This window comes from Burkholderia sp. ABCPW 14 (assembly GCF_001523835.1).
GTDB classification, from domain to species: Bacteria; Pseudomonadota; Gammaproteobacteria; order Burkholderiales; family Burkholderiaceae; genus Burkholderia; species Burkholderia mayonis.
On the sequence record NZ_LOVS01000213.1, the window covers coordinates 57,040 to 114,710 of the forward strand.

Here is a 57,671-nt window from a genome sequence, read left to right on the forward strand (position 1 = left end):
TACACACCCGACATTTCGAAAGATAAAAATTTCCCGAGTGTGCGTGTATGGTATTCAGCCAAAAAATGGCCATGCCGGTTTTGAAAGTGTATTTCATTCGCACATTTTAACGACGATTTCGATGAATTACGGATGTCGAGGTCAGCGATTTTTCGTGCCGCTTAGGATCATTCCTATAGGTAATTTCCAGAAATTCTTACTGGCTCGTCGTGTGCATTCCTGCTCCCGCTTTACGCGAAATACACTGCAACGCGATTACATAGCGACTGTAAGAAGTTGCAGTATCGATTGATTCATTGCCTCTGATAATTTACCGCCGGTCATTCGGAGTAGTTCTCATGAGGCAAATAGTTTCTACGAGCAACGGAACCCTCGACAGCGAGGCCCGGATCATTGCGTTCCCGTTCGCAGGCGGAAGCGATTCCAGTGATGGAGACATCGCACGCGAGCTTGGCGACGCGTTCGCGTTCACGACGCTCGGTCTGCCCGGGCGCGGCGCGGCGCAGCACATCCCGTTCTATGACGATTGGCCGTCGCTCGTCGACGATCTCGCGGCCGAGATCGTGCGGCTCGACGACGGGACGCCGCTGTTCCTGTTCGGCCATAGTCTCGGCGCGCTGCTCGCGTACGAAGTCGCTCGCGTGCTCGAACAACGCGGCGGCGTGCAACCGGCCGGCCTGTTCCTGTCCGGCCATCCCGCGCCCGCACGCGAACGCGCCACCGACGCATGGCGTCAGCAGACGCACGCGCTGCCCGATGCGGATTTCATCGAAGCCGTGCGGCGCTGGGGCTTCTTCCCCGACGGCGCACTCGACGATCCCGACGTCGTGCGCTACGTCCTCCCGCCGCTCCGCGCGGACCTTCGGCTGGCGCAGACCTACCGGCATGCGCCCGGCGACGCGCTGCGCGCGCCATGCGTGATTTACGGCGGCGGCGCCGATCCGAGCACGACCGTCGACGACCTGCGCGCCTGGCGCGCGCACGTTTCGTCGCAACGCGCGTGCCCGGTCGAAGTATTCGACGGCAACCACTTCTATTTTCTCGACGCGCCGTCCCGCGCGGCGCTATGCGCGAGTCTCGCCGGCCACGTCGAGCGGCTCCTCGCGGATCGTCCCGCGTCGATCGTCGCGGCGACGCCCGATTCGAACACGCGCGTCGCGGCGTGCCTGCGCGCCGCGGACGATTGGGGCGATGCGCATTCGGTGCTCGCCGCGATTCGCGAGCACGTCGCGCGCACGCCCGATGCACTCGCGCTGAAGGACGGCGAGCGCACGTGGACCTATCGCGAGCTCGCGTCGCACGCAGCCGAGCTCGCCGACGCGCTGCGCGCGGCGGGCGTCGGCCGGCAGGACGTCGTCGGCGTCTTTTTGCCGCACGGCGCGCAGTACGTGCTGACGATCGTCGCCGCATGGTCGATCGGCGCGTCGGTGTGCCTGCTCGAGAAGAGCTGGCCCGACACGCTCGTCGGCGAATTCGTCGCGAGCTGCCGCGTCACGCAGATCGCGACGATCCCGGCGCTGCGCGCGCGCGCGAGCAAGCATCTGCCCGCCGCGCGCTGCACGCTCGTCGCCGCATCGCCGGAGCGCACGGATCGCGCATGGACGCCCCTTGCGCCGCGCCGCGACGACATCGCGTTCGTCTCGCTGACGAGCGGCTCGACGGGCAAGCCGAAGGCCGTCCTCACGATGCACATCGGCACGAGCTATTGCTTCTACGCGCGCGATGCGCTGTATCCGTACGCCGACGACGAGCGCGAAGGCCTCAACGTCTTTCTCGCATGGGAATGCCTGCGTCCGCTGATGTTCGGCCGCCCGGCCGTCGTCATCGGCGACGACGTGATCTTCGATCCGCCACGGCTCGTCGCGCTGCTGCGGCGGGAGCGGATCACGCGGCTCGTCGTCACGCCGTCGCTGCTCGAAAGCGTGCTCGATTTCCCGGGCATCGCCGCGCAATTGCGCGACGCGCTCGCGCACATGTCCGCGTGGTTCCTGATGGGCGAAGTCGTGCCGCAGCGCGTCGTCGACAAGGCCCGCGCGGCGTTCCCGCCATCGGTGCGGCTCGTGAACGCGTACAGCACGTGGGAAAGCCTCGACGTGTGCTACGCCGATCTGCTGCCGTCGAGCGGCGACGCCGGCGGGCGGCGCGTGCCGATCGGGCGGCCGCTCGCCGGCTGCGCGCTCGCGGTGCTCGACGAAGCGGGACGCGCGGTGCCGGCGGGCGCGACGGGCGAGCTCCATGTCGCGTCGCCCGGCCTCGGGCCCGGCTATCTCGACGACGCGGCCCGCACCGCCGAGAAATTCCTGCCGTCCGTGCCCGCGCTCGCCGAGCGCGGGCACGACACGCCCGTCTACCGGACGGGCGACCGCGCGCGGCTGCTGCCGGACGGCCAGATCGCGATCCTCGGCCGCATCGACAACACGGTGAAGATCCGCGGCTTCAAGGTGCTGCTGCATTCGATCGAGAACGTGCTCGACGCGGTCGACGGCGTCAGCAAGTCGCTCGTCGTGCCGATCGACGATCCGCACACGCGGCAGCCGTCGGCGCTCGCCGCGTACGTCGTCGGCATCGACGGCGCGCCGTCCGAGACGACGCTCGCGCGGCTGCGCCAGCAAGCGCGCGCGAAGCTGCCCGAATACGCGGTGCCCGCGCATTTCATCGGCCTAGATGCGTTTGCGCTGCGCGCGGGCACATCGCGCAAGCTCGACAAGAACGCGCTGCCGCCGCCCCCGCCGACGGCCGCGCCGTCCGCCCCGCGCGACGCCGCGGCGCCCGTCGCGGGCGACAGCCTCGAAGCGCGGCTCGCGGACGTCTGGCGCGACGTGCTCGGCGTCGCATCGGTCGCGCGCGACGATCATTTCTTCGAGCTCGGCGGCAATTCGCTGAGCGCGGCGAAAGTCGTCGGCCTGCTCGGCGAACGGCTCGGGCTCGCGCTCGCCGTCGTCGATCTGTATCAGCACAGCCGGCTGCGCGATCTCGCCGATTACTGCCGCCGCTCGCGAGACGACGCGGCGCGCCCGCGTGCGGCCGGGGCGCGCGACGCGCGGGCGGCGCGCGCGACGCCCGCCGCCGATGCGCCGAAGATCGCGATCGTCGGCATGGCCGGACGCTTCCCCGGCGCCGATTCGATCGACGCGTTCTGGCGCAACCTGACGCAGGGCATCGACAGCCTGTCGCGCTTCTCGCGCGAGCAACTGCTCGCGAAGGGCGTCGACGCCGCGCAGCTCGATCATCCGGACTGGGTGTCGGCCGCGCAGATCGTCAGCGACGCCGACAAGTTCGACGCGCTCTTCTTCGGCATCGGCTCGCGCGAAGCCGTGCTGATGGATCCGCAGCACCGGCTCTTCATGGAAGTCGCGTGGAACGCGCTCGAACAAGCGGGCTACGCGCGCAGCGACAACCGCTACCGCACGCGCACCGGCGTGTTCGCGAGCTGCGGGATCGACGGCTATCTCGTCCATCACCTGCAAGGCGGCGGCCTGCATACGCCGCTCGATCCGGGCCGGCTGATGCTCACCGAGATCGGCAACGAGAAGGATTACATCGCGACGCGCGTCGCGTACCAGCTCGATCTCGGCGGGCCCGCGATCTCGGTCGGCGCCGCGTGCAGCAGCGCGCTCGTCGCGGTCGTGCAGGCGGTGCAGGCGATCCGCTCCGGCCAGTGCGAGATGGCGATCGCGGGCGCGTCCGCGCTGTCGTTCCCGAACTTCGGCTTCTGCCACGAGGACGGCCTCGTCGGCAGCGCCGACGGCCACGTACGCCCGTTCGACACGCGCGCGAGCGGCACGCTGTTCGGCGATGCGGTCGGCGCGGTCGTGTTGAAGCGCCTCGATCTCGCGCAAGCCGACGGCGATCCGATTCTCGCCGTGATCTCGGGCGTCGGGCTGTCGAACGACGGCCGCATGAAGGCGGGCTACACCGCGCCGAACGCGGACGCGCAGCGGCGCTGCATCGTCGACGCGCTCGACATGGCGGGCGTGCGCTCCGGGCAGATTTCGTACGTCGAATGCCACGCGACCGCGACGCTGATCGGCGACGCGATCGAGTTGAAGGGACTCTCCGACGCATTCGCCCAAACGCGCGGCGGCGATGCGCCCGTCGCGGGCAACTGCGCGATCGGCTGCGTGAAGGGCAACATCGGTCACGCGAACTGCGCGGCCGGGATCACGGGGCTCATCAAGACGGTGCTGCAGCTCCAGCACCGGCAGCGCGTGCCGACCGTGCACTTCGACACGCTCAATCCGAAGCTCGTGCCATTCGTCGAGCACGACGCGTCGCCGTTCGTCGTGCAGCGGCACGGCGACGACTGGACGGTCGCCGATCCGTCGACGCAATTGCCGCGGCGCGCCGGCGTGTCGAGCTTCGGGATCGGCGGCACGAACGCGCACGTGATCGTCGAGGACGCGCCCGCGCGCGCCGCCGCGCCCGCCGACGGCGTGCCGCGCGCGCGCCATCTGATGACCGTCTCCGCGCGCGCGCCGGGCGCGCTCGCGCGCCATTTGCGCGCGCTCGCCGAACGCGTCGCGACGATGGACGCCGCCGGACTCGCGTGCGGCGCATACACGCTGCACGTCGCGCGCGAAGCGCATCCGCTGCGAGTCGCGCTCACCGTGCCCGCGCAGCCGGCCGAAGCGGCCGCCGCGCTTCGCGCCAACGCCGACAGGCTGTCCGAAGCGATCGATTCGCCCGATTCGCCCGACACGCTCGACGCCCCCGTTCGCGCGAAGCCGGGCGCGACCGTCGCGTTCTGCTTTTCGGGCCAGGGCTCGCAGCATCCGGGCATGGCGCGCGCGCTCTATCGATCGAGCGCGGAAGCCGGCCGCTTCCGTCATCACTTCGACAACGCGTGCGCGGCGCTCGAACGCGTGCTCGGCATGCCGATCGCGGACGCGATCCTGAACGCCGACGACACCGCGATGCGCCGTCCGCTCGTCACGCAATGCGGGCTGTTCGCGGTCGAGCACGCGCTCGCGTCGGTGCTCGGCGAGTACGGCGTGCGGCCCGTCGCCGTCGCGGGGCACAGCATCGGCCAGTACGCGGCCGCCGTCGCCGCCGAGGCGCTCACGCTCGATCAGGCGGCCGCGCTCGTCGCGGCTCGCGCGAGCGCGACGCAAGCGCTGGCGACGTTCGCCGCCGCCGACGGCGCGCCCACGCGCGGCGGCATGCTCGCCGTGACGGGCGACGAAGCGCGCATCGAGCAGTGGGTCGCGCAGCGCGCCGACCTCTGGATCGCGGTGCGCAACGCGCCGCGCACGCTCGTGCTGGCGGGCGGCGAGCCCGCGCTCGCGGACGCCGCGCACGCGCTCGCCGCGCTCGATTGCCAGTGCCGGCCGGTGCCGGTGTCGCATCCGTTCCATACGCCGCTGATGCGGCCCGTCGCCGACGCGATCGCCGCGCGGCGCATCGAAGGCGCGGCGCCGCGAATTCCGATGACGTGCAACGTGTCGGGCGGCTGGCTCGGCGCCGACGCGGCGTCGGCCGACTACTGGGCGCGCCATCTGCTCGCGCCGGTGCGCTGGTCGGACAACGTCGCGGCGCTGCTGCGCTGGAAGCCGGACGTCGTGCTCGAAATCGGCCCCGGCGCCGTGCTGTGCAGCCTGCTCGGCAAGCATCTCGCGGCCGAGGCGATCGCGGACACGCCGGTCGAGGCGAACGCGAACACGCATGCGGCGACGATCGCGCCGCGCGTGCTGTCGTCGCTGCCCGCCGCGCGCAGCGAGGCGGACGACGCCGATCATTTCAGCAACGTGCTCGGCGAATTGTGGTGCGCCGGCGTGCCGATCGACTGGCGCGCGTATCACGCACACGACGCCGCCTCGCCGGGCCGTGCGCTCGCTCGCGTGCCGCTGCCCGGCTATGCGTTCGAGCGCGACAGCTACTGGACGCGTCCGGAAGCGTCGATCTACGTCGATGCGGCGCTCGATTCGCCCGAATCCGCGACGTCGACGGCATTCGCGACGAACACGGCGGATGCGGAGCGCGCAGCGATCGAGGCTGCGTTCGCATCCGCCGGTGAACCGCCATCATCCTTCACCGACGACGGCAACGCCGCCGGCCTCGCGTCGTCGCGAGCGCCCGCATCGCGCTGGCTCGCGCGCCTCAGGCCGCGCCGCCGGCCTCGGATGAAGCTGTACTGCTTCCCGTATGCGGGCGGCAGCAGCCGCAGCTTCGACGGCTGGGCGCGCATCGCGCCGGATTGGCTCGACATCGTCGCAATCGAATGGCCGGGCCGCAACGCACGCGCCGAAGCGCCGCTCGCGCGCGACGACGCCGACGACCTCGCCGCCCGCGACGCGATCGCCGCCGCGATCGTCGCGGACGCGGGCGAATTGCCCGTCGCGTTCTGCGGCTCGAGCTACGGCGGCGCGGCCGCGGCCGAATTGCTGAGCGGGCCGCTGCGCGCATGGGGCGCGAGCGGGCAGGTGAAGGGGCTCGTCGTCGTCGGGCGCGCGCCGCTCCTCGACCAGCCGGCGATCGACGCGCCGGCGGACAGCTTCCTGCTCGTCCCCGACGCGCTGCGCGACGATCCGCTGTGGCAAGAGATCTTCCGGCCGGTGCTCGAAGCCGACCTCGAAGCCGACACGCGCACCGCGCACCGGATCGCGCAGCGCTGGCGCGACGGCGGACGGCAGCCGCTCCTGACGATCCCGCTGCAGATTCACGGCGGCGCCGACGATCCGGCGTTCGACTGGCGGCTCGCCGACGACTGGGCGCGGATCTCGTCCGCGCCGCTTGCGGGCCGGCACGTCTATCCGGGCGGCCACGATTTCATGATGCGCTGCGAGGTCGAGATCGTCTCGCGCGTGGCCGCCTGGCTGCGGCCGCAGCGCGAAACGCGGACGACGGCGCCCGCGCCGACGTTCGCGCTGCATTGGCAGCCGCGGCCGGTTGCTTCGGCGGATTCGGTTGCTTCGGTTGCTTCGGTTGCTTCGGTTGCTTCGGTTGCTTCGGTTGCTTCGGTCGATTCGGTCGATTCGGTCGATTCGGTCGATTCGGTCGATTCGGTTGATTCGGCGGATTCGTTCGCCTCTGCCGCTGCGCACGCGCCGAATGCGCCCTCGCTGCCCGAGTGCGCAATCTACGTGGCCGGCCGAGAAGCCGGCGCGCTCGAATGGCTCGCGCCGCGTCTGCGCGCGGGCGACGGCCATGCGGCGCTGCTGTGCGTCGGCGCGGGCGACGATCCGCTCGGCGTCGCGCAATGCGCGAGCTTCGTCGAGTTGTGGCAGGCGCTCGCTGCGCGCGAATGCGCGGGCGTGCTGACGCTGCTGCTGCCGGCCGGCGCGCGCAGCGGCCCGCTCGTCGGCGCGGCGCGCGTCGCGAGCGCCGAGCATGCGGCGTTGCGCGTGCGGCTCGTCCTCGCCGACGATCATCCGGATCTCGCGCCGCGCCCCGCCGATTTGCGCTGGGCCGCCGCGCTCGCGCGCGACGCCGCGTGCTTCGCGAGCGAGCCTTGGCTGCTGCGCCGCAACGGCCGGCTGTTCGTGCCGCGCCTGATGCCGCACGCGGCGCCCGCGCTGCCCGAAGGCGCGCTCGGCGCGGCAGGCGGCCCGTATCTGGTGACCGGCGCGGCGGGCGGCGTCGGCCGCGCGCTCGTCGACTGGCTGATCGACGAACAGCAGGTGCCGCCGCACCGGATCGTCGCGCTGTGCCGCGACGCCCGCGCCGCGCCGCGCGGCGTGCGCGCCGTCGCGGCCGATCTCGCCGACGCGCGCGCGCTCGACGCCGCGCTCCAATCGATCGGCGCGGTCGAAGGCATTTTCCACCTGGCGGGCGTGCTGGACGACGGCGTCATCGGCAACCTCGACGACGCGCGGCTGCGCCGCGTGCTCGCGCCGAAGCAGAGCCTCGCCGCGCTGCTCGCGCACGCGCCGCGCTGGCGCACGCGCTGGGCGGTCGCATTCTCGTCGACGAGCGCGCTGCTCGGCGTGCCGGGACAGGCGAATTACGCCGCCGCGAACGCGTGGCTCGATCAGCTCGCGTGCTGGCCCGCGCAACCGGGGCAGCCGGCCGTGCTGAGCATCCAATGGGGCAGTTGGGCCGACGTCGGCATGAGCGCGCGCAGCGACAAGGCGCTGCGTCGCGCGATTCAGGACGGCGAGCGTCCGCTCGCGCCCGACGCCGCGTTCGCCGCGCTCGGCGCGCTGCTTGCCGGCGCGCTCGGCGGTGCGCTGCCCGGCCGCCTGTTCACGGTCTGCGACGTCGACTGGCCGCGCTCGCCGTGGCGCGACGCGCCGATCGTCGCCGAGATCGCGCGCGACGATGCGTCCGTTGATGCAGCGGCTGCGCGCGGCGCGATGCACGAGATGAACGAGACGCGCGCCAAGCACGCGACGGGTGCGACGGGTGCGACGGGTGCGACGAACAGGACGAATGCAATGGATGCGATGGGCACGGCGGCGAATGCGTCGCTCCACGCGCTCGCGCCCGGGGCAACGGCTGCGATTCTCGCCGAAGCCGACTCGGGCATTGCTCGGCCATCGCACCCGGCACGCGAACGCGCGCGCCCCGCCGCCGCGCCTTCCGCTTCGTCGCCGGCCGCTCGGGCGATGCCGTCCGCAAGCACACGCGACCCCGTCCGCGCGTTCCTCGAAGACTACGTGAGCCGCTGGGACGAGCGGCTCGACCTCGCGACGCTCGGGCTCGATTCGCTCGATCTCGCGCAGATGCGAAACGGCTTTTTCAAGAAATTCGGTGTGCAGATACCGCTTTCGACGCTCGCATCGCCGACGCTGAAGATCGGCGAGCTGGCCCGCCGGATGCGGAACGTCGCCGGCATCGCGGACGAGTAGATCCGCCCTTCCCGTCACCCGCGCATTCCGACGCGGCCGCAAAGAAAGAGGTCCGCCGGGTTTTCCCGCCCGGCGCACGAACTCAGTCAAGGAGAGCAGCATGACGATCACCCTCATCGATCCTGTCCAGCAACGCACGGGGATCTATCCGTCATCCGACCTGAAGGTCGAGGACGGCTATCCGTCGACCGACACGTTCCAGATCATCCAAACGCAGGACGGTCGCGGCGCGGGCGTCCGCGTCCTCCACGCGTTCGCGCGCGGCCGGCGGATGGCGCGCGTGTCCGGGCAAATCACCGCGTTCTGCCGGCTGCACACGCTGCAGATCAACGCGCACACGCATCTGTACGACCCGCACTTCAGCGGCCTGCTGCTCCATTCGTGCGATCCGAACGTGCGCCTCGACATGGCGGGATTCGAACTGTGGTCGCTTCGCGACATCGCGCCGGGCGAGATGCTGACGATGGACTACGCGTCGACGGAGGACGTGCTGATGCGCCAGTTCGAGTGCCACTGCGGCGCGCCGAACTGCCGGCGCTGGATCACCGGCGCGAAGGAGCTGCCGAACGAAAAGGGGTTGGCGCTCCTCGCCGGATTGCAGACCGCCGCGCTCGCTTGATCGGTGCGCGCGGCGCGCGATGTGCGTAGTCGGCGTGGCCGCGATGTGTCGCGGGCGGTGCGGTTGCGGGCGGTGCGGTTGCGGGCGGTGCGGTTGCGGGCGGTGCGGTCGTGCGGTGCGGTCGTGCGGTGCGGTCGTGCGGTGCGGTCGTGCGTTCGGTGGTCGGTCTTCCGTGATGGCCGATCGACGCTCGCTTGTCATGGACTCAACGGTCGAGTTCTCGGCGATCGGCATTCCGATGCCCGGCAATCGGGTGCATGACGTTCATGTCGGTGCGGTAGTCAGCAGCGCGCGGTGATTTCGAAATCGTGTTCGACATCGACATCGGCATCTCCCGCGGCAACAGCGGCAACGGCTGCGGCATCCGCGTCGATACGGGCGGCGGCATCGGCCAACGTACGCGGATAGGCATCGACGCTGCGTCTGCATCAATCGCATCAACGGCATCCGCGGCTTCGGCTTCGGCTTCGGCTTCGGCTTCGGCTTCGGCTTCGGCTTCGGCTTCGGCTTCGGCTTCGGCTTCGGCTTCGGCTTCGGCTTCGGCTTCGGCAGCATAACCGTCGACGTCCATCTCGCCGTTGCCGTTGCCATTGCCGTTGCCGCGACATGCCCCGACCACGCGCCGCCCGCACACCAGGGCGTCCGACGCGCGCCGCCGCGCCGCGTCCCCGCCCGCCTCATCTACGAATGGAGAACGCGCTATGGATTCCTTCATCGAACTGCAAGAAAACGACCGGCGCCAGGTGCCGGTCCGTGGCCGCGCCTTTCTGGCGGGAGCCGACAGCCCGCTCGTGCCGGTGACGATTCCGATCGCGAACGACCTGGCGCTCGCGCTCGCGCATCCGGCCGACACGCCCGCCGACGCCGCCGCCCTCTGCCGCGACGCGATCGACGCGCGGCTGCCCAATACGGGCGCGCTGCTGTTCCGCGGGCTGCCGATCGCCGGCCGCGCCGGCTTCGACGCGTTCATGCGCGCGCTCGGCTACGCGCCGCGCAGCTACAGCGGCGGCATCGCGGTGCGCGCGCGCGACGCGGGCTACGCGCTCGTCGCGAGCCAGGAAGACCCGCGCATCACGATGGCCCCGCACAACGAGATGGCCTATCTGCCCGACGCTCCGCGCAAGGTGTTCTTCTTCTGCGCGGCCGCCGCGGACGAAGGCGGCGAAGTGCCGATCAACGACATCCGGCTCGCCGCCAAGCAAATCCCCGACGAGATTCTCGCGAGGTTCGAGCGCAAGCGGATCGGCTACCACCGCTATCTGCCGCGCGAGTCGACGCCGACGCAGATCGGCTGGATCGACACGTTCGGCATGCGCGAGCGCGACGCCGTCGACGCGCTGATGCGCGACAAAGGCTACACGCACCGCTGGCTCGACGACGACGGCCTCGGCTACGGCTACGTGCACGACGCGTTCCTCGACGACCCCGCGGGCGGCGCGCCGCTGTGGTTCAACCAGGTGACGGAGCTGCACGCGTCGTACTGGCGCAGCCATCCGCTCTTCCCGTCCGACTGGGACGACGCGCGCTATCCGGCGACGACGACGTACGGCGACGGCGAGCCGATCGATCCCGAGCTCGTCACGAAATTGCGCGCGGCGCTGTGGCGCACGTCGCGCGCGGTCGCGATGCGGCCGGGCGACGTGCTCGTGCTCGACAACACCTACGTGCAGCACGGCCGTTTCGCGTTCTCCGGGCCGCGCCTGCATCTCGTCAGCCTGACCGACTGAGGTTTCCGATGGCACACCGAAACGATCCTCCTCTCACGAGCGCGCAGCAGGACACGCGGCATCTGCTGCACCCGTGGGCCGACCTGTCCGCGCTCGGCCGCGAAACGCCGACTGTCGTCGTCGACGCGCACGGCACGCGCGTGACCGACTCGAACGGCCGCACGTATCTCGACGCGATCGGCGGCATGTGGTGCGTGACCGTCGGCTACGGCCGCCGTGAAATCGCGGACGCGATCCGCGACCAGGCGCTGCGCATGCCGTTCTACACGCCGTTCGGCGCGATGACGAACGAGCCGGCCGCCGCGCTCGGCGCGCGGCTCGCCGCGCTCGCGCCCGGCGACCTGAAGCGCGTGCACCTGACCACCTGCGGCTCGACCGCGGTCGAATCGGCGCTGCGCTTCGCGCACTACTACTTCGGCGCGACCGGCCGCCCGCAGAAGCGCCACATCGTCACGCGCGGCGACGCGTACCACGGCAGCACGTATCTCGCCGCGTCGGTGTCCGGCAAGGCATGGGACCGCACATGCTTCCACTACGACGACACGATCGTCCATCACCTGTCGTCGCCGAACCCTTACCGGCGGCCGCCCGGCATGAGCGTCGACGCGTTCTGCGCGACGCTCGTCGACGAATTCGACGCGCTGATCGCGAAGCTCGGCGCGGACCGGATCGCGTGCTTCATCGCCGAGCCGATCCTCGCGTCCGGCGGCGTGATCGTGCCGCCGCCCGGCTACCTCGCCGCGATGCGCGAGCGTTGCCGTCGGCACGACATCCTGTACATCTCCGACGAAGTCGTCACGGGCTTCGGCCGCGTCGGCCACTTCTTCGCGTCGCATGCGCACTTCGGCATCGAGCCCGACATGATCGTCATCGCGAAGGGGCTCACGTCCGGCTATCAGCCGCTCGGCGCGGTGCTGATCTCGGCGCGGCTCGTCGATGCAGTGTCGGGCGAACATGCTTACGGCAACGGCGTGTTCACGAACGGCTTCACGTATTCCGGCCATCCGGTCGCATGCGCGGCCGCGCTCGCGAACATCGAGCTGATGGAGCGCGAGCGGATCTGCGAGCATGTGCGCGACGTCGGCCCTTACTTCATCCGCCAGCTCGACGCGTTGCGGCGCTTCCCCATAGTCGGCGACGTGCGCGGCGATCATCTGATGGCGTGCATCGAATGCACGAGCGGCGCGGGCGCGGCCGGCGCGCTGCCGACGCCGGAGGACATCGCGATCGCGCAGCGCGTCGACCGCCATTGCGAGGCGATGGGCCTGCTCGTTCGGCCGTACGAGAGCATGTGCATCCTGTCGCCGCCCCTCACTGTGACCCGCGCCGACATCGACGAAATCTGCGCGATTCTCGCCACAGCGCTCGAACGCACGCAGCGCGAGCTCGCCGAATGCGCACCCCTTCCCGAGGAAAACGAGACATGCTGATCAACGGCGTCTGCATCGAAGGGGGCGGCGAGCCGCTCTCGATCGTCGATCCGGCGACGGGCGAGCCGCTCGCGTCGCCCGCTTCGGCGAGCGCGGCCGATATCGAGCGCGCGGTCGCGGCGGCCGAAGCCGCGTTCCCCGCATGGCGCGCGACGACGCCGCAGACGCGCGCGAGCCTGCTGCTCGCGCTCGCCGACGAAATCGACCGCCAGGCCGAGACGCTCGCCCGCATCGAAAGCCGCAACACCGGCAAGCCGCTGCATCTCGTCGTGCAGGACGAGATGCCCGCCGTCGCCGACTGCTTCCGCTTCTACGCGGGCGCCGCGCGCACCGCGAGCGGGCCGTCCGCGGGCGAATACGTCGAAGGCCATACGAGCATGGTGCGGCGCGATCCCGTCGGCGTCGTCGCGCAGATCGCGCCATGGAACTACCCGCTGATGATGGCCGCCTGGAAGCTCGCGCCGGCGCTCGCCGCCGGCAACACGATCGTGTTCAAGCCGTCGGAGTGGACGCCGCTGTCGATCGTCGCGCTCGAAGCTGCGCTCGCCCGCATCTTCCCCGCGGGCGTCGTCAACATCGTGCTCGGCGGCGGCGCGACGGTCGGCCGCGCGCTCGCCGCGCATCCGCGCGTGCGGATGATCTCGCTGACGGGCTCGGTCGAAGCCGGCAAGTCCGTGCTCGCCGCGGCCACCGGCAATCTGAAGCGCACGCATCTCGAACTCGGCGGCAAGGCGCCCGTCCTCGTGTTCGACGATGCCGATCTCGACGCGGCCGTCGCCGGCATCCGCTACGCGGGCTTCTACAACGCCGGGCAGGACTGCACGGCGGCGACGCGGATCTACGCGCAGCGCGGCGTCTACGACACGCTCGCGCAGCGGCTCGCGGACGCGGCCGGCACGCTGCGCGTCGGCGCGCCCGACCGCGCCGACGCCGAGATGGGGCCGCTCGTCAGCGCCGCGCACCGCGCGCGCGTCGATCGCTTCGTGCAGGAAGCGGCCGCGCTGCCGCACGCGACGGTGCTCGCGGGCGGCGCGCCGCTCGCCGGCCCCGGCTGCTATTACGCGCCGACCGTGATCGCCGGCGTGCGGCACGACGATGCGGCGATGCGCCGCGAAGCGTTCGGCCCGGTCGTCACGCTGACGCCGTTCGATACCGAATCGCAGGCGCTTCGGTGGGCGAACGATTCGGAATACGGATTGGCGTCGTCGGTGTGGACCCGCGACGCGGCGCGCGGCATGCGGCTCGCCGCGTGCATCGAGGCGGGCGTCACGTGGGTGAACGCGCATTTCACCTACACGGCCGACATGCCGCACGGCGGGACCAAGCAGTCCGGCTACGGCTCCGATCTGTCGACGCTCGGCCTCGCCGACTACACGCAGCCACGCCACGTGATGTGGCGGCACTGACGCGCACGACGCGCCGCGTGCTTTTTCGAACCCGACACAGACGATTCCCATGACCGCATCCACCTCTTCCCGCGAACTCGCCACGGCCGTCGAAGCGGCCGTCCTGTCGCTCGCCGGCGACGTCGCCGGCCGCCCGTTCGACGCGGCGGCCGCGGAGCGTCCGTTGCACGCGCTGGGCTTCGACTCGTTGCAATACGTCGAACTGTCCGGACGCCTGAACGAATACTACGGGCTCGATCTCGCGCCGACGCTGTTCTTCGACGTGCACGCGCCGCGCCAGATCGCGGCGTATCTGCTTGCGCGGCACGCGGCCGAGATCGCGTGCAAGCATGACAGCGCGATCGAGAGCGCGACGGACACGGCGGCGGACACGACCGCCGCAGCCGGCGGCAGCGCCGAAGCCGGGACGGCGGCGGAGCCGCCCACGACCGCGCAAGCCACCGACATGCCGCACATGATCGCCCAGCGCGCGAACGCGCCGCTTCTTGGCACGCATTCGCAACACGACGCATTGCACGACGCATTGCACGGCACATTGAACGACGCATTGCACGACGAAGCGCGCGATGAAGCGCGTCACGACACGACCGCCGGCGCGCACGACGAATCGGCAAGCGACGTCGCGATCGTCGGCATGGCCGGCCTCTTCCCGCAATCGGCCGATCTCGCCGAATTCTGGCGGCACCTCGCCGCCGGCGACGACCTGATCGCCGAAGCGCCGCCGTCGCGCTGGGACTGGCGTGCGGTCGACGGCGAGCCCGCGTCGCGCTGGGGCGGCTTCATTCCGCGCGTCGAATATTTCGACGCCGCGTTCTTCGGCATCTCGCCGCGCGAGGCCGAGCAGATGGACCCGCAGCAGCGCCTGCTGATGCAGACCGCATGGGCCGCGCTCGAAGACGCGGCGATCCGCCCGTCCGATCTGATGGGCAGCGACGCGGCGGTGTTCGTCGGCGTCAGCACGTCCGATTACCTCGATCTGCTGCCCGGCGCGGACGGCCATCTCGCGGTCGGCAACGCGCACGCGATGCTGCCGAACCGGCTGTCGCATCTGCTCGGCACGCACGGGCCGAGCGAGGCCGTCGACACCGCGTGCTCGAGCTCGCTCGTCGCGCTGCACCGCGCGGTGCGCGCGCTGCGGCGTGGCGAGAGCGGCGTCGCGATCGTGGGCGGCGTCAACGTGATGCTGACGACGCGGCTGCATCGCGCGCTCGCCGCCGCCGGCATGCTGAGTCCGGACGGGCGGTGCAAGACATTCGATGCGTCGGCGAACGGCTACGTGCGCGGCGAAGGCGTCGCGGCGCTCGTGCTGATGCCGCTCGAACGCGCGCGCGCGGGCCGGCATCCGGTGCTCGCGGTGATCAAGGGCAGCGCGATCAATCACGGCGGCCGCGCGGCGTTCCTGACCGCGCCCGACGTGAACGCGCAGGCCGCGCTGATCGAGGCCGCGTATCGCGACGCGGGCGTCGATCCGGCGACGGTCTCGTACGTCGAAGCCCACGGCACCGGCACGCCGCTCGGCGATCCGATCGAAGTGCAGGCGCTGCGCCAGGGCTTCGACGCGTGCGCTCGCGAGCAGGCCGATGCACGTGCGCCGGCGCGCTGCGGCCTCGGCTCGGTCAAGACCAACATCGGGCACCTCGAAGCGGCGGCGGGTCTCGCGGGCGTCGTGAAGGTCGTGCTCGCGATGAACCGGCGGATGCTGCCGCCGAGCCTGCATTGCCGCGAGCCGAATCCGTACCTGAAGCTCGACGACAGCCGCTACCACATCGTCACCGAGCCGACGCCGTGGCCGGGCGAAGCGACGCCGACGCCGCTTCGCGCGGGCGTCAGTTCGTTCGGGTTCGGCGGATCGAATGCGCACGTCGTGCTGCAGTCGGCGGATGCTCGGCCGGTCGACGGCGCGAGCTCGTCGCGGCCGGCGTCCGTCCCGGCGTCCGCAACCGCATCCGCAACCGCAACCGCATCCGCATCCGCAGCCGCATCCGCAGCCGCATCCGCAACCGCAACCGCAGCCGCAGCCGCATCCGCAACCGCAACCGCAGCCGAATCCGCAGCCGAATCCGCAGCCGAATCCGAAGCCGCTTTCGCGAACGCAGCGGACGCGACCGATCCGCCGACCTGGTTCATTCCGCTGTCGGCGCGCACCGACACCGCGCTGCGCACGCGCGCCGCGCAACTCGCGCGCTGGCTCGACGCCGAGCGCGCCGACGATGCATGGCTGCCGGCGCTCGCGAAAACGTTGTCGATCGGCCGCGAACCGATGTCGCACCGCTTCGGCGTCACGTGCGCGTCGCTCGACGCGCTTCGCGCGCAGCTCGCGATCGCGCTGGACGGCGACGCCGAAACGCTCGCGCGCGACGACGCGCGTCTGCAGCCGCACGCCCCCGAGCATGCCGCGTGGCTCGCGGGCGAGTCCGCGCCGCTGCCCGTCGCGTGGCGCGACGCGACGCCGCGCTTGCGATTGCCCGTCTATCCGTTCGAAGGCGAGCGGCACTGGCCAACCGACGAAGCGATGCCGTCGCGCTTCGCGCTTGCGCCCGCGGGCGAAGGCGCGTACCGGCTGCCCATCGCACCCGATGCGCCGCTCGTCGCCGATCATCGGCTCGCGGGCGAACCCGCGCTCGCCGCCGCCGCGCAGATCGTGATCGCATGGCGCGCGTTCGAGGCCGACACGAGCGGTTCGAGCGGTTCGAGCGGTTCGAGCGGTTCCAACGGTTCGAACGGTTCCAACGGTTCCAACGGTTCCAACGGTTCGCACAACGATTCGGCCAATCCGGACGATACGTTCGACACAAGCGCCACGACGCACATCGCGCTGCACGACATCGAATGGCTCGCGCCGATCGCGATCGGTGCGCCGACCGATCTGCACGTCACGCTCGCGCGCAACGAAGACGAAGACAACAACAACGGCAACGATGACGACGACCGCGACCGCGACGAAAACAGAGACGCCGCACGATTCGCGATCGCCGTTCCCCCCGCCATCGACACGCCGCTCGGCCGCGGACGCGCGGCCAGCGCCGCAAGCGCCCGGCCGGCAGCCCCCGCACTCGACATCGCAGCGATCCGCGCACGCTGCACGCAGCCGATCTCGGCCGACGCGTGCTACGACGCATTCGCCGCGACCGGCATCGATTACGGACCGACCTTTCGCCCGCTGCGCGCGCTCGCGGTCGGCCGCGAAGAAGTGCTCGCCGAGTTCGACGCGGCGGCGCTCGCGCGCACGACGGACGACGCGCGGCTCGTCGCGCTGCTCGACGGCGCGTTCCAGGCGATCGCGGGCCTGCAGCTCGCGGACGCGGGACGCATCGACGGCGCGCTCCTGCCTGCGGCGCTCGCGCGCATCGAATTCGTCGGTCCGCTCGCGGATAGCGTCCACGCATGGATTCGCGAAGTGCCGGCCGCGTCGGGCCACCGCACGTTCGACCTCGATCTCGTGACCGCGCGCGGCGAGCGGTGCGCATCGCTGCGCGGCCTCGCGCTTGCGTCGGGACGGCGCGCGGCGTCGCGCGAAGCGCCGCGGCTCGCGACGCCCGGCGAGCATCTGCTCGCGCCGCAGTGGCTGCCGTGCGCGGCGAACGCAGCGACGCACGCGCCGCGCGCCGCCAGGCTGACCGTATTGGGCGGCACGCCCGCCCAGCACGCCGCGCTCGCCGCGACGCGCGCGGCGTTGCACGCGATCGACGACCTCGCCGAACTCGACACGCATGTCGAGCATCTCGTCTGGCTGCCGCCCGCCTCGGCGGGTCCGCACGCACCGCTCACGCGATGCGCGGGCCTCGACGGCTTCCGGCTCATCAAGCGGCTGCTCGCGCTCGGCGTCGGCGACCGCGCATTCGAGCTGACCGTGCTGACCGTGCGCGCGTGGACGATGCCGGGCGACGCGCCCGCGTTCCCCGCGCATGCAGAGCTCGCCGGGCTGTGCGGATCGCTTGCGAACGAATATCCGCATTGGCGCGTGCGGCTGCTCGATCTGTCCGACGCCGACGCGCTGCCCGCCGACTGGCGAACGCAGGACACCGAAGGCGGCCACCCGCTGCTGCTGCACCGGCACGGCCAATGGTTCACGCGCCGGCTCGTGCCGCTCTCGGCGCTGCCCGCGCGCACCGAGCCGCCGTACCGGCCGGGCGGCGTCTATGTCGCGATCGGCGGCGCGGGCGGCATCGGCCGGGTCTGGACCGAGCACGCGATTCGCGCGTGCGGCGCGCAGGTCGTGTGGATCGGGCGGCGGCCGCTCGACGCGCAGATCGATGCGCACTGCGACACGCTCGCCGCGCTCGGCCCGCGCCCGTCGTATCTGCGCGCGGACGCGAGCGACGTCGACAGCCTGCGCGCCGCGCGCGACGCGGTGCTCGAGCGCTTCGGCCGGATCGACGGCATCGTGCACACGGCGATCGTGCTGCAGGACGGCGGCCTCGCGCAGCAGGACGAAGCGCAGTTCAGCGCGGCGCTGAACGCGCAGGTCGCGACGACCGCGAACCTGGCAAGCGTGTTCGGCAGCGACACGCTCGACTTCATCCTGTTCTTCTCGTCGCTGCAGAGCGCGTTCGTCGCGGCGGGCCAGAGCAATTACGCGGCGGGCTGCACGTTCCGCGACGCGTTCGCCGATTGGTTGCGCGCGCAGGTCCGGTGCGCGGTCAAGGTCGTGAACTGGGGCTATTGGGGGCAGACGGGCGTCGTCGCGTCCGAGCCCTATCGTCAGCGGATGGCCGCGCTCGGCATCGGCTCGATCGAGCCGGCGGCGGCGATGGCGGTCGTCGACGCGCTGCTCGGCGCGCCCGTCGATCAGGTCGGCTACCTGAAGACGATCGCGAGCGCGGCAGTGCCGACGCTCGCGCCCGCGCTCGCGGCCCGCGTCGCGCCGCGCTCGGATGCGCTCGCCGAAGCGCCGCTGCCGCGCGTCGACGCGACGGGCGACAGCGCGCAGTGGCAGCGCGCGCTCGCCGATCTCGATCGCGCGATCGCGCGCCGCCTGTTCGCCGAGCTCGCCGCGCTGCGCGTGTTCGCCGACGGCAGCACCGACGGCACGGCGACGGCAAGCGCCGATGCCGATGCCGATGCCCCGCACGTGCGCACGAACGCGCAAATCGGCAAGACGACGATACCCGTCGCCGCAGCCGACGATCGCAGCGCGTGCGACGGCGCACACGCGGGCCAGTGCGAATGCGCATCGGCCTGCCGCGCCGCGCAACCCCGCGCATCGTTCGACGTCGACACTGCGCTGCACGCCGGCCTCGTCGCGCCCGCCTACCGGCGCTGGCTCGCGCACGCGCTGACGCTGATCGCACGGCACGGCTGCATCGCGTGGGACGGCCGCGCAGGCCGCATCGCCGACCTGCCGCCGTCCGTGGACGCCGCGCGCGCCGAATGGCGGCAAGCGCACGCCGAGCTCGCGCGCACGGCGCTGCTGAACGCCCACCTCGCGCTCGTCGACGCGACGCTCGACGCGCTGCCCTCGATCCTGCAAGGCCGCGTGCCCGCGACGTCGGTCCTGTTCCCCGACGGCGACCTGAGCCGCGTCGAAGCCGTCTATCAGCGCAACGAGCAGGCGGACCGCTGCAACCGGGCGCTCGCCGACGCGGTGCTGCACCTCGTCGCCGGCACGAGCGCCCGCCGGCCGGCGACGCTCGCCGAGATCGGCGCGGGCACGGGCGGCACGACCGTGCCGCTCCTCGCTGCGCTCGACGCAAGCGGCGCGCGGCTCGGCCGCTACGATTTCACCGACATCTCGAAGGCGTTCCTGCTGAACGCCGAGCAATCGTTCGGCCGAGGCCGCGACATGCTGCGCTACCGGCTGTTCGACGTGGAGCGGCCGGTCGGCGATCAGGCGCTCGACGCGGGCGGCTACGACATCGTGATCGCGACCAACGTGCTGCACGCGACGCAGGACATCGGCGTCACGCTGCGCAACGCGAAGGCGCTGCTGAAGACGGGCGGCCATCTGATCGTCAACGAACTGCTCGACACGCACGGCTTCGCGCATGCGACGTTCGGCCTGCTGCCGGGCTGGTGGCGGCATCGGGACAGCGCGCGCCGCCTGCCCGGCAGCCCGCTGCTGTCGCGCGACGGCTGGACGCATGCATTGCGCGCGGCGGGCTTCACGGTGCTCGACGGCGGCCCTGTCGATGGCGCGAGCGCCGGCCAGGGCGTGATCGTCGCGATCAGCGACGGCGTGATCGTGCAGCCCGCGGCCATCGATGCGCGCGAGCCGGCGCAGGTCGATGCGCGGCCGCACGCGGCCGCCGCGACACCGGCCGCCGCAGCCGCGCGCGCGATTTCGGCTTCGTCGCCGGCCGCGCCGGCGGCCGGCGCAAACCTGCGCGCGCGCTGCTTGCAATGGCTGACGCAACTCGTCGCGGGGACGCTGAAAATGCCGGCCGGCAAGCTCGCGCCGGATCAGCCGCTCGGCAGCTACGGCGTCGACTCGATTCTCGTGATCGGCCTGACGAAGACGCTGCGCGAAACGTTCGGCGTCGCGCTGTCGAACGCGACGCTGTTCGAGCACGCGACGCTGAATGCGCTCGCCGATTTCTTCGTCGCCGAGCATCGCGCCGCGTGCGAGCGCGTGCTCGGCGGCGATGCGGCTGTCGCTGCAAACGCGTCGCCGGCTGAACGCGCCGCTGCGCGGTCGGGCGCGACCGGCCGCGCATCCTGCGGCACACCCGCGCCCATGTCCGCATCGACGATGCCGGATCGAGCCGCATCGAGCGAGCGCGCATCGCACCCGGCGATACCGGCCACGCTCCCCCACGCGCGCTCCGCGACGCCCGCGCGCGCCGACGATACGGCCATCGCCGTGATCGGCATGTCGGGCCGCTACGCACAGGCGGACAACCTGCGCGAGTTCTGGGACAACCTCCGCGCGGGCCGCCACTGCATCACCGAGGTGCCCGCCGAGCGCTGGGACTGGCGCACGCATTTCGACGCGGAGAAAGGCGCGCCCGGCCGCACGTACAGCCGCTGGGGCGGCTTCCTGAAGCAGATCGACCGCTTCGACGCCGCGTTCTTCCGGATCGCGCCGAGCGACGCGGAGAACATCGATCCGCAAGGCCGCCTGTTTCTCGAAGAATCGTGGGCCGCGATCGAGGATGCGGGCTACACGCCCGCGACGCTCAGCGCGAGCCGCAAGGTCGGCGTGTTCGTCGGCGTGATGAACGGCGGCTACCCGACGGGCGCGCAGTTCTGGAGCATCGCGAACCGCGTGTCGCACGCGCTCGACCTGCACGGGCCGAGCCTCGCCGTCGACACCGCGTGCTCGTCGTCGCTGACCGCGATCCATCTCGCGCTCGAAAGCCTGCGCAGCGGCACCTGCGACTGCGCGCTCGCGGGCGGCGTCAATCTTATTCAGAGTCCGAAGCATCTGGTCGGCCTGTCGTCGCTGACGATGCTGTCGGCGGGCGACACGTGCCGCGCGTTCGGCGCGGGCGCGGACGGCTTCGTCGACGGCGAAGGCGTCGGCGTGCTCGTACTGAAGCCGCTGTCGCGCGCGCTCGCCGACGGCGACGCGATCCACGGCATCATTCGCGGCAGCATGATCAACGCGGGCGGCAAGACGCACGGCCTCACCGTGCCGAATCCGCGCGCGCAGCAGGCGGTCGTCGGCGCGGCGCTCGCGAGAAGCGGCGTGCCCGCGCGCGCGGTCGGCTACATCGAGGCGCACGGCACCGGCACCGCGCTCGGCGATCCGATCGAGCTCGCCGGCCTCACGCGCGCGTTCGCCGAAACCACCGCCGATCGCGGCTTCTGCGCGCTCGGCTCGGTCAAGTCGAACATCGGCCATTGCGAGAGCGCGGCGGGCGTCGCCGGCGTCACGAAGGTGCTGCTGCAGATGAAGCACCGCGAGCTCGTGCCGACGCTGCACGCGGACGAGACGAATCCCGACATCGATTTCGCGCAATCGCCGTTCGTGCTGCAGCGCCGGCTCGCGCCGTGGCCGAAGCCGGACACGGGCGATCGGCCGCGAATCGCGGGCGTGTCGTCGTTCGGCGCGGGCGGCGCGAACGCGCACGTCGTGCTCGAAGAGTTCGTCGACGCGCGCGTCGTGACTGGCGGCGACGCCTCCGGCCCCGCGATCATCGTGCTGTCCGCCGCGACCGACGACGCGCTGCGCCGCCGCGCGCGGCAGCTCCACGCGGCGCTCGCCGACGGCGAAATCGACGCGGATCGCCTGCACGATCTCGCGTACACGCTGCAAGCGGGCCGCGAAGCGATGGCCGCGCGCTTCGGCTGCGTCGTCGGCTCCGCCGCCGCGCTGCAAGCGACGCTCGCCGCGTTCGTCGAAGGCGACGCCTCGCACGGCTGGCACGCGCATCGGCTCGCCGCCGGCCGGCAGGGCCTCGCCGAACTCGATGCCGATCCCGAGCTGCGGGCGTCGCTCGTCGACCAATGCATCGCGAGCGGCAAGCTCGACAAGCTCGCGTCGCTCTGGTGCCAGGGGCTCGGCGTCGACTGGTCCGCGCTGCATCGCGGCGGCGCGCGCCGGCGCGTGCATTTGCCGACGTATCCGTTCGACGGCCCGAGCTACTGGTTCCGCGACGACGGCGCACTCGCGATCGAGCCGGCGCGCCGCCCTTCAGTCGAATCCGCGCGCGGCGATACGGTTGCGGCAAGCGACGCGAGCGTCGACGCGCCGGCCGCTTCGACGCCCGATGTCGCGGTGCTCGTCCGCCGGACGGTTGCGCAAGTGCTCGGCTATCCGGACGTCGACATGGGCGAATCGTTCTTCTCGCTCGGCGGCGATTCGATCCGCGCGGCGCGCGCGCACCGGGTGCTGCAACAGTCGCTCGGCGTGAGGATTCCGCTCAGCCTGATGCTGGAAGCGAAAACGCTCGCCGAATGTGCGCGCGCAATCGATGCGCTGCTGCCGAAGGAACTGTCGATCGCGGCGGGTATGTCGAATGCCGGCGCGGTCAAGACTGAAACGCGCGCCGCCGATATGCCCGTGACTGGCACGTCCGTAACCGGCACGTCCGCTGCCAGCATGCCCGCCACCGGCACCTCCGCGACCCAACCGCAAATGCCCCGCGCGCAGCAACTCACATCGCAATCGGCATCGCAAACGCACCCTGCCACCGCGCCCGCCCCGCGCGACACGCGCCCGCGACTGCACACGCTGTCGTCGAACCAACGGCAATTCTTCTTCCTCGATCGCCTGAATCCCGCGAATCCGGCGTTCAACCTGCCGGGCGCGCTGCGCGTGCGCGGCGAGTGGCACGCGGGTGCGCTCGAAGCCGCGTACCGGACGCTCATCGATTCGCACGACGTGCTGCGCACCCGCTTCGTCGTGCGCGGCGGCGAGCCGTGCGCCGAGGTTGCGCCGCATCGCGCGGCGGCGATCCGCCATCACGATCTGTCAGCACTGCTGCCGAAGCACCAGGCCGCGCGCATCGCCGAATGCCTGACGGAATCGAGCCGCGAAGGCTTCGCGCTCGAACAGGGCGAGCCGAGCCGGCTGACGGTGCTCGAATTGCGCGACGACGACCACGTGATCCTGCTGAACCTGCATCACATCGTCGGCGACGCGGTGTCCGTCGTCGTGCTGCTCGACGCACTCGCGCGCGCCGCGCTGACGGGCCGCGCGCCCGCGCCGTGCGCCGGGCATCCGCAATACGCGGAGTGGGCCGCGCGCGAACACCAGCAATTGCCCGAGGTCGTCGAACGCGAGCTGCCGTACTGGCTCGATCGCCTGCGCGACGTACCGCCGCCGCTGCCGCTGCCGTGCGACCGCGCGCGTCCGCCCGTGCCGAGCTATCGAGGGCAGAGCGTGCCGCTCGCATTCCCGGCGGAACTGACCGCGCAGCTCGACGCATACTGCAAGACGCACGGGCTGTCGCGCTTCGTCGTGATGCTCGCCGCATTCAAGGTCGCGCTGCGCGTGCTGTCGGGCCGCGACGACGTGGTCGTCGGCAGTCCTTACGCGAATCGCGCCGACGACGACACGGCCGACATGATCGGCAGCCTCGCCTACGCGCTCGTGCTGCGCACACAGCTCGGCGCGGCCGAGACCTTCCCGGACGCGATCGCGCTCGTGCGGCGCACCGTGCACGGCGCGTTCGATCATCTCGGCGTGCCGTATCCGCGGCTCGTCGAAACGCTGAATCCGGCGCGCCACGGCGGCGCGAATCCGCTCTACCAGATCATGTTCAACGTGATCCCGATGCCGGCGCTGCCCGACGGCGTCACGCCCGTCGAAGTCGATTCCGGCTGGCTCGACTACGACCTGTTCGTGCGGCTGCGCGCATCGGACCGCGCGATCGAAGGCGTGCTGCAATTCAGCGCCGATCTCTTCGACCGCCGGACCGCCGAAGCGATCGCCATGTACTACGTCGAGCTGCTGCACACGCTGCTCGCGCATCCGTCGCTGCCGCTCGCCGGCCTCGCGCCGCCCGCCGAGCTCGCGCTCGAACGGACGATCGCCGACGCGATGCCGCCGCTGCGCCTCGAAATCGTATCGACGTTCACGGATAGGCCGCTCGCCGGCACGCTGCGCTACTGGAGCACCGCGACGGGCCAATCGATCGAGCCGAGCTTCGCTCCGTACGGTCAGTTATTCCAGACACTTTATGATCCGTCGACGCCGTTCCACGCGAACCGGCACGGGATGAACGTCGTGCTCGTCAGGCCCAGCGACTGGCTGCGCTTCGACGGAGCGAGCGCGAGCGCGAACGCCGGTGCCGGTGCCGGTGCCGGTGCCGGTGCCGGTGCCGGTGCCGGTGCCGATGCCGATGCCAAAGCCAAAGCCGAAGCCGAAGCCGGTGCCGATGCCGAAGCCGGTGCCGATGCCGAAGCCGAAGCCGAAGCCGAAGCCGAAGCCGATGCCGATGCCGATGCCGATGCCGATGCCGATGCCGAAGCTAACGCCAATGCAGGCGCAGGCGACGCCGCCGCACGGATCGCGCTCTACGTCGACGAGCTCGCCGACGCGCTGCGCGACGCAGCGCCGTCGCTCGCCGTGCCGCTGCTCGTGCTGGTGCTGCCGGACGATGCGGCATCGCTCGCGAGCGGCGGCGAACATGAAGACACAAACGCGGACGACGCGTCGCTCGCGCCACACCGCACGCTCGCTGCGGCGCTCGCGGATCTGCCGGCCGTGACGGTCGCGCACTGGCGCGACGTCGCCGCGATCTATCCGGTCGCCGACGTGTTCGATCCGCACGCGGACGCCGCCGGCCACGTGCCGTTCACGAGCGAGTACTACGCGGCGCTCGCGAGCTATATCGCACGCACCGCGTTCCAGCACGCGGCGATGCCGCTCGACGACGCGTGGAACCGGCTCGCCGCGCAGATCCGCGACGATGCCGAGCAGCTCGTCGCCGCGCCGTCAGCCGACGCGCGCCACCGCCGCGCGCCGTATGCGCCGCCGGCGAACGAAGCCGAAGCGGCGCTCGCGCCGATCTTCGCAACGGCGCTGAAGCTCGACGATCTCGGCATCGACGACAACTTCTTCGACTGCGGCGGCCATTCGATCCTCGCGATCGGCGTCGTCTATCAGATCAACGAAGTATTCGGCGTCACGCTGTCGGTCGCGGACATCTTCATGGCGCCGACGGTGCGCCGGCTCGCCGAGCGGATGCGCGACGCGCCGGACGGCCCGGCATACGTCGATCTCGCGAGCGCGGCCGCGCTGCCCGACGACATCGCGCCGCTGCCCGCCCCCGTCGCCGACACGCCGCGCGCGCTGTTGCTGACGGGCGCGACGGGCTTCGTCGGCCGCCACCTGCTGCGCGAGCTGATCGATCGCACGGACGCGACGATCTACTGCCTCGTGCGCTCGCCCGACGCCGCGCAGGGCCTCGCGCGCCTCCGCGCGACGCTCGAGCGCTGGTCGCTGTGGCGCGACGGCGACGACGCGCGCGTGATCGCCGTGCCGGGCGATCTCGGACGCCCGCGCATCGGCTTGTCGAACGCCGATCGCGCGCGGCTCGTCGCCGAAGTCGACGCGATCTATCACAACGGCACCAGCATGAACCATCTCGAATCGTTCGAGATGGCGCGCGCCGCGAACGTCGACGGCGTGATCGAACTGCTGCGCATCGCGACCGAAGGCCGGCCGAAGACGTTCAACTACGTGTCGACGCTCGCCGTGTTCAGCATGCGCGAGCGCACCGGCAAGCACATATTCGACGAATCCGCGCCGATCGACGAAGAAAAGCACCCTTGCGACCAGGGCTACACGACGAGCAAGTGGGTCGGCGAGCAGTTGACGCATCTCGCGGCCGCGCGCGGCGTGCCGTGCAACGTGTTCCGGCTCGGCCTCGTGACGGGCGACGCGCGGCACGGGCATTACGACGCGCTGCAGGCCTACTATCGGCTGCTGAAGAGCTGCATGCTGATGGGCGCCGCGTTCGACGATTTCCGCTACGACCTCGTGATCACGCCGGTCGACTACGTCGCGCGCGCGCTCGCGCATCTCGGCGCGCAGCATCCGCACGGCGGCCGCGTGTTCCATCTGTCGACGATGCAGGTCACGCCGATGCGCACAGTGTTCGACATGATGAACGCGCAGTTGCCGACGCCGATGCGCATGCTCACGCACCGCGCGTGGATCGACGAGCTGCGCGTGCGCTACCGGCGCGGCGACGTGCAATCGATCGTGCCCGTCGTGCAATGGATGATGAACATGAGCGACGCCGAGCTCGTGAAGCTCGCCCGCGAGCGCGAGGAAACGACGTTCATCTACGACTGCACGGCCACGCATCGCGAGCTCGAGGCCGCCGGCATCGTCGTGCCCGTGTTCGACGACGCGCTGCTGCGCCGCTACCTGCGCGGCATGTTCGACGACGACACAGACCTGCGCGCGCTCGCCGGCCAGCCGGACGACGGCGAGCGTCTTTCTCCCCTTCACTCCCACACGTGATTTCCATGGACGATCTCATCTATCAAGACGAACACGCTTCGCTGCTGCCGCTCGAAGGCCTGACTGTCAGCGTGATCGGCTACGGCATCCAGGGCCGCGCATTCGCCGCGAATCTGCGCGACAGCGGCGTTTCGGTGCGCGTCGGCAACATCGGCGACCACTACTTCGAGCTCGCGCGAGCGGAGGGCCATCGCGTGACGGGCATCGCCGAAGCGGTCGCGCATGCGGACATCGTGCTGCTGCTGATTCCGGACGAGGCGCACGGCGCGGTGTTCGACGTCGACATCGCGCCGAACCTGCGCGAAGGCGCGCTCCTGTGCGTCGCGCACGGGCACTCGCTCGTGCAGGGCGACGTCCGCCCGCTCGCGGGACGCGATCTCGCGATGCTCGCGCCGCGCATGTACGGCGATCCGATCCGCCGCTACTACCTCGCGGGCCAGGGCGCGCCCGCATACTTCGACATCGTCGCGGACCACACCGGCCGGGCGCGCGACAAGGTGCTCGCGATCGCGCGCGCGGTGGGCTTCACGCGCGCGGGCGTGATGGCGCTCGGCTACCGGCAGGAGACGTTCCTCGATCTGTTCCAGGAGCAGTTCCTCGCGCCCGCGCTCGTCGATCTCGTCGAGGCGGGGTTTCAGGTGCTCGTCGAGCGCGGCTTCAATCCGAAGGCCGCGCTGCTCGAAGTCTACGGCTCCGGCGAGATGGGCAAGATGATGCTCGACGGCGCGGACATCGGACTCGACGAAGTGGTCGCGCTCCAGGGCTCGCCGACCTGCCAGGTCGGCTATCACCGCTGGCGCGGCCGCACGCTGCCCGCCGCCATGCGCGAGCTCGCCGCGCGCGTGCTCGATCAGATCGACAGCGGCGACTTCTCCGCGTATCTGAAGGAGCATGCGTCGAACGACTATGCGTCGCTCGACGAAGCACGCCGCGCGGTGCTGAAGCGGCCGCTCAACATGACGCATGCGGAGGTCCGCGCGGCGTTCCGGTTCCCGGCCGAACGGGCGGGCGGGCTCTATCAGTCGGCATCGGCAGCTGCCGCCGCCGAGCCGGAGATCGCGCAATGAGCGCCCGCCGCCTGCTCGTCGGCGCGACGTTCACCGCATCGCCGCTCGATCCGCTGCTGCGCGCGCAGCGCTTCGGCGACGTCGCGTTCACGCGCTACAACCAATTGCTACAAGCGCTGCTCGCGCCCGATCCGCAGCACGCGCGCGACGAAACGCTGCTGCTCGTGCGGCTCGCCGACTTCGTGCGGCACGAGGCAAGCGATCGCGCGCAATCGCACGACTCGCTTGCCACGCTGCTCGCGCAGCGCGCGGATGCATGGCTCGACGCGCTCGCGTCGTTCAGCGCGAGCCGCGCGATGCCGCCGTGCATCGTCGTGCTGCCGTCGCCCGCGCTCGACGCGCGAGGCGCGGCGCTCGCCGATACGTGCCGGCGACTCGAATGCGCGTTGCAATCGGCGCCGGGCCTGCGCGCGCTGGATTGGGCCGATTTCGTCGCGGCGAGTGCGATCGCGCAGCCGTTCGATCCGGTCGCGGACAAGCTCGGCCACGTGCCGTTGACGATCGAATGCTTCGCGGCGTTCGCAAAGTGGATCGCCGCGCGGCTGCATGACGGCGGCGGCGCGGACGGCGGCGCGGCGAGGAAAGACGCAGGCGCGGTCTCCGGCGCGCACACGCAAACGGCCGCGGTTGCGGTTGCGGTTGCCGATGCGGACGCGAACGCAAGCGCCGGCGTGCATGCAACTGCGGCGACCGCGCGCGCAACGGCGTCGCATACGCGCGTCAACGCAAACGCTGCTGCCGGACACATGCGCGACGCAGCGCCGACCGACGCATGCAGCCGGGACGCGGCCTCCCCGAGCGCCTCGGCGCCAAGCCCATCGCTCGCCCGTTTCTTCGAGCGCCTGCAACTGCGCATCACGAGCGTCCCGCTCGACGACGAAACGGCGCTCGCCAAAAGCGCACGCCTGAGCCACACGGCCGCGACGTTCCACCTGAGCGGCCGCCCATATCTCGAAGCCGACCTGCTCGACGCGGCCGCGCGCGACGCGTGCGGACTCGCGCTGACAGTCGCCGACCGCTTCGGCCAATACGGCTGCAGCGGCTTCGCGCTCGTGCGCGCCGACGCCGGCCTGCCCGTCCTCGCCGAATTCGTGCTGAGCTGCACGGTGCTCGGCAAACAGGTCGAGCATGGCGCGCTGCTCGCGTTCGCGCACGCCGCGCGGCAGGCCGCGCTGCCGGCCATCGCGATCGATTACGTTCGCACGGACGGCAATCAGCCGGCCATCGAATTCGTCGACGCGCTCGCCGCGCAAGCGGGCGCCGCTGTCGAACGCAGCGGCTCGCGCGCGCGGCTGCGCATCGCGCCGTCCGCGCTCGCCGACGCGGTGCTCGCGTGCGCGAAAGCGCCGCAAGCGCTCGCGGCGACCGCACAGGCGCTCGACCTCGCGCCGCTCTTCTCCCGTTCAACCACTCACCTGGCCGGCCACCGATGAACGCGAACCTCGACGCTATCTCCCTCGCCCATGACGCGCCGCCCGCCGACTGGTGGGCGCGCGACCGGCTGCGCTACCGCGACGGCGTGCTGCATTTCTGCGGACGCAACGTCGCGGCACTCGCCGCCGCATTCGCCGAGCCGCTCTTCCTGTACGACCCGCAGCGCGCGGTCGACAACGTCGAGCGCCTGCGCGGCGCGCTCGGCGGCCTGCAAGACGGGGACTTCCGCATCCATTACGCGATGAAGGCGAATCGCTTCCGGCCGCTCCTGTCCGAGCTGCGGCGCTCGCCGATATTTGGCATCGACGCGTGCTCGCCCGAGGAATTGCGCGAAGCGCTCGCCTGCGGCTTCGCGCCCGAGCGCATCTCGTACACCGCGCACGGGATGATGCCGGACGAGGCGGCCCTCCTCGCCGCGCTGCCGGACGTACACGTGAACTGCGACACGCTGAGCGCGATCGCGCTGCTCGGCAGCCGCTCGCCCGGTCGCGAAATCGGCATCCGCGTGAACCCCGGCGTCGGCATCGGCTACGGCGACAGCGAGCGACTCAGCTACGCGGGCGCGACCGTCACGAAGTTCGGCATCTATGCGGAGCAGTTCGGCGCGGCGCTCGAGCTCGCCGCGCGGCACGGCCTGACCGTGACCTGGCTGCACTGCCACGCGGGCTGCGGCTATCTGGACCCGCAACTCGCGTCGTTCGAGCGCGTGCTCGACGCGCTCGACGCGTTCGCCGCACGCGTGCCCAGGCTGCGCGGCATCAATCTCGGCGGCGGGCTCGGCCTGCCGCATCGCGCGACCGACCGGCCGCTCGATCTCGAGCGCTGGCGGGCGGCCGTGCACGCGCGCTTCGGCCGCCGCCCGCTGGCGATCGCGATCGAGCCCGGCGATTTCATCGCGAAGGACGGCGGGATGCTCGTGCTGCGCGTCGCGTATGTCGAGCTCAAGCGCAATCGCCGTTTCGTCGGGCTGAACGGCGGCTTCAACCTCGCGATCGAGCCTGCGTTCTACGACCTGCCGTGCGAGCCCGTGCCGTGCATTCGCCGGCCGGGCGCCGCGCAATCGGTGTGCCTCGCCGGCAACATCAACGAGGCGCTCGACCTGTGGGGCAACGACATGAGCCTGCCGCCCGTCGAGCCGGGCGACTTCGTCGCGCTCTTGAACGCGGGCGGCTATGCTTCGTCGATGAGCTCGAACCACTGTCTGCGAGGACAGTTCCGCGAGCTCGCGCTGTTCGACGCGGCGTCCCGCTGATTCCCACTACATGACAAGGAGCCCCAGCGTGTCTTCGCTTTCACGACAATTGAGCGCTCTCGGCAGCCGGATCTTCACGAGCGCGCCGTTCGGTCCCGGCGTGTCGATGCAGAACCTCGCCGAGTGGTCGTCGCTCGCGCACGTCCAGCTGCTCGGCAAGGTCGCCGCCGAATTCGGCATCGACATCGACATCGAAGAGGCCTACCGGCTCGACAGCTTCGAGCGCCTGCTGCATTACATCGAGCGGCAACGCGAAGCGGGCGGCGACGCGCCGCAAGCGAGCGCAACGCCCGGCGCGGCGGCGCACGCGGCCGGCGTCGAGCCCGACACGATCGGCGCGCTGCTGCGCGCGCGCGCCGATGCGCTGCCCGACGAACCATTCCTGTTCTTCCCCGCAGACGACCGCAGCTACACGTATCGCGCGTTCGACCGGCTCGCGTGCGCAGCCGCCGAAAAACTGCACGCGCACGGGCTGCGGCGCGGCGACCGGCTGTCGGTCGTGCTGCCGAACGGCCCGGAGTTCCTTGCGTACTACTTCGGCGCGCATCGGCTCGGCGTCGTGTCGGTGCCGATCAACCCGGCGCTCAGCGCGGCCGAATGCGCGTTCATCGTCCGCAACAGCGGCGCGAAGCTCGTCGTCTTCGACCGGCGGCTCACGAACCTGCGCGACGCGGTGCACGCGGCGCTCGGCGACGACGGCGCGCCGCTCGCGTGCGCCGACGCCGCGTCCGGCTTCGGCCTCGAAGCGCTCGCGGCGGCGGCAGCCGGGCACGCGCATGCATCGACATCGATCGCGCCGGAACCGGGCCTCTCAGCCGACGACGACGCGAGCATCCTCTACACGTCCGGCACGACGGGCCACCCGAAGGGCGTCGTGCTGTCGCACCGGAACCTGTTGTCCGACGCGCGCGCGCTCGTCGACTGGTTCGCGTTCGAGCCCGGCGCGCGCACGATGTGCATCCTGCCGCTCTTCCACAACAACGGCCAGGTGATCACGCTGCTGTCGCCGCTGATCGCGGGCGGCAGTTCGGTGATCCTCGAAGGCAAGTCGGCGCTGCCGTCGTTCTGGAAGCTGATCGACACGTACCGCGTGAACTGGACGAGCGTGATGCCCGCGTTCCTGTCCGCGTTCCTCGAATACGGACTGAAGCGCACCGACGATACGCTGCGCGGCATCGTCTGCGGCGGCCAGGTGCTGCTCGATGAGGTGCGCAGCCGCTTCGAGATCGAATACCGCGTGCCGGTGTTCGAAGGCTTCGGGCTCACCGAGACGACGTCGTTCGCGACAATGAACCGCCATCCCGCCGAGCGCCGCCGCTTCGGATCGATCGGCGTCGCGCTGCCATGCAACGAGCTGCGGATCGTCGACGCCGACGGCCGCCCCGTCGCGGCGGGCGAAACGGGCGAGATCCTGATCCGCGGCGAGAACGTCGCGATGCGCTATCACGCGCGCCCCGAACTCAGCGCCGAACGCTTTCGCGACGGCTGGCTACATACGGGCGACTACGGCTACCGCGACGACGAAGGCCACTTCTTCTTCGCGACGCGCGTCGACGATCTCATCATCAAGGGCGGCGAGAACATCTATCCGGCCGAGATCGAGAACGTGCTGCACGGCTGCGACGACGTCGTCGAATGTGCGGCGCTCGGCGTGCCCGATCCGATTCTCGGGCAGGAAGTGTGCGTGTACGTGAAGCTGAAGCCGTCGTCGACGCTCGGCAAGGACGACGTCCGCCGCCTGTGCGAAGGCCGCATCGCGCACTACAAATGCCCGCGCCACGTCGTGCTGCTCCACGAGCTCGACGATCTGCCCGAGCTGCCGAAGGGGCCGACGCGCAAGATACTCCGCCGCCGGCTGCTCGAACATTTCGCGGCGCAACGCGTGCGGGCCTCGGCGTGACGCCCGGCGCCGCGCATTGCACTTTTTCATCGAACGACATCGACCGAACGTGAAGGAGACGCCATGAAGCTCGTACTGTTCCTGCATCTGATTTTCGTCGCCGCGTGGATGAGCTGCGTGATCGTCGAAGGCATCTTCGAGCACGCGATCGATCGGAGTCCGGAGCAACGCGCATTCATCTCGAAGCTGCACTGGACCACCGACAAGTACGTCGAAATCCCCGCGTTCACGATCGTGCTCGTCACCGGCGCGATCCTGCTCGCGCATCGCGCGCCGACGCCGCTCTTGCTGACCAAAGTCGCGTTCGGCACGCTCGCGATCGCGTTGAACGCGGTGTGCGTGTGGATCGTCGTCCGGCGCAGGCGCCATGCGGCGCACGACGACTACGCCGCATGGGAGCGCATCGACCGCGTTCAGCACAAGCTCGGCGGAGTCGTCGCGATCGCGATGCTCGTCGCGCTCGGCATCGGCGGCTACATGTTTGCAGGAGCGTAAATGAAGGCATTGATTTTTCCTGGGCAGGGCTCACAGGCCGCCGGTATGGGCGCGGGTCTCTTCGAGCGGTATCCGGAAATCGTCGAAGCGGCGGACGACGCGATGGGCCTATCGGTCGCGCGTCTTTGCATCGACGATCCCGACGGCCTGCTCGCCGACACCCGCTATGCGCAGCCCGCGATCTTCGTCGTCAATGCGCTGCAGCTTGCCGCGTGGCGCGAGACGCACGACGACGCGAACGTCTGGCTCGCCGGACACAGTCTCGGCGAATACAGCGCGCTCCTCGCGGCGAGCGTATTCGATTTCCGCACCGGGCTCGAAATCGTCAAGCGGCGCGGCGAGCTGTTCGCGTCGGTCAACGGCGGCGCGATGGCGGCGGTCGTCGGCGTGACCGCCGCCGAGCTCGGCCGCCGCCTGCGCGCGTTCGGCTTCGACGACGTCGATCTCGCGAATTTCAACAGCGCCGAGCAGACCGTGATCGCGGGACCGGCCGCATCGGTCGCCCACGCGACGCGCATGCTCGACGCTTGCGACGACGTCACCGTCCACCCGCTGAAGGTAAGCGGCGCGTTCCACTCGCGCTGCATGACGCCGCTCAAGCCCGAGTTCGACGCGTTCCTCGCGCGCTTCGCGCTCGCCGAGCCGGCGCGGCCTGTCGTGTCGAACGTGACCGCGCGCATCTATCAGGCGCCCGGCACGCCGGCCGACTATCTCGTCGAACAGCTCGACCAGCCGGTGCGCTGGCGCGACAGCATCCGCTTCATGCTGCGCTCGGGCGTCGACGAATGGGACGAGCTCGGCCCCGGGCGCCGCCTCCTGACCAAACTCGTCGACGCCATCCGGTGCGAGCCGCCCGCGACGCTGCAACCCGCCACACTTTGAAGAGGACCGATCCGACATGTCATCCATCCAATCCGCCCTCGCCGCCTGCCGATCGCTGAGCGCGCCGCCGCCGCTCGCGCCGGCGGCCAACTTCGCCGACGTGCTGCGATTCCGCGCAGAGACGACGCCCGACGAGTTCGCATACGGTTATCTCGGCTTCGGCCGCATGCCGGATCGCGTGATGCGCTATGGCGACATTCATCGCCGCGCACTCGCGATCGCGCGCGAGATCGTCATGCACGGCCGTCCGGGCGACCCGGTGCTGCTGATCTTCCCGTCCGCCGCCGATTTCATCGAGGCGTTCTTCGGCTGCCTGTACGCGGGCCGGATGGCCGTGCCGGCGCTGCCGCCGCGCACCGAAAAGGAGCGGCGGCGGCTGATCTCGATCACGCGCGACTGCGCGCCGTCGCTCGCGATCTGCGGCACCGGCGAAATGGACGCCGTGCTCGCCGAACTATGCGCGGCGGGCGTCGTCGCACCGCCGTGCCGCGAAGTCGACGCGATTCCCGACGGCATCGGCGACGCTTCGCCCGACCTGCCCGCCGTCGCGCCCGACAGCATCGCGTTCCTGCAATACACGTCCGGCTCGACGTCCGATCCGAAGGGCGTGATGGTCGGCCACGACAACCTGCTCGCGAACGAGCGGCTGCTGCGGCAGCACTGGGGCAGCGACCGCGCACGCTGGCTGATCGTGTCGTGGCTGCCGCACTATCACGACATGGGACTGATCGGCGCAATCCTGCAGCCGATCTACGCGGGACGGCCCGCTGTGTTCATGTCGCCGCAGGACTTCCTGCAGCATCCGGCGCGCTGGCTCCACGCGGTGTCCGACTACGGCGCGACCTGCAGCGGCGCGCCGAACTTCGGCTACGAGCTGTGCCGGCGCCGCGCGAGCCGGATGGATCTCACGCGGCTCGATCTGTCGACGTGGGAGCAGGCATTCAACGGCGCGGAGCCGGTGCGGCCGCGAACGATGCGCGAATTCGCCGACGCGTTCGCGTCCACCGGCTTCCGCTACGACGCTTTCGCGCCGTGCTACGGGCTCGCGGAGCTGACGCTGGCCGCAACGTCGAAGCAGATCGGCGCGCCCGTCGTCATGCGGCGCGCCGACTACGCGGCGCTCGCCGATGGACGCTTCGAGCCGCTGCACGGCGACGGCCGCTCGATCGACGTCGTATCGGTCGGCACGCTCGCCCACGCGCATCAGGCGATCCGCATCGTCGACCCGGCGACGGGCGATCCGCAGCCGGCGGGCGCGATCGGCGAGATCTGCGTCGCGAGCGACAGCGTCTGCCACGGCTACTTCGGACGCCCGGACGCGACCGACGCGACGTTCCGCGCATACCGCTCCGACGCGTTTCCGCACGGCATGCTGCGCACGGGCGACCTCGGCTTCGTCGACGACCGAGGGCACCTGTTCATCTCGGGGCGCATCAAGGACCTGATCATCCTGAACGGCGTCAACTACTATCCGCAGGACATCGAAGGCGCGGTGCTGAACGTGTCCGATCAGATCCGCTCGAACCGGCTCGCCGCGATCATGGTCGAGCGCGACGAGCAGGCGGGGGTCGTCGTCGTGCTCGAGGCGATCGGCCGGTTCGATCTCGCGGCGCTCGCGCCGGCGATCGGCCGCGAAGTCTGGGACGCATGCCAGTTGACGCTGAGCGGCGTGATCCGCGTGAAGAAGGGCGAGATCCATACGACATCGAGCGGCAAGATCCAGCGCTCGACCTGCGCGCGGATGCTCGCGGACGGCACATTCACGATCGAGGACGCGTATCTGCCCGACGCCGCGCGGGCATGGCTCGCGCCCTTGATCGAACGGTGCGCGAGCGTCTGCGGCGAACCGTCCGGCGACGCGCAGGCCGCTGCCTGACGACGCGCCGCGGCTCGCCGCGCACGGCGCGCGGCAGCCGATCGCGCGGTACGGCGCCGCACGCGCGTCGCTTGCATCGCGAGCGCAAGCCGGGCATCTATCGCATCCGTCTCTCGCACACTCTCGCATCGAGCCGCCCGTCGGGTTATAGTCCGGCGGGCGCGCGCCGCGCGAAAGCACACGAACGATGCAACGCGCGCGCCGCGCCGACGCGTCTATCCCGGTCCCGCGCCGTTTTTTTCGACACCCACAACCCGCACGGACGGCCCACCGAGCCATCCGGCATCCGATTCGTACAAGCGCCGATCGATGGCTTCGTTGATTCTCGTTCTCGCCTGCCTGTTCGCGGGCGCCGCGCTCGCGCGGAGCAAGCGCCTGCCGGACAACTTCCCGGCCAGCCTCAACTTCTTCGTCATCCAGATTTCATTGCCCGCGCTCGTGCTGCAGCATCTGCACAAGATCGCATTCAGCGCGGACGTGCTGTGGCTCTTCGCGACGCCCGTCATCGTATTCGCGGCGACCGCGGCGCTCGCGCTCATCGCGGGCGCGCTGCTTCGCCTCGACAAGGCGACGGTCGGCTGCCTCACGCTCGTCTGCGGCACGAGCAACACGTCGATCGTCGGCGTGCCGGTCGTGCAGGCGCTCATCGGAAGCGCGGCGGTCGGTCACGCGCTCGTCGTCGATCAGGCGAACTTCATCGTAATGTGCACGGCGGGTCTCGTCGCCGCCGACCTGTATGCGGGCAGCGCGACCCGCTGGCGCGGCGTCGCGCGGCAGCTCGCCGGCTACCGGCCGATTCAGGCGATGGCGCTCGCGTTATTGCTGCGGCCGGCGCCGTTTCCGCCTGTCGTCGAAGATGTGCTGACCGCGCTCGGCGCAACGCTCACGCCGATCGCGATGATCTCGGTGGGCGCGAGCTTCAGCCTGCGCGGCGCGCGCGGCGCCGCCCGGAATTTCGCGGTGGGCCTCGGCGTCAAGCTGCTCGTCGTGCCGGCGATCGTACTCGCTTGCGGGCTCTACGTCTTCGCTCAGCAGGGGGCGCCGCTCGCCGTCGCGCTCTTGCAGGCCACGATGCCGCCGATGATCATCGCGGGGCTCATCGCGATCGACAAGAAACTCGATCCGCCGCTCGCGGGCGCGCTGATGACATTGGGCGTGCCTGCGTCGATCGTCGCCGCATGGCTGTGGCGCGGCGTGCTGCCTTATTGACGAGGCCGAGACGGCCGACGAATATGTTTCGGAACACGAATCGTCCGATGCACGGTGCATTCGCTTCGTCGGATGCGCGGCGCGGATATCGCGCACATGCCGCCGATGACGCCGCGTCCGAATCGACAGGCACGTCGGCGGCGCGCCTATCGAACACGGAACACGCGACGCGACCGTGCTCGCGCAGCCGTCACGCGCCGTTCGGCAGCAGCCGGTGCATTTCGTGGAACACCATGTCGGCGCGCCCGGCGATCGCAAACGGCACGCCCGTCGCGACGAACCCGAGCGATTCGTAGAAGCCGCGCGCCGATTCGCGCGCGGTGCACCACACGACTTTTCCGTTCTGCCGCTGCGCGTACTCGATGCACGCGTGCATCAGCCGCGTGCCGACGCCGTGCCCCTGCATGAACGGCTCGACGGCCACGCCCCGCAGCCGCCACGCGCTATCCGCGAAGAAATCCCGAAATGCTTGCCGACAGATCGTCGCGACCGCGACGATCCCGTCCGATGTCCGGGCCGCCAGATGGAGCGTCACATCGTGGTCGTCACACGGAAAGCGGCTCGCGTTCTCGTCTCCGTCCAACAGAATTCTGGCCCTGAGCGGCAACACGGACGCAACCGGCACGGTCACGATGGAGTACGACTGTTGATCGACGAACATCGGCTGTTTATGAAAAAATTGATTGACTCATTCTAAATCCGTGAAAGATTTCGTTCGCGAAAAAATATCTGTTGTTCGCCCCAGGCAATGCGGTTAATCTAAATAAATGTTGCTCGCGTCATTGAACTCAAGCAAACAAACTGCGATCACAGATAATGGAGAAAATCTCGTCCGATACGGGAAGCGCCTATGACGAAATCCGTTCGCGGATCTTCGACGGCCGATTGTCGCCCGGGCAGAAAATCTCTCACCGAGGCCTCGCTCACGAACTCGGCGTCGGGCAAATGCCGGTGCGCAGCGCACTGCAATTGCTCGCTTCCGAAGGGCTCGTGAATATCGTCGACAAGAGCGGCACCTTCGTCAACGAGCCGACGCGCGACGATCTGCGCGAAATCTACGAACTGCGCCTCGCGCTCGAGAGCGCCGCCGCGTACCTCGCGGCGCGCGGCGGCGCGACGGACGGCCTGTCGCGCTCGCATGCGCAGATGCGCAGGCTCGTCGACGAAAACGGCGCCGATATCATGACCGAGCAGAAAGTCGGCTGGGTCTTTCATGACGAAATATTCAAGGCCGCACGCAACGATCGGCTATTTACGACATACAAGCTGCTGCGCGCGCAAACCCATGCGCTGAACGAACTGCCGCGAAACGATTTCGCGACAGTCAGGCGCGGTACGCTCGAACATTTGGAGATTTACGCGGCCATCGATGCGCGGGACGCGGAATCGGCGCGGCGCCTGATGTGGAATCACGTGATCGACGGCACTCCGGACAGAATCCGATTAATTCGAGCTCAATATGACACTGGCCAATAAAAAAATTCCTTTACCGCTACAGATGATGCTCGGCCTCGCGCTCGGCGTGGTCTTCGGGCTGTTCGCGCCCGCCGCGAGCCGCGATCTGGCGTTCATCTCGACGCTGTTCGGTCACGCGATCAAGATGGTCGTGCTGCCGCTGATCCTGCTGTCGGTGACGCTCGGCGCGTTCCGCGCGGGCACGCAGCGCGGCCGGCTCGGCAAGACAGCCGCGTTCAGCCTCGTGTTCTTCGTGCTGATGACGGTGATTGCCGCGTCGCTCGGCCTCGCGCTCAACTGGCTGTTCCGGCCCGGCATCGGCGCGAGCCACGCGCAAACGGCGTCGATGCCGGCGAACCTCGCGAGCGGCATCGACTGGATGAAGTTCCTGACCGACATGATCCCGTCGAACATCGTCGGCGCGCTCGCGGCCGGCAACTCGCTGCCGGTGCTCGTGTTCGGCGTGCTGCTCGGCTGCGCGCTCGCAGCCGTCCAGGACCGCGCGGCGCCGTTCGTCGCCGTCTGCGAATCGATGCTCGCCGCGTTCTTCAAGATGACGGAGTGGGTGGTGTCGCTATCCCCGATTGCGATCTTTGCTGCGATCGCAGTGCTGCTGTCGTCGAAAGGACTTGCCGCGATGACGCCGCTCGCGAAGCTGCTCGGCATCGCGTATCTCGGCATGGCGATCCTCGCTGTGTGGCTCACGCTGATCGTCAAGCTCGCCGGCCACTCGCCGCGCGCGATCGTCCGCAAGGTCAGCGAGCCGCTGATCCTCGGCTTCACGACGCGCTCGTCCGAAATCACGTTCCCCGTGCATCTGAAGAAGCTGACGGAGATGGGCGTGCCGTCGTCGGTCGCGTCGACCGTGCTGCCGCTGTCGTACATCTTCAATCGAGAAGGCGCGGTGCTCTACACGGTGCTCGCGGTCTGCTATCTCGCGGACGCGTACCAGCTCGCATGGAGCTGGCCGCTGATGATCACGATCGCGATCCTGACGATCATCACGATCGACGGCGCCGCGAACGTGCCGTCGGGTGCGGTCGTCGCAATCACGGTGATCCTCGCCGCGATCGGGCTGCCCGCCGACGCCGTGCTGCTGATTCTCGGCGTCGATGCGTTCTTCGACATGGGCCGCACCGCGCTGAACGTCTACGCGAGCACCGTCGCGACGACGCTCGCGAGCCGCGTGTCCGGCGTGGCGCCCGAGCTTGCGGACACCGCGGCGCACGTGTCGCGCGCCTGAAGGCTGTCGTTCGCGCCGGCGGATGCCGGCGCGCGGAATGGAATCGGTACGGCGATGGCTGCCGGAAGTTCGGCGGTCGGCGCGAAACGCCGGCCCGATGCAGGAAAGTACTGGCGAGCGTGATGCTCGGCGGTTCGGTGGGTGCGGCACGCCGTGCGTGCATGGGCACGCACGGCAGCCGCCTCGCATGACATCGCTCGCGCGATTGTAGTTCCGTCTGCGAGTATTTCTGGCCCTCGGATGCAGGCGGTTACGCAGTCCCTGTCGCCCCACGCTGGGACTGCGCTTTTTATTGTCGAACCAGCGGCGCAACGAAACGATTACAACGCGTTTCGTGCGTCGCTGCCAAGTGTAAGTCGAGACTGCGCGGCACGAAACAGAAATCGCGATGCCGCAAGCGGTCGGATCGATTCGGCACGGATCGTCTTTCGTGTGCCATCGGCGCATCGCGACGGCCCCCTCTCCGATGTTCATTCCGAATGCCGCCCATCACGCGACGAACGCCGGAACGGCACGCCCGTCGCGTTCGCGCGGCTCTCAGGCTCTTCGGCTCTCGAACGTTTCAGCGCATGCACATTCGAGCTTTTGGACGCTCAGGTTCGCGAGCGTCATCAGCATTCCCGACGTTCGGACGTTCGACCTCTCGGGCTTTCGAGCAACGCACGCGCGGCCACGCGCAACACGCGCGCATCGGCGCGACGGCGGCTCGCGACATGGAGCCGCCGCACCTTCATCAACGCGCCGCCATGTCCTGCCGCGCCGGCTCGCGCGCGCCGACGGCGACGTCCGCCCCCCAGCCGCCGCCGAGCGCACGAATCAGGTTGACCGTCGATACCGCCTGCGTGCCCGTCAACTGATTCGATTGCAGCTGCGATTCGAGCACCGAGCGCTCGCTGTCGATCACGTCGAGATAGCTGACCGCGCCTTCCTGATACTGCGTGCGCGACAGCGTCGCCGCGCGCCGCGACGCGTTGACCGCGTCGTTCTGCGCGTGGATCTGGTCGTCGAGCAAACGCAGATCGGCGAGGTTGTCCTCGACTTCGCGGAACGCGACGAGCACCTGCTGCCGGTAGTTCGCGACTTCTTCGTCGTACTTCGCGCGCGCCTGCGCAACGCCCGCGCTCCGCCGCCCGCCATCGAAGATCGGCAGCGTGAGCGCGGTGCCCGCGAACGGCCCGAGCAGGAACGTGCGACTCGACCACAGGAACAGACTGCCGAGCGTCGCCGCTTCATAGCCGAACGCGCCCGTGATATCGAGCTTCGGGAAGTAAGCGGACTTCGCGAGGCCAACGCGTGCGTTCGCGGCCATCATCGCGCGCTCGGCGGCCGCGATGTCCGGCCGCCGCTCGAGCAGCGCCGACGGCAGCCCCGCCGGCACCCGCACCGCGACCGGCACGATCGGCGTCTGCGTGAACGAGAAATCCGCAGGCGCCTTGCCGAGCAGGATCGCGAGCGCATGCTCGGACACCGCGCGCCGCCGTGCGACGCCGAGCGCGTCCGCCCGCGCGGTCGCGAGTTCGTTCTTCGCGCGCGACACGTCGAGCTCGCTGATGTCGCCTTCGCTGAAGCGCCGCTGCACGAGCTTCAGCGCTTGCTCGCGCAGCTCGACCGTGCGGCGGTACAGATCCTGATCGGAATCGAGCCGGCGCAGCTCGAAGTAGTTCTGCGCGACATCCGCCTGCAGCGCGAGCTGCACCGAGCGGAACAGCGCCTCGCTCTGCGCGGCGTCCGCGCGCGACGCTTCGACGTTGCGGCTCACGCGGCCGAACAGGTCCGCCTCGTACGACACCGTGCCTTGCGCGCGCCAGAGCGTCGCCGTCGTGGGACCGGCGCCCTGCGGCTGGAACTGCGACGCCGACGACAGCCCTTCGCGCGTCGGCCCGAAGCCGACGCCCACTTGCGGGAACCACTGCGAGCGCGCGGCGCGGGTCGCCGCACGCGCCTGCTCGACGCGCGCCGCCGCGGCCTTCAGGTTCTGGTTCGCGGCGAGCGCCTGCTCCTCGAGCGCGTCGAGCACCGGGTCGCCGAACGCCCGCCACCATTCGCCGCGATGCGCGGCGTCGGCCGGCTCGGCCGCCTTCCACGTGCCGGCCTGCTCGCCCGGCGACAGCGCCGGCGCTTCCTTGAACGCGGCGGGCGTCGCGACGTCCGGCCGCTTGTAGTCGGGCCCGACCGCGCACGCGGCGAGCAGCGTAACGAGCAGGCCGCTCGCCGCCGCGATCTTCGCGAGACGCGTGAAGCCGTCGTTGATCTTGGTCTTGTTCATCTTTCTATCCTCAAGCGTCCGGAGCCGGCAGACCATAGCCCGCCGAATCCTTCTGCGCGACGTGAATCTTGCCGCCCGCGAGCGTGCGCAGCACCACGTAGAACACCGGCGTCAGCATCAGGCCGAACAGCGTCACGCCGAGCATCCCGAAGAACACCGCGACGCCCATCGCATGCCGCATCTCCGCGCCCGCGCCCGTCGACAGCACGAGCGGCACCACGCCCATGATGAACGCGATCGACGTCATCAGGATCGGGCGCAGCCGCAGCCGGCTCGCCTCCACCGCCGCCTCGAACGGCGTCTTGCCGTCATGCTCGAGCTCCCGTGCGAACTCCACGATCAGGATCGCGTTCTTCGCGGACAGCCCCACCAGCACCATCAGCCCGATCTGCGTGAAGATGTTGTTGTCGCCCTGCGTGAGCCACACGCCCGTCAGCGCCGACAGAATGCTCATCGGCACGATCAGGATCACCGCGAGCGGCAGCGTCAGGCTCTCGTACAGCGCGGCGAGCACGAGGAACACCAGCAGCACGCTGATCGGGAATACCCAGACCGCCGAGTCCCCGGCCAGAATCTGCTGATACGTGAGGTCCGTCCATTCGAACTTCACGCCGCGCGGCAGCGTCTGCGCCGCGATCCGCTCGATCGCCGCCTGCGCCTGCCCCGACGAGTAGCCGGGCGCGGGGCCGCCGTTCACGTCGGCCGCCGTGTACGCGTTGTAGCGCACGACCATCTCCGGACCGAATGTCGGCGATACCGTCACCAGCGACGACAACGGCACCATTTCGCCCGCCGCGTTGCGCGTCTTCAGTTGCAGGATGTCGTCCGCGCGCTGGCGGAACGGCGCATCGGCCTGCACGCGCACCTGATAGACGCGGCCGAACCGGTTGAAGTCGTTCACGTACAGCGAGCCGAGATAGATCTGCATCGTGTCGAACACGTCGGTCACGTTCACGCCTAGCTGCTTCGCCTTCACGCGGTCGAGATCGACGTTGAGCTGCGGCACGTTGATCTGGTAGCTCGTGAAGAGCGGGCCCAGTTCCGGCGCCTGCTGCGCGCGCTTGATGAAATCGTTCGTCGCATCCGCGAGCCGTGCGTAGCCGACCGCGCCGCGATCCTCGATCTGCATCTTGAAGCCGCCGAGCGTCCCGAGGCCCAGCACGGGCGGCGGCGGAAACACCGCGACGAACGAATCCTTCATCGCCGAATACCGCTGGTTCAGCGCGCCCGCGATCGCGCCCGCCGACAGCGCCTTGCCGTGGCGCTGATCGAACGGCTTGAGCGTGACGAACACGATGCCCGCGCTCGAGCTGTTCGTGAAGCCATTCACGGACAGCCCCGGGAATGCGACCGCACTCTCGACGCCCGGCTGCTTCAGCGCGATCGCGCCCATGTCGCGGATCACCTTCTCGGTGCGGTCGAGCGACGCGCCGTTCGGCAGTTGCGCGAACGCGATCAGATACTCCTTGTCCTGCGCGGGCACGAATCCGCCCGGCACGATCTTCGAGACCATCACGGTCGCGGCGACGAGCGCGAGATACACGCCGAGCATCGCCGCCTTTCTCGACAGCACGCCGCGCACGCCGCGGCCGTAGTGTTCCGCGCCGCGATGAAACACCTTGTTGAAGCCCTTGAAGAAGCCGCCGAGCACGCGGTTCATCACGCGCGTCAACCCGTCTTCCTTCTCGCCGTGCCCCTTCAGCAGGATCGCGGACAGCGCGGGCGACAGCGTCAGCGAGTTGAACGCCGAGATCACCGTCGAGATCGCGATCGTCATCGCGAACTGCTTGTAGAACTGGCCGGTCAGGCCCGACATGAACGCGAGCGGCACGAACACGGCGACGAGCGTGAGCGCGATCGCGATGATCGGCCCGCTCACTTCCTGCATCGCCTTGTAGGTGGCCGCGCGCGCGGTGAGCCCGTTCTCGATGTTCCGCTCGACGTTCTCGACGACGACGATCGCATCGTCGACGACGATCCCGATCGCGAGCACCATCCCGAACAGCGACAGCGCGTTGATCGAATACCCGAACAGCAGCAGGAGCGAGAACGTGCCGACGATCGACACCGGCACCGCGATCAGCGGAATGATCGACGCGCGCCAGGTCTGCAGGAACACGATCACGACGATCACGACGAGCGCGATCGCTTCGAGCAGCGTGTGAACGACCGCCTTGATCGACGAGCGCACGAACTGCGTCGGGTCGTAGACGATCTTGTAGTCGACGCCCGCCGGGAAGTCCTGCTTCAGCTCGGCCATCGTCTTGCGCACTTCGTCGGAAATCGCGAGCGAGTTCGCGCCGGGCGACTGGTTGATCGCCATCGCGACGGCCGGCTTGTTGTCGAGCAGCGAACGCAGCCCGTACTCGGACGCGTCGAGCTCGATCCGCGCGATGTCGCGCAGATGCGTGACGCCGCCGTCCGGCGCGGTCTTCACGACGATGTCGCCGAACTCGTCTTCGCTCTGCAAACGGCCGCGCGCGTTCACCGACAACTGCAGCGGCGTGCCGGGCAACGTCGGCGACGCGCCGATCACGCCCGCCGCGACCTGCACGTTCTGCTCGCGGATCGCGCGCACGACGTCGTCGGCCGTCAGATTGCGCTGCGCGACCTTCTGCGGATCGAGCCACACGCGCATCGCGTAGTCGCCCGAGCCCCACAGCTGCACCTGGCCCACGCCCTGAATGCGCGACAGCCGATCCTTCACGTTGATGAGCGCGTAGTTGCGCAGATACGTCATGTCGTAGCGGTTGTCGGGCGAGATCAGATGCACGACCATCGTCAGCGTCGGCGAGCTCTTGACCGTCGTGATCCCGAGCCGCTGCACGTCCTCCGGCAGGCGCGGCAGCGCCTGGTTCACGCGGTTCTGCACGAGCTGCGTGGCCTTGTCCGGATCGGTGCCGAGCTTGAACGTGACGGTGATCGTCATGTTGCCGTCGCTGTTCGCCTGCGACTGCATGTACAGCATGTCCTCGACGCCGTTGATCTGCTCTTCGAGCGGCGACGCGACCGCCTCGGCGATCACCTTCGGGTTCGCGCCCGGGTATTGCGCCTTGACGATCACGGACGGCGGCACGACTTCCGGATACTCGGAAATCGGCAGCAGGAACATCGCGATCATCCCGGCGAGCAGGATGATGACCGACAGCACCCCTGCAAAGATCGGTCGATCGATGAAGAATTTCGATATGTTCATGGAAGGCTCTGTCTGATTGAGCGCGCTTGCGCGGCGGGCTTGCCTGGACGCCCGCCCGTCACGCGCGCGCGTTGCCTGGCGCGCCCTGCGAACGCTGCACGCCGCCCGCGACCGGCGCGGCAGCCGTCGCGGCAGCGTCGTCGCCGCCCGTCATCGGCACGAGATGCGGCTTCACCTGCTCGCCCGGACGCACGCGCTGCGTGCCGTTCACGACGATCCGGTCGCCCGCCGACAAGCCGCCGGCGATCACGCGCTGATTGCCGTGCTGCGAGCCGAGCTGCACTTCGCGGTACGACACGCGGCCCTGCGGATCGACGACGAACACGAACTTCTTGTCCTGGTCGGTGTTGATCGCCGCGTCGTCGATGAGGAGCGCCGGATGCGGCGCGCTGCCGCCCACCTTCACGCGCGCGTAGAGGCCGGGGACGAGCGTGCCGTCCTGATTGTCGAAGCGCGCGCGCACGCGGATCGTGCCGGACGACGTGTCGAGCCGGTTGTCGACCGAATCGATCACGCCCTGCCGCGAATAGCCGCTCTCGTTCGCGAGGCCGAGCTCGACGGGCACCTTGCGGCCGTCCTTCGCGCCGCCGATGTATTGCAGGTAGGTCTGCTCGTCCGCGTCGAACGACGCGTAGATCGGCGACACCGAAACCAGCGTCGTCAGCGGCGCGGCCGACGCGCCCGCCGACACGACGTTGCCGAGCGTGATCTCCGCGCGCGACACGCGGCCCGACACGGGCGCCGTGATCTTCGTGTAGCCGAGGTTGATCCGCGCGGTCTCGAGCGCCGCATCGGCCGCCTTCAGGTTCGCGAACGCCTCGCGCGCGGCGTTCTGCTTCTCGTCGTAGTCGCGCTTCGCGATCGCGTTGTCGCCGATCAGGCGCTGCGCGCGCTGCCAGTCGCTCTGCGCGTAGCCGTTGCGCGCCTGCGCGGCGGCGAGCTGCGCGGCCGCGCGATCGACTTCGGCTTGATACGGACGCGGATCGATCACGAACAGCACGTCGCCCTTCTTCACGAGCGCGCCGTCCTTGAAGTTCACCGACACGATCGTGCCCGACACGAGCGGACGCACGTCGACCTTCTCGACCGCCTCGAGGCGCCCCGAATAGGACTGCCAATCGGTGATCGTCCTCGACAGCACGTTCGCGACGTCGACCTCCGGCAGCGGCGCCGCCGACTTGTCCGGAGCGCTCGCGTTCACGCGGATCGCGCCGAACGCGCCAAGGCCCGCGATGACGACGACCGCAAGCGTCGCGGCCGCGATCCGCGAACGGGAAGTACGCAAGATAGCCATGAAAAAAACCCCCAAGTTGTCGGTTGTTCTGGATTCGGATGAAACGGCTTCAGCCCGGCAAACCCGCGCTGAAGCGGCATTGGAAGAACCTCGTCGCCTCTTCGAGCGCAGCCGCGTGGCCGGCGAGCGCCGCGTGCGAGATGTCTCGATAGCGGACCACCTGCGTCGGCACGCCCGCCTCGATCAGACAGCTCGCGTACTTCTCCGCCTCGACGTGCAGCACGTCGTTCTGCGCGGTCGCGACGAGCGTCGGCGGCAGCCCCGCGAGGCGCACCGATTCGAGCGGCGCCGCATACGGATGCATCCGCTGCGACGGCTGCGGCAGGTACGCGCGATAGCACGCGGCGCACTCCTGCGCGGTAACGTCGGACGAAGCGAGGCGCGCCGCGTCGGCGAGACGCGTGAGGCTCGGATCGAGCATCGGGCCGATCAGCGCCTGCGCGGCGATGCGAATCTCGCCGCGATCGCGCGCAATGAACGCGAGACAGTTCGCGAGCTGGCCGCCCGCGTCGTGCCCCGCGACGCCGATCTTGCGCGGATTGCCGCCGAACGCGCGCGCGCGGGCTTCGGCCCAGCGCGCCGCGCAGTACGCGTCTTCCGGCGCGGCCGGAAACGGATGCCGCGGCGCGAGCGAATAATCGACCGACACGACGAGCGCCGGCACGTGCTCGGCGAGATGGCGCGCGGCCTGGTCGGCGTCGTCGAGCGAGCCGCGCACGAAGCCGCCGCCGTGGAAATAAAGCACTACAGGCAACGCGGACTTGTCGGGGCGCCGATAGAGGCGCAGCACGACGTCCTGCGCGTAGCCGCCGATCACGACGTCCGACACCGCGAGCGCCGGCCGCGCGCGAGCGGCGTCTGCGCTCGCGCGGGGAATTTGGCTGCGGAAATCGAATGCGTCCATGACGTGTCGTGCGCGGCGTTGCGCGTCCATTACGAGATGGATCGCATTCTGGGTCCGGCAGACATCGGGATAAATGCCTATAATCCGGCAACACAATTCACGCCCCCTGAACAATCGTCGGCTGCGTCGCCTTATCCGGTGTCGCGGCCTGTATGTGTTCGGGGTTCAGATACCGCGGAGGTAGAGTGATGGACCGATTGCAGGCCATGCAGGTGTTTACGCGCGTCGTCGATACGAACAGCTTTACCAAAGCGGCCGAGACGCTCGGCCTGCCGCGCGCGTCGGTGACGACGATCATCCAGAATCTGGAAGCATTCCTCGGCGTGCGGCTGATGCACCGGACGACGCGCCGCCTGTCGCTCACGCCCGACGGCGCCGCGTACTACGAGCGCTGCGTGCGCATCCTCGCGGATGTCGAGGAAACCGAGGCGAGCTTCCAGATCAACAACCGAAAGCCGCACGGCAAGCTGCGGGTCGACATGCCGGGCTCGATCGGACGCCTGATCGTGATCCCTTCTTTGTGCGAATTCCATTCGCGCTTTCCGGATATCGACCTGCAGCTCGGCCTGTCGGACCGGCCGGTCGATCTGCTGCAGGAAGGCATCGACTGCGTGATCCGCGTCGGCGCGCTGCAGGATTCATCGCTCGTCGCGCGGCGGGTCGGGCTGTTCGAGGGCACGACGGTCGCGTCGCCCGCGTATCTCGAGAAGTACGGCGAGCCGCAGACGATCGAGGCGCTCGCGCAGCACAAGGCGGTCAACTACTTCTCGAGCCGCACCGGGCGCACGATCGACTGGGCGTTCCTGATCGACGGCAAGGAAGTCGAGGTGAAGATGAACGGCCTCGTGTCGGTCAACGACGCGGACGCGTACGTGACCTGCGGGATCGAAGGCTTCGGGCTGATCCAGCCGCCGCTCTTCATGGTGCTGCCGCAACTGCGCGACGGAACGCTGAAGGAAGTGCTGCCGGGCTACAAGCCGCTGCCGATGCCGATTTCGGTCGTCTATCCGCACAGCCGGCATCTGTCGCCGAAAGTGCGCGTGTTCGTCGACTGGATCGCCGAGATCTTCGAACGCTGCCCGCTGCTGAGCGGCCGCAAGGGGCTCGACGCGACCTGCAGCAAGCGCACGTTCGAGGACGCCGAGCGCGCGCCTTCGCTCGACACGCCGGTGTTGAACGAGTGGGTGGCTTGATCCGGTTGGTCGCGTAGTTCAGGCGCATGGCCGCGGCGTGCGTACGTCGGATGTTTGGTTTGCCGAGAACGGACAGGCACGCCGCACAAGGCTGTTCGCAGCGCGTGCTTGCCGATCGCAGCACGCGGACGCCGCGAAATCGTGGCGTCCGCAACTCCCTTTTCCGCCTTCTTTTTTAAGAAGGCGCTCAATTAAAAGCGGCTCGCTTTGCCGCTGCAACCGGCGCTTCGGACTTCCTCGCGAGTCTTCGGGCGCGCGCACACGGCACGATGCGCATCGTGCCTTCCCTCCACCGCATTCGGCGCGCCAACGCCGTTGTGTTCGTCCACCCTGCAGCCGGCAACCAATCGGCGCGCTACGGCGGCGAGCGAGCGGCAGACTTCTCGCTCGCGCAACGATTGATCGTGCTGCTACGGAAGCGCATTCGGCGAACCTGCCGATGACGCACGTCGATGCGCGGTCGTCGCTTGTCGCTTGTCGCGCTGCGTCGCACGGATCGCACAGACTCGACCATTTGCGCCATCTCATCGGTTGCCTGCGATATGCGTATCATCGATGCGATCAGCGCACGCGTTTCGGTACGCTATTGCTCGACCGAAGAACACGCGTTACGCAACATCGATGCGATGTGAACGCGACGCGTCGCGTTCGAACGACAAGCGCATTCGATTTGCGCGTTCCGTGTCGCTGCATTTCGTCCGTTCACCATTCGACGCAGCGTTGCTTTCTCATCTCGTCGGCCTCGGAAGACCTGCGCGAAAAGCCTAGCGGCACGCCGATCCGAATCGCGCCAAACACCACGATCAGCGCGTGACGCTCTCACACTCGATCGACGCATCCGCTCGGTCGAACCCACCGCGACCGCGCGTCGCCGCGCATCGCCACGACAAGCCGCTCGCGTCCGTCGGAGCAAAACCCTGCCGCCGTCACGGACTCCGATTGTTCCATCCTCGCGACAATTCAATTCGCGACATCGCCATTTATCGCCGCCGCGCACGCACCTACAGTACAACCTGTCGCGCACCGTTTCCCGCGTGCGCATCGAATCGACAGGAGTCACATCATGAAACGCAGCAGTCTTCTCGCCCTCGCAGCCGTCGCGCTCGCCGTTGCCGCGCCGGCATTCGCGGACGGCGGGATCGGTCCTGCTGGCAGCTACGGCGACGCATCGTGGCACGGCAACCGCTCCCGCACGCGCGCCGAAGTCCGCGCGGAACTCGAACAGGCGCAGCGCGACGGCACGCTCGCGGCATTGCGCAAGTCGATGTCGTACGCGCCGCCCGGCGCCGAGCTCGTCGCGCAACGTCCGTATCGCCCGGACCCGGACGCGAACCAGCTCGCGGGCGCGGGCCGGTAAACGCAGCGCGCCGCGCATCGAAGCCGATGCGCGGCGCGCTATCCATCATGCAACCACGTCTTTCGTCAGCGTGAGATCACGATCATGAACAGCCCGATTCCGTCGCAGCTCGATCACTGGGACGACAGCACGCCTGTCTGGAAACCGTTTCGCTCGACCGCGCCCGCACGCTGACGGGCATCGCGCATCGCGCGCATCAACGGCGCGGCACGCCGTCCCTCCATTCGCCCCAGTGCGTGACGATGTCCTGCACAAGCGGATTGCCTGCGCGATACAGGTTCTCGGTCGCGAGCAGGAAGCCGCCCTGATCCGCGTAGTTGAGCAGATTGTCGACGCTCGTCTGCCCTTGATACGGACGATCGAAATCCGAGCCGGTGCGCAGCACCGCGACGCGATTCAGATCGACGCGATTCACGCTCGACGCGCGCTTGAGCGCCTCGAACGTCGCGTTGTCCTCCTGCGCGGTCATGCAGTACGTGCCCTTGTTGTCGGTGAGGATCTTCGTCCACTGGCGCGCGCGCTCGCCGAGCCGCGTGCCGGAGAACCACGTGTTGCCCGACGACGTATCGCAGCGAGTCACGACAGGCGGCTGGTTCGCGGGCGCGTAGTTGAACTTCGCGCGCGCCGCCTGCGCCTGCGCGCTGTCCGCGAGCGGCACGTGGCGCGACAGCGCATAGGCGGTGTCCGCGAGCTTGCCGTTGAGCTGAAACACTTCGGTGCGATAGTCGAGCGGCGGCTTGTCGTTCGGGCTCTTCGTGTTGATGCCGAGATAGCCGCCGCTCCAGCCGGGCGGAATTTCGCGCGCGTCGAGTTCCCACTGAATGCCGAAGTCGACGAGGTACTTCGACCACGCGGCGGTGCCGAGCGTGCCGCTCGCCGGATCGACGCCCGCGATGCCCGAGATCAGGAAATACGTCTGCCGCAGATCGAAGCGGCGCGAGAACGTGAGCGCCATCATCGTCGAGGCGGCGTTCGCATAGCCCATGCCGGTCGTGACGACGCACACGTCCTGCCTGTTGCAATGCACGTCCGGATAGTCAGGCGACAGGCCGGGCACCGCGATGTTCTTCCACGGACCGAGACGATCCAGCCACGCCTGACCTTCGGGGCCGAACATCGTAATGATCATCACCTTGACCGGGCGGCCCTGGGCACCGGCTTCGGCGAATGCGTCGCCGTTGTTCTGCGCGACGGACGGCGCCATCGCGCAAGCAGCGAGCGAAAACACGGCTGCGGAGAGTATCGAGCGAGTCAGCATTAGCGTTCCTTATTAAAAGTGAGTTCGATGAGAACGGCGTTCGGAGACTGCGCGTGAAGTATAAGGGACGTCAATATTCAGACGTGAGCAAAACTTGGGGCGCCGTATGCGAACACGACGACGACGGCCGCAGCCTGCATCGCCGCGAGCCGGCGGGGAGATTGGACGAAACGCCCGAGTGCGCTGCCGCTGAGCGCGATTAGGCGTTGCCCGGCGAGACTGCGGATGAGCACCGCGATTGCGCGCGGCAGCCAATGCGCATAACCGAGCGCGACCGACGATGATGGCGACGCATCGCCATGGAATTGCAGGATCGTCAGCGGGTTCGCGCGCGCGACGAAGCATATCGACATGAATGGCGCTCGCGCAATTCCGGCCATGCGCGGCCGCGTGCATGGCGCACGTTCGCGCGTGAGTGAGAGACGAAAGGCGAAGGCCGCGACGCCAATCATCCGGCGTCGCAAACGCAAGCGCGCGTCAACTCACGTCGACGCGCGCCGGCCCGTCGACCATCTCGCCGATCACCGCGGCGCAATCGAAGCCGTCGTCGCGGAAGCACGCAAGCACGTCGTCGACCGCCTCGGGCGCGCACGCGACGAGCAGCCCGCCCGACGTCTGCGGATCGGTGAGCAGCGCCTGCGCGACGGCGGACAGGCCGTCGCGCAGGCGCACGTCGTGGCCGTACGCCGCCCAGTTGCGGCCGGACGCGCCCGTGAACACGCCGTCGGCCGCGAACGCCTCGACGCCCGCGAGCCAAGGCAGCGCGCCGTAGCGCACGCGCGCGGTCAGCCCCGCGCCGCGCGCGAGCTCGAGCGTGTGGCCAAGCAGGCCGAAGCCCGTCACGTCGGTCAGCGCATGCACGCCCGACAGCGCGGCGAGCGCCGTGCCCGGCCGGTTGAGCTTCGTCGTCGTCGCGATCATTTGCGCGTAGCCGTCGGCATCGAGCCGGTCCTTCTTCAGCGCGGCGGACAGCACGCCGACGCCGAGCGGCTTGCCGAGCACGAGCACGTCGCCCGCACGCGCGGCCGCATTGCGCTTCACGCGCGCCGGATGAACGATGCCGAGCGCCGCGAGCCCATAGATCGGCTCGACCGAATCGATCGAATGGCCGCCCGCGACCGGAATGCCCGCGTCCGCGCACACCGCCTCGCCGCCGCGCAGCACCGCGGCGATCGTCTCGTGCGGCAGCACGTTGATCGGCATGCCGACGAGCGCGAGCGCGAGAATCGGCTTGCCGCCCATCGCGTAGACGTCGGACAGCGCGTTCGTCGCGGCGATCCGGCCGAAGTCGAACGGGTCGTCGACGATCGGCATGAAGAAATCGGTGGTCGCGACGATCGCCTGCTCGTCGTTCAGACGATAGACGGCCGCGTCGTCGGATGTCTCGGTGCCGACGAGCAGGTCGGGAAAGAGCGCGGGCGGCGCATCGCGCTTGAGCAGCGCCGACAGCACGCCGGGCGCGATCTTGCAGCCGCAGCCGCCGCCGTGCGACAGGCTCGTGAGGCGCGGCGCCCCCGCGTCGGTTTGCTTGGTCTCGGTCATCGCGAAATCCAGTAAAAGACAGAACGCTCTATTATCGACAATCCGGCGCGCAATTGCGCGCAAGCCCGCCGTGCTCGGCGAGAAACCGACGCCGTTCGCGCTCGCCGGCATCGCGTTCGTGTCGCTCGGAATCGTATCGCTCGCGTTCAAGCGAGGCTTCCGGTTTTCCGGCGACAGCGTCCCGTATGCAATCCTGACCGGTCTCTTCATCGCCGCGTACTCGGTCGTCGACGGCCGCGGCGTGCGGCTCGGCGGCGACCCGCTCGCGTACGTCGCATGGGTGTACCTGCTGTGGAACGTGCCGCAGTTCGCGCTGTTCTGCCTGCTGCGCGGCGGCTTGCGTGCGGTCGTCGGCACGCGCGCCGCCGTGTCGCGCGGGCTCGTCGCCGGCACGCTGTCGCTCGCCGCGTATGCGATCGCGATCGTCGCGTACCGGCATCTGCCCGTCGCGACCGTGTCCGCGCTACGCGAGACGAGCTCGATCTTCGCGGTCGCGATCGGCTGGTTCGCGCTGCGCGAGCGGCCCAACGCGCAGCGGCTCGCCGCATGCGCGATGGTCGCCGCGGGCGCGATGCTGATCCGGCTGTGACGCGGCGCGGCGGCGAGCGGGCGGCGCGTCAGAACTTGTGCCGGATGCCCGTCACCGCGACGATCTGCGTGCGCGTGCTCGACGGATTCGAGATCCCCTCGATCGCGGCCACCGTGTTCGACGACGCGCGCTGGTAGAACGCGTTCAGATACACATCGGTGCGCTTCGACAGGAAATACTGGACCCCCGCGTTCGTCTGCAGATAGTGCGCGTCGTGCGTGGCCGCATGCGACGCGAGCACCTGCGTGTACGTCTCGCCGAACGCGACCTGCACGGCGGGCGTCACGCGGTAGCGAACACTGCCCTCGAAGTTGTTGAAGCGCTCGGCGCCGCCCGTCTGCAGGCTGAACAGCGAACTCGTGTACAGCAGCCCGAACGTCGCGCCGCCCCATGTGTACGCGCCGCCCGCGCCCCAGATCTGCTGGCGCGCGACGCCCTTGACGAACGTGTAATAGTTGTCCGATGCGATCGCGCCCGTCGCGTCGATCGCCGGATGATCCACGCGCACGTAGGCGGCGCCCAGTTGCAACGGGCCGTGCGTGTAGCTCGCGCCGACGCTCCACGTGCGGTTCTGCGCGAACGACGTCGAATTCGAGAAGCCGTACGTGCCGATTGCGCGCACGCCGCCCCAGTCCGGCGTCTGATACTGCACCGCATTGTTCGTGCGGAACGTGTTGTTCAGGTCGTCGGTGTCGAACGGGTGCAGCGCGTACTGCGTGAGCGCCGTGCTCGCGCCGATCTGCAGCGGCGCGAGCGTTTCCTGCACCGCGTTGTACTGGCGCCCCATCGTGAAAGTCCCCCAGCGGTCGTTCGACAGCCCGACGTACGCGCGGCGCCCGAACAGCCGGCCGCCCTGGCCTGCGGCGCCGTTCTCGATATTGAAGCCGTTCTCGAGCCGGAACACGGCGCTCGTGCCGCCGCCGATATCCTCGCGTCCGACGAGCCCCCAGCGCGCGCCCTGCTCGTTGCCGCCCGTCGCCTGCCATACGGCATGCCCCTTCTGGTTGTTCGTGTACGTGATGCCGGAATCGACGATGCCGTACAGCGTCACGCTCGATTGCGCACCTGCCGGCAGCGCGGCCGCGCCGATCCCGATCCCCGCCACTGCCATCGCCAGACTCTTTCGCTTCATCTCAAACCTCTTGCGTCGTTTCGTTGGTCGATCAGGCGGATTCACTCCGCCCGTGACGTGTTTTATTGAATAAAACATCGTCTTATTTATTATTGAAAACGCAAAATTCTTTCGTCAATCCGCGCAAAACGTCTGATGATTATATGTAGAGAATGTGAATTGCATGCCGTTTCGACAAGCAAAACAACTTCAACAAAGACAAAGACTTATCCGATATTCCAGGCAATTCCGCGAGACCATCGAAAGGACTTGACCGGTGATTTTGGTCATTATCAAATATTGATACGCTGTTTTGATCAATAAAACAGATGTTCTGAACCTTAGGTGAATTACCCGATAAAAAATGGTGACGTTTAATCGCAACACCGTCGCGCTGGAAGAGCGCTTCGCCTGCTTCGTCGCGCAACCGCTCGCCGCCGCGCTGCCGATCGTCGTCGATTCGCCGCACAGCGGGATCGCGTATCCGCCCGACTTCGGCACCGTCGCGCCGCGCGACGCGGTCCTCACGTCATGGGACGCATTCGTCGACGAGCTGTGGGCAGGCGCCCCCGAGCGCGGCGGCGCGCTGATCGGCGCGCGCTTCCCGCGCGCGTACATCGATCCGAACCGCGCCGTCACCGACATCGACGCCGCGCTCCTCGCCGAACCGTGGCCCGAGCCGCTCGCGCCGCAGTCGTACACCCGGCGCGGGATGGGCCTCATCCGCCGCTACGCGCTGCCGGGCGTGCCGCTCTACGACCGCAAGCTGTCGCTCGCCGAGGTGCGCCACCGGATCGACACGTACTACCTGCCGTACCGGCGCGCGCTCGCGGACGCGGCCGAGCCGCTCTATGCGAAGCACGGCGCGCTGTGGCACGTCGACTGCCATTCGATGAAGTCGCGCGGCAACGCGATGAACGTCGACGCGAACGCCGCGCGCCCCGACGTCGTCGTCAGCGACCGGCTCGGCGCGACGGCCGATCCGGCGTTCACGCGATGGACGGCCGACTGGTTCGCGCGCGAGGGCTACCGCGTGCAGGTCAACGCGCCATATCAGGGCGGCGATTTGCTGACCGCGCTCGCCGCGCCCGCGCGGCGCCGTCACAGCATCCAGATCGAATTCAACCGTGCGCTGTACATGGACGAAGCCGCATTCGGCAAGCACGCGGGCTTCGATGCGCTCAAGCGCACCGTCGACGCGTACCTGGACGCGCTCGCCGGCCATGTGCGCGCGCAACTGTCGTCGTCGCTCGGCGAAGGAGCATCGCAATGAACTACATCGTCGACGCGGTCGACAACGCGCTGAAGCTGTTGAGCTACGTGGCCGAGCATCCGCATCTCGGCGTGACCGAGCTCGCGTCGAAGCTCGGCATCAACAAGTCGCGCACGTACCGGATGCTGTGCACGCTCGAGCTGCATCGCTTCGTCGTGCAGGACGAGCGCACGTCGACCTACGCGCTCGGGCCGCAGGCGTTCGTGATCGGCGTCGCGGCGTCGCAGCAGAACGCGCTCGTGCGCGCCGCGCAGCGGCACATGCTCGCGCTCAGCCAGGCGATCAACGAGACCGTCGTGCTGCGCGTGCGCGAAGGGCTCGAGACGGTCTGCGTCGCGCGCTGCGAGACGACGCACGAGATCCGCACGATCGGCTCGGTCGGCAACCGGCGGCCGATCAGCCTCGGCGCGTCCGGCAAAGTGCTGCTCGCGTTCGCGCCCGACGCGGTGCGCGACGAATTTTTCCTACGCGTGCGCAAGACTGCGCAGGGCGATCCGCTCAAGCTCGTCGAGGAGCTCGACGCGATCGCGCGCAAGGGCTACGCGGTGAGCGTCGGCGAAGTGACGGCGGGCGCCGTCGCGATCGCGGTGCCGGTGCGCGACCTGACCGGCGCGGCGGTCGCCTCCGTCAGCGTGACGGGGCCGGAGATGCGGGTCAGCCGCATCGAGATCCCCGACTATCTCGAACGGCTGCAGGCCTGCAGCCACGCAATCTCGGCCGAACTCGGCTACGTCCCCGCGCGCGCCGCGCTGCAACCCGCATGAACTCCAGCCCGACCACGACCATGCTCGCCTCGCCCACGCCCACCGCCACGACACCCGACGCGCCCACGCCCGATGCGCCGGCTCCCGACCACAAGCCGCACGGCAAGATGCTGCATCCGGTCGTGATGATGATCTGGGTGCTCGCGGCGGCGATCGCGCTGACCTGGTTCGTCGATTCCGGCCGCTACGCGCGCAACGGCAAGCTCGTCGTGCCGGGCACCTATCAGGTCGTGCCGAAGGCGGCGCAGCTCGCGACGCTCGTCGCGCCCGTCGTCAGCAGGAGCACGCCGGAGCGCGCGATGCCCGCGAGCCTCGTATCCGCTTTCGTCGCGGTGCCGAACGGGCTCGTCAAGAACGCGCCGCTCATCTTCATGGTGATGTTCGTCGGCGGGATGTTCGGCGTGATGCGCAGGACGGGCGTCGTCGACGCGGGCATCGACCGGCTGCTGCAGCTCACCGGCAACGACGTCTATCTGCTCACGCCGCTGCTGATGATCCTGATCGGGCTCGGCAGCACGCTGCTCGGCTTCATCTCCGAATATCTGGTGATCATTCCGATGGTGATGGTGATCGCGCAGCGGCTCGGGCTGTCGAATCTGTTCGCGGTCGCGCTCGTCGCCATCGCCGCGAAGATCGGCTACATCGCGTCCGTCACGAATCCGCTCGCGCTCGCGGTCGCGCAGCCGCTCGTCGGCGTGCCGCTCTTCAGCGGCATCGCGCTGCGCGCCGCGGTGTTCGTCGTCTATCTGACGGTCGGCATCCTCTATCTGCTGCGCCACGTGAAGAAGAGCGGCTATCGGCGCGAACACGCGAAGGCGGCCGCGCACGCGCATCCGGCCGCGCGGCTGTCGGTGCGCCACAAGGCCACGCTCGCGATCTTCGCGGCGGCCGTCGCGATGCTCATCGTCGGTACGCGCGAGCTGAAGTGGGGCAACGTCGAGCTGTCGGCGTTCTATGTGTTCGTCGCGATCGCGACCGCCGTGGCGGGCGGACTCGACTCGCGCAGCGCCGCCGACGCGTTCGTCGACGGGATGAAGAGCATGATGCTCGCGGCGCTGCTGATGGGGCTCGCCGCATCGGTCGAGCTGCTGCTGCAGAACAGCCTCGTGCTCGATACGCTGATCCATCTGTTCACGCGGCTCGCGAACGGCCGGTCGCCGATGTGGGTTGCGAACGGCCTGATGGCCGTGCAGATGGTGCTCGACGTGTTCATTCCGTCGGTCTCGGGCAAGGCGGCCGTCAGCATGCCGATCATCGGGCCGATCGCGCAGCTCTCGGGCGTGA

30 protein-coding genes and 4 pseudogenes (1 of these 34 running past the window's edge) are annotated in these 57,671 nt (G+C 69.4%); 24 read left to right on the plus strand and 10 right to left on the minus strand.

Annotated elements, in window-relative coordinates:
• Positions 1–338 precede the first annotated feature (338 nt).
• Positions 339–8,786: a type I polyketide synthase gene (locus tag WS62_RS31740; RefSeq protein ID WP_066579557.1), complete on the plus strand. Its 8,448-nt coding sequence runs from the start codon at positions 339–341 to the stop codon at positions 8,784–8,786.
• A gap of 100 nt (positions 8,787–8,886) precedes the next feature.
• The gene (locus WS62_RS31745; RefSeq protein ID WP_066579559.1) at positions 8,887–9,405 is read left to right on the plus strand and encodes an SET domain-containing protein-lysine N-methyltransferase; all 519 of its coding nucleotides are present in this window, start codon (positions 8,887–8,889) and stop codon (positions 9,403–9,405) included.
• A 205-nt stretch (positions 9,406–9,610) separates the two neighbouring features.
• On the opposite strand, the gene WS62_RS31750 is transcribed toward WS62_RS31745, so the two are convergent.
• A complete protein-coding gene (locus WS62_RS31750; RefSeq protein WP_156441206.1) occupies positions 9,611–10,120 on the minus strand; it encodes a hypothetical protein in 510 nt (169 codons plus the stop codon).
• Between WS62_RS31750 and WS62_RS31755 the strand changes: the two genes are divergently transcribed.
• From WS62_RS31755 to WS62_RS31810, 14 genes and pseudogenes are all read left to right on the plus strand, one after another.
• Entirely contained in the window at positions 10,107–11,132 is a 1,026-nt protein-coding gene (locus tag WS62_RS31755) for a TauD/TfdA family dioxygenase (protein ID WP_066579564.1), read from the plus strand. The genes WS62_RS31750 and WS62_RS31755 overlap by 14 nt on opposite strands.
• An 8-nt stretch (positions 11,133–11,140) precedes the next feature.
• A complete protein-coding gene (locus tag WS62_RS31760; RefSeq protein WP_066579566.1) occupies positions 11,141–12,562 on the plus strand; it encodes an aminotransferase in 1,422 nt (473 codons plus the stop codon).
• On the plus strand, positions 12,556–13,968 hold the full coding sequence (locus WS62_RS31765; protein ID WP_066579569.1) for a gamma-aminobutyraldehyde dehydrogenase: 1,413 nt from the start codon (positions 12,556–12,558) through the stop codon (positions 13,966–13,968). The genes WS62_RS31760 and WS62_RS31765 overlap by 7 nt, the downstream gene beginning before the upstream one ends.
• 49 nt (positions 13,969–14,017) lie before the next feature.
• Positions 14,018–14,464 (plus strand): annotated as a pseudogene (locus tag WS62_RS39125) (acyl carrier protein); the annotation flags it as partial.
• A gap of 93 nt (positions 14,465–14,557) precedes the next feature.
• Positions 14,558–15,967: pseudogene (locus WS62_RS39130) on the plus strand (polyketide synthase); the annotation flags it as partial.
• Positions 15,968–16,087: 120 nt separating this feature from the next.
• Positions 16,088–26,827, plus strand: a pseudogene (locus tag WS62_RS31770) (thioester reductase domain-containing protein); the annotation flags it as partial.
• A 5-nt stretch (positions 26,828–26,832) separates the two neighbouring features.
• The gene (locus WS62_RS31775; protein ID WP_066579574.1) at positions 26,833–27,894 is read left to right on the plus strand and encodes an NAD(P)-binding domain-containing protein; all 1,062 of its coding nucleotides are present in this window, start codon (positions 26,833–26,835) and stop codon (positions 27,892–27,894) included.
• Complete coding sequence (locus WS62_RS31780) at positions 27,891–29,327, plus strand: FkbH domain-containing protein (protein WP_066579577.1); 1,437 nt, start codon at positions 27,891–27,893, stop codon at positions 29,325–29,327. The genes WS62_RS31775 and WS62_RS31780 overlap by 4 nt, the downstream gene beginning before the upstream one ends.
• A complete protein-coding gene (locus WS62_RS31785) occupies positions 29,324–30,580 on the plus strand; it encodes a diaminopimelate decarboxylase (protein ID WP_066579584.1) in 1,257 nt (418 codons plus the stop codon). Before WS62_RS31780 ends, WS62_RS31785 begins: the two co-directional genes overlap by 4 nt.
• Positions 30,581–30,608: 28 nt before the next feature.
• Positions 30,609–32,480 carry an AMP-binding protein gene (locus WS62_RS31790; RefSeq protein WP_066579587.1) on the plus strand — a complete coding sequence of 624 codons (1,872 nt, stop codon included), beginning with the start codon at positions 30,609–30,611 and terminating at the stop codon, positions 32,478–32,480.
• A 63-nt stretch (positions 32,481–32,543) separates the two neighbouring features.
• Complete coding sequence (locus WS62_RS31795; RefSeq protein ID WP_066579597.1) at positions 32,544–32,975, plus strand: hypothetical protein; 432 nt, start codon at positions 32,544–32,546, stop codon at positions 32,973–32,975.
• Entirely contained in the window at positions 32,976–33,857 is an 882-nt protein-coding gene (gene fabD, locus WS62_RS31800) for an ACP S-malonyltransferase (RefSeq protein WP_066579605.1), read from the plus strand. It begins immediately after the preceding gene.
• A 16-nt stretch (positions 33,858–33,873) separates the two neighbouring features.
• Positions 33,874–35,733, plus strand: coding sequence for a fatty acyl-AMP ligase (locus tag WS62_RS31805; protein WP_066579606.1), 1,860 nt, complete (start codon positions 33,874–33,876; stop codon positions 35,731–35,733).
• Positions 35,734–36,042: 309 nt separating this feature from the next.
• Positions 36,043–36,942: an AEC family transporter gene (locus tag WS62_RS31810; RefSeq protein ID WP_066579607.1), complete on the plus strand. Its 900-nt coding sequence runs from the start codon at positions 36,043–36,045 to the stop codon at positions 36,940–36,942.
• Positions 36,943–37,132: 190 nt separating this feature from the next.
• Here WS62_RS31810 and WS62_RS31815 read toward each other — a convergent pair whose 3' ends face one another.
• A complete protein-coding gene (locus WS62_RS31815) occupies positions 37,133–37,603 on the minus strand; it encodes a GNAT family N-acetyltransferase (protein ID WP_066579611.1) in 471 nt (156 codons plus the stop codon).
• A 155-nt stretch (positions 37,604–37,758) separates the two neighbouring features.
• Between WS62_RS31815 and WS62_RS31820 the strand changes: the two genes are divergently transcribed.
• Both WS62_RS31820 and WS62_RS31825 read left to right on the plus strand, forming a co-directional pair.
• Positions 37,759–38,418: a GntR family transcriptional regulator gene (locus WS62_RS31820; RefSeq protein WP_066484014.1), complete on the plus strand. Its 660-nt coding sequence runs from the start codon at positions 37,759–37,761 to the stop codon at positions 38,416–38,418.
• Positions 38,402–39,640, plus strand: a complete 1,239-nt coding sequence (locus tag WS62_RS31825; RefSeq protein ID WP_066579616.1) for a dicarboxylate/amino acid:cation symporter — start codon at positions 38,402–38,404, stop codon at positions 39,638–39,640. The genes WS62_RS31820 and WS62_RS31825 overlap by 17 nt, the downstream gene beginning before the upstream one ends.
• A 733-nt stretch (positions 39,641–40,373) precedes the next feature.
• On the opposite strand, the gene WS62_RS31830 is transcribed toward WS62_RS31825, so the two are convergent.
• The 4 genes from WS62_RS31830 to WS62_RS31845 are packed head-to-tail and all read right to left on the minus strand — an operon-like array spanning position 40,374 to position 47,300.
• Positions 40,374–41,906 carry an efflux transporter outer membrane subunit gene (locus WS62_RS31830; protein ID WP_066579617.1) on the minus strand — a complete coding sequence of 511 codons (1,533 nt, stop codon included), beginning with the start codon at positions 41,904–41,906 and terminating at the stop codon, positions 40,374–40,376.
• Between the two features lie 10 nt (positions 41,907–41,916).
• A complete protein-coding gene (ceoB, locus tag WS62_RS31835; RefSeq protein ID WP_066579619.1) occupies positions 41,917–45,102 on the minus strand; it encodes a multidrug efflux RND transporter permease subunit CeoB in 3,186 nt (1,061 codons plus the stop codon).
• A gap of 58 nt (positions 45,103–45,160) precedes the next feature.
• Positions 45,161–46,396 (minus strand): efflux RND transporter periplasmic adaptor subunit, encoded by a 1,236-nt coding sequence (locus WS62_RS31840; RefSeq protein ID WP_066579620.1) that lies wholly within the window; start codon positions 46,394–46,396, stop codon positions 45,161–45,163.
• Positions 46,397–46,445: 49 nt separating this feature from the next.
• Positions 46,446–47,300 carry an alpha/beta hydrolase gene (locus tag WS62_RS31845; protein ID WP_066579668.1) on the minus strand — a complete coding sequence of 285 codons (855 nt, stop codon included), beginning with the start codon at positions 47,298–47,300 and terminating at the stop codon, positions 46,446–46,448.
• 188 nt (positions 47,301–47,488) lie between these two features.
• Between WS62_RS31845 and ceoR the strand changes: the two genes are divergently transcribed.
• The gene (gene ceoR, locus WS62_RS31850; protein WP_066484009.1) at positions 47,489–48,493 is read left to right on the plus strand and encodes a putative multidrug efflux transcriptional regulator CeoR; all 1,005 of its coding nucleotides are present in this window, start codon (positions 47,489–47,491) and stop codon (positions 48,491–48,493) included.
• A gap of 1,063 nt (positions 48,494–49,556) precedes the next feature.
• A complete protein-coding gene (locus WS62_RS31860; RefSeq protein WP_066579630.1) occupies positions 49,557–49,850 on the plus strand; it encodes a DUF4148 domain-containing protein in 294 nt (97 codons plus the stop codon).
• 196 nt (positions 49,851–50,046) lie between these two features.
• Here WS62_RS31860 and WS62_RS31865 read toward each other — a convergent pair whose 3' ends face one another.
• From WS62_RS31865 to selD, 3 genes are all read right to left on the minus strand, one after another.
• A complete protein-coding gene (locus WS62_RS31865) occupies positions 50,047–51,108 on the minus strand; it encodes a purine-nucleoside phosphorylase (RefSeq protein ID WP_066579633.1) in 1,062 nt (353 codons plus the stop codon).
• A 77-nt stretch (positions 51,109–51,185) separates the two neighbouring features.
• On the minus strand, positions 51,186–51,461 hold the full coding sequence (locus WS62_RS31870) for a hypothetical protein (RefSeq protein WP_231748468.1): 276 nt from the start codon (positions 51,459–51,461) through the stop codon (positions 51,186–51,188).
• A 124-nt stretch (positions 51,462–51,585) separates the two neighbouring features.
• Positions 51,586–52,650 carry a selenide, water dikinase SelD gene (selD, locus tag WS62_RS31875; RefSeq protein ID WP_066579670.1) on the minus strand — a complete coding sequence of 355 codons (1,065 nt, stop codon included), beginning with the start codon at positions 52,648–52,650 and terminating at the stop codon, positions 51,586–51,588.
• A gap of 73 nt (positions 52,651–52,723) precedes the next feature.
• On the opposite strand from selD, the pseudogene WS62_RS31880 reads away from it, so the two are divergent.
• A pseudogene (locus WS62_RS31880) lies at positions 52,724–53,239 on the plus strand (EamA family transporter); the annotation flags it as partial.
• 28 nt (positions 53,240–53,267) lie between these two features.
• Here the strand turns inward: WS62_RS31880 and WS62_RS31885 are convergent.
• Positions 53,268–54,371: a porin gene (locus WS62_RS31885; protein ID WP_066579638.1), complete on the minus strand. Its 1,104-nt coding sequence runs from the start codon at positions 54,369–54,371 to the stop codon at positions 53,268–53,270.
• A 343-nt stretch (positions 54,372–54,714) separates the two neighbouring features.
• Between WS62_RS31885 and WS62_RS31890 the strand changes: the two genes are divergently transcribed.
• The 3 genes in view from WS62_RS31890 to WS62_RS31900 are tightly spaced (at most 20 nt apart) and all read left to right on the plus strand, a layout consistent with a single transcriptional unit that may run on beyond the window.
• Positions 54,715–55,623, plus strand: coding sequence for an N-formylglutamate amidohydrolase (locus tag WS62_RS31890; RefSeq protein WP_066579641.1), 909 nt, complete (start codon positions 54,715–54,717; stop codon positions 55,621–55,623).
• Entirely contained in the window at positions 55,620–56,387 is a 768-nt protein-coding gene (locus tag WS62_RS31895) for an IclR family transcriptional regulator (RefSeq protein WP_066579643.1), read from the plus strand. Before WS62_RS31890 ends, WS62_RS31895 begins: the two co-directional genes overlap by 4 nt.
• Before the next feature lie 20 nt (positions 56,388–56,407).
• Positions 56,408–57,671: the 5' portion of a YfcC family protein gene (locus WS62_RS31900; RefSeq protein ID WP_066579646.1), read on the plus strand. It continues 203 nt past the right edge of the window; the window shows 1,264 of its 1,467 coding nt (coding positions 1–1,264); it begins with the start codon at positions 56,408–56,410; the stop codon falls past the right edge of the window.

Coding starts and splice junctions, on each gene's coding strand:
- WS62_RS31740 (WP_066579557.1), top strand. CDS start 339: ATGAGGCAAATAGTTTCTACGAGCAACGGAACCCTCGACAGCGAGGCC.
- WS62_RS31745 (WP_066579559.1), top strand. CDS start 8,887: ATGACGATCACCCTCATCGATCCTGTCCAGCAACGCACGGGGATCTAT.
- WS62_RS31755 (WP_066579564.1), top strand. CDS start 10,107: ATGGATTCCTTCATCGAACTGCAAGAAAACGACCGGCGCCAGGTGCCG.
- WS62_RS31750 (WP_156441206.1), bottom strand. CDS start 10,120: ATGAAGGAATCCATAGCGCGTTCTCCATTCGTAGATGAGGCGGGCGGG.
- WS62_RS31760 (WP_066579566.1), top strand. CDS start 11,141: ATGGCACACCGAAACGATCCTCCTCTCACGAGCGCGCAGCAGGACACG.
- WS62_RS31765 (WP_066579569.1), top strand. CDS start 12,556: ATGCTGATCAACGGCGTCTGCATCGAAGGGGGCGGCGAGCCGCTCTCG.
- WS62_RS31775 (WP_066579574.1), top strand. CDS start 26,833: ATGGACGATCTCATCTATCAAGACGAACACGCTTCGCTGCTGCCGCTC.
- WS62_RS31780 (WP_066579577.1), top strand. CDS start 27,891: ATGAGCGCCCGCCGCCTGCTCGTCGGCGCGACGTTCACCGCATCGCCG.
- WS62_RS31785 (WP_066579584.1), top strand. CDS start 29,324: ATGAACGCGAACCTCGACGCTATCTCCCTCGCCCATGACGCGCCGCCC.
- WS62_RS31795 (WP_066579597.1), top strand. CDS start 32,544: ATGAAGCTCGTACTGTTCCTGCATCTGATTTTCGTCGCCGCGTGGATG.
- fabD (WP_066579605.1), top strand. CDS start 32,976: ATGAAGGCATTGATTTTTCCTGGGCAGGGCTCACAGGCCGCCGGTATG.
- WS62_RS31805 (WP_066579606.1), top strand. CDS start 33,874: ATGTCATCCATCCAATCCGCCCTCGCCGCCTGCCGATCGCTGAGCGCG.
- WS62_RS31810 (WP_066579607.1), top strand. CDS start 36,043: ATGGCTTCGTTGATTCTCGTTCTCGCCTGCCTGTTCGCGGGCGCCGCG.
- WS62_RS31815 (WP_066579611.1), bottom strand. CDS start 37,603: ATGTTCGTCGATCAACAGTCGTACTCCATCGTGACCGTGCCGGTTGCG.
- WS62_RS31820 (WP_066484014.1), top strand. CDS start 37,759: ATGGAGAAAATCTCGTCCGATACGGGAAGCGCCTATGACGAAATCCGT.
- WS62_RS31825 (WP_066579616.1), top strand. CDS start 38,402: ATGACACTGGCCAATAAAAAAATTCCTTTACCGCTACAGATGATGCTC.
- WS62_RS31830 (WP_066579617.1), bottom strand. CDS start 41,906: ATGAACAAGACCAAGATCAACGACGGCTTCACGCGTCTCGCGAAGATC.
- ceoB (WP_066579619.1), bottom strand. CDS start 45,102: ATGAACATATCGAAATTCTTCATCGATCGACCGATCTTTGCAGGGGTG.
- WS62_RS31840 (WP_066579620.1), bottom strand. CDS start 46,396: ATGGCTATCTTGCGTACTTCCCGTTCGCGGATCGCGGCCGCGACGCTT.
- WS62_RS31845 (WP_066579668.1), bottom strand. CDS start 47,300: ATGGACGCATTCGATTTCCGCAGCCAAATTCCCCGCGCGAGCGCAGAC.
- ceoR (WP_066484009.1), top strand. CDS start 47,489: ATGGACCGATTGCAGGCCATGCAGGTGTTTACGCGCGTCGTCGATACG.
- WS62_RS31860 (WP_066579630.1), top strand. CDS start 49,557: ATGAAACGCAGCAGTCTTCTCGCCCTCGCAGCCGTCGCGCTCGCCGTT.
- WS62_RS31865 (WP_066579633.1), bottom strand. CDS start 51,108: ATGCTGACTCGCTCGATACTCTCCGCAGCCGTGTTTTCGCTCGCTGCT.
- WS62_RS31870 (WP_231748468.1), bottom strand. CDS start 51,461: ATGTCGATATGCTTCGTCGCGCGCGCGAACCCGCTGACGATCCTGCAA.
- selD (WP_066579670.1), bottom strand. CDS start 52,650: ATGACCGAGACCAAGCAAACCGACGCGGGGGCGCCGCGCCTCACGAGC.
- WS62_RS31885 (WP_066579638.1), bottom strand. CDS start 54,371: ATGAAGCGAAAGAGTCTGGCGATGGCAGTGGCGGGGATCGGGATCGGC.
- WS62_RS31890 (WP_066579641.1), top strand. CDS start 54,715: ATGGTGACGTTTAATCGCAACACCGTCGCGCTGGAAGAGCGCTTCGCC.
- WS62_RS31895 (WP_066579643.1), top strand. CDS start 55,620: ATGAACTACATCGTCGACGCGGTCGACAACGCGCTGAAGCTGTTGAGC.